Genomic DNA, 57,671 nt, shown 5'->3' on the forward strand with positions numbered 1-57,671 from the left:
TAGTCGATCTAATCAGCCTCGTATTATCGTGGCATACGGAATATTTTCTGGATTTATGCTTTATACTATTATAACAATCATGAAATCCTTTGGGAAAAGTGGCATTTTGCTTCCTGTTGCCGCCGCGTTAATTCCAGTGATTCTCACAATATCCCTTAGCATATTAATTCTTCTGCAGAAAGAGGACGGTTAACATTGCGATATAATTACAGACATCTAATAGGTGCAACTACTTTTTTTCTAGCATTTAATATAATAACCCCCCAAGGGACGCCCCCCTCCAATGAACAAACTACCACGAGTACTCCTTCTAAAATAAAAAAGAACGAAACTAATCGTCACTCAGAACTAGATATATCTTCAGACGAGATCGTTCTTAATTCCGAAGGAAGCACTACCACTGCTGTTGGAAACGTAAAAATAGAATATAAAGGATATCATTTATCTGCCCGCGACATAACATTTAATCATAAGAACCATAGAATTATTGCTAGCGGTAATATTAAACTCATTGAGCCTGATAAACGCCAAATACATGCAGAATATCTTGACATAACTGATGATTTTACAAATGGTATCATCAAGAACCTCACCATCAAGATTCCAGCAGACGAAACCTATCTAACCGCTTCAAGTGCGCAAATCATCGGGCAAAGAACTATATTTGATAAAGGGACGTACACAGCTTGTTCTAGCTGTTCAAAACCGAACAGTCGCCCTCCTTTTTGGATAGTAAAATCTAAAAGAGCTATCCTCAATAGGAAGACACATACTATACGCCTAGAGAAGCCTTATTTAGAAATTTTCGGAAATTCCATATTCTATTTTCCGTTGATTGAAATTCCAGATGAAACTGTAGTCCGCAAAACAGGTTTCCTCACACCATTATTTTCTTCCGGAGAGAAACAAAGATTCGGAGTTGGCATACCATATTATTTGGTTATATCTGATAACTCAGATGCAACCTTTACGTTTTCTCCTCATCCTAAAAAAGGGATTTTAGGTGAAATGGAACTGCGCAAGTACTTTCACAGCGGCAAACATACATTACATGCAGCTTACATGTATAATAATAACGTTGAATCAGGTGAAGAACGCCACCAAGCAATGCTAGCATCCATTGCAGAGTTCGAGATAAATCCTATATGGAATCTTGGATGGCACCTGAAAAAACAAACTTCTGGCCAGCTTTCTTATAACTATTATTCAGATGCTCTTAGCAAAAGAATAAACATAAATCAAATATATCTGACAGGAACTGGCGAAAAAAATAGTTTTGATATGCGAGCATTGCATTACCACATACAGGAACCATTATCCAAGAACGAAAAAAAATTCCCACAAGCCAATATTTATCCTCTCATAGACTATCGCTATGTTGACCTTCAATATGCCAAAAGCCAGCAAATATCCATCACTGGAAATATTACAGCAATATCTCGTGCAAAAGAAAAAAACACTATCAACCAAATGAAGCATGATTCACAACCCTGGATTCCTAATGGTATAAATAGACGATTAAGTATAGAAGCAGACTGGAGAAAAAAAATTATAGGACCCTTGGGGATACTTTTTACACCTATTGCAAATATAAGAGGTGATCTACATTACCTTTCTTTCAACAGAGATTTAAGCTCGGATACGATAAGCAATAATCCAAACTTTGTAGCGAGCAAGATGTTAACTGCGGGATTAGATATACGGTATCCAATTGTAGCTGTTACGCAAAAATCGCGACATATTTTAGAAGGGATAGCCCAAGTATACGCAGCTACAGACGAAAAATATATCAAAACAATACCTAATGAAGATTCTCATAGCCTTGTATTAAATTCGACATCTCTCTTTACACAAAATAGATTTTCCGGTTTTGACCGAATAGAAGGCGGAAACCGTACTAATTTAGGAATACGCTACATAGGGAGTTTTAATAATCTATTTACAATTAATGGAGTAATAGGACGATCGATCCATATCCTTGGAACAAATTCTTTTTCCATTCCCGATTCCATAGGCATAGGACAAAACTCGGGACTAGAAGACAAATTCTCTGATTATGCTGCAGCAGTGAGACTATCTTTATCTCCTAAGATTACGTTTTCCACTCAAACTTTGATTAATCCAAAAGATTGGTCTACACGCCGCACGGACACAACTATAGATTATACTATGGGTTCATACGAAGCCAATATCAGTTATACACATATTCCCGCATACCCTTTATATGCGTATGACGCACGTAAAACTATTCAATCTAGAATAAAATTCAAAATAAATGATGTGCTTTCTGCAGATGCATCCTTAAAATGGAATATGCGTGCTGAACTCCCCTCTCATTCAATTGGGTTAGCCTATCAAAATGACTGTGCTACTGTCAAAATTATTTATAAAAATGAATCCCCAAACATCCATGGTTATAAAATTCAAGCAAGATTATCCCTACGAACCATTGGAGATTTCAATCCTATCGATATCGATGGTTAGCCCGTATATGTTAGTTAATAACAAGCGATGTACGAATCCCAATATAAGGTATTTCAAATGACTTCAAAGGTTTTTACTTCATTAAGCGATTTTATCAAACTGCTTACAACATATTTTGTCTTAATCATCTTCTGTATTGTCCCTATTGTTTCATATAAATCGTGGGCCATGTCTAGTCGAATACGTACTACTATTAATGGAGAAGTAATTACCGATGGCGATATCTCAAAACGCATAGCTCTATTAAAACTACAGAAAATCAATGGAGAACTTGAGAAAATAGCTGTACAAGAACTGATAGTAGAAACTTTAAAAAAACAGGAAATAGAGAAGTCTGGTATTACATTTGATTCAAATACTGTTAATTACTTTTTCGTACAACATGCTAGAAATACTGGACTTTCAGCAGAAGACTTTAGCTCTTTTTTAGATAAACAAGGCATCGGAGACAATCACTTCAAGCAATACCTTGCAATACAATCAATATGGCCCGACGTCGTAAAAAACGATTTCATGTTAAAATACGGCAATCTTGAGATGGAAATACCTGCTAATAAACAAAAAATGAAAAACATAACTGTCCGAGAATATCTTATAAGGACAGTACTCTTTTCAATACCTGACAATAAATTGCAAAATCAAGGTTTTGTCCAAAAAAGAATCAAGGATGCAGAAGAATCACGCCTTAGATTACCAAAAGATTGTAATAAACTCGAAAAATTTGCCTCTAAAATACACGACGTATCTATTGGAAAAGCCCAATACCTTTTAGAATCTGACTTACATCCCCAATTTCAAAACCTTTTGAAAAAATCACAAAATAATACAACCAATCCTTATGTTACACAGAAAGGCGTGGAGTATATTGCTATCTGTGATAAAAGAGATTTAGGTGGCGAAATTGCTCTAAAAGCATATCTTAGCGCTCAAAATACTCCTACAAAGATCGAAAAACACGAAGCAGAGTATGTGAAAAAATTACGTTCAAACGCAATTATCCATTATTACTAGTAGGGTAAATGTACTTTATGGATGAATTTCTACCCTTGATTCTCACCCAGGGAGATCCAGCTGGGATTGGTCCTGATATATCACTGAAAGCATGGGCAAGTCGTCAAATAACAGCAATTCCTCCTTTCATTTATATCGGAGATGTAGATGTTTTGAATGCACGGGCTAAACAACTGAATCTTAGTGTTCCACTCTATGAAACAGATTGTAAAAATGCTGTCTCAATCTTTAAAAAAGCATTGCCGATTATTAGTTCTCCATGTGGGGCAAAAATTGTAACAGGAACGCCTAATCCTCAAACAGCATCTAGTACCATTGCTAATATTGAAAAAGCTGTATCTCTTACTTTATCCGGCCAAGCATTAGCAATTGTTACCAATCCAATTGCAAAGTTTTTGCTATATCAAGAGAAATTTAAATTTCCTGGACATACAGAATTTCTGGCTGAATTAGCAAAAAAAAATACAGGAATCACTTTTAAACCAGTTATGATGTTATCAGGACCACAATTACGCACTGTACCAGTAACGATCCACATACCGATTGCAGATATTTGTCGTATTCTCTCAACAAAACGAATTATAGAAACATCCGACACTGTGTATAATGCTATGAAAAAATACTTTGGGATCAATAATCCTCGTATTGCTATATCAGGTCTCAACCCGCATGCAGGAGAAAATGCAACTATTGGCATAGAAGAAAAGAATATTATCATTCCAGCTATTACATATTTAAGAAATGACAATAAAAATATTATAGGACCACTTCCTGCCGACAGCATGTTTCATCATAGCGCACGCCAATGCTATGACGTCGCTATTTGTATGTACCATGATCAAGCACTTATTCCAATAAAAACTCTTGACTTTAACCAAACAGTCAACATTACACTGGGATTGCCTTTCGTGCGTACTTCGCCCGATCATGGTACCGCCTTTGATATTGCAGGCAGTTCTCTTACTCAAGAAGAAAGTCTTGTTTCTGCTCTAAAAATAGCTGCACAACTCGGATATCAAAAGAATTTATGCAATGACCATGAACAATAAATCACATTCCTTGAAAACTATTCTTTCTCATTATAAAATTATTCCTAAGAAATATATGGGACAAAATTTTCTTTTGGACCTTAATATTCTGAAAAAAATCGCGGAATCATCAGGTTCGTTAGATGGAATTACCGTTATAGAAATTGGTGCAGGCCCAGGAAATTTAACCCAAATGCTCCTCACATTAGGGGCGCGAAAAGTTATTGTTATAGAAAAAGATCAACAGTTTTTCCCAATTCTAAAAGATATCTCTTCACAACACCCAAATCGATTAGAAATCATACAAGACGATGCGTTAAAAGTGGATTTTGAAAAATTCTTCAATATATCCTCTCCAATTCGTATAATTGCAAATCTCCCATACAATATTGGAACACGATTATTATTTAACTGGATTTCTGCTGATACCTGGCCTCCTTTTTGGGAGTCATTAACTCTACTTTTCCAAAAAGAAGTAGGGGAACGCATAACAGCACAAAAAAACAGTCCTCATTATGGAAGATTAAGTGTCCTTACTGGTTGGAGAACAAAAGCCACGATGATGTTTGATATTTCACCTCATGTTTTTTTTCCTTCACCTAAGGTAACTTCAACCGTTATTCACTTCATTCCTCATTTAAATCCTATTCCTTGTTGCTTAGAATCTCTCAAAAAAATTACGCAAGAAGCCTTTGGGAAAAGACGCAAAACACTAAGGCAAAGTTTGAAAAGGCTCGGTGGTGAAAATTTATTGCACCAAGCAGGAATAGAAACAAATCTCAGAGCCGAAAATCTTTCTATAGAAGATTTTTGCCGTATCACAAATATACTGACCGATAATCAGGATATTGCAATTTAAAAGATCGCAAAAAATTTATTTTCATGATAAGGTAGGATCATCCTCTACTTATTCACTATTATCCTATTACTTGGCAAGTCCTGATAGAATCGTATGATCAAGTGTGTTGAATCTAGAATACTATACCTATGAAGATTAGAAAACTTTCTGAAAAAATCATCAATCAAATCGCTGCTGGTGAGATAATTGAAAGACCTTCTATTGCAATCAAAGAGTTAATAGAAAATTCTCTCGATGCGGAATCAAGTCGTGTTGAAACAGTCATTGCTGGAGGAGGCAAATCCTTCTTTCAAATTACTGACAATGGTTTTGGGATGACATCGGAAGAAATCCCAATGGCGGTACAACGCCATTGTACATCTAAAATATCCGATGATTTTTCTAATATCCACACATTCGGTTTTAGAGGCGAAGCACTCCCTTCGATAGGAGCTGTATCTCATCTTACTTTGATGAGTCGCCCTCCTCAAAATAACACGGGCGCACAAATTGCCATTTCTGGAGAAAAAATATCCTCTGTTCGTCCTGTCGCCATGAATCCAGGTACTATTGTAGAAGTTCGAGACCTTTTTTTTACAATACCTGCGAGATTAAATTTTTTAAAAAGTGAACAAGTGGAAACTAACTTAATCACTGATGTCATCCGCCGTATGGCTATTGCTTACCCTAAAGTAAGCTTTACATTTTCAACGATTAAAAGTAATCGTTATAAAATGAATTTTCAGTCTACCAATGGTAATTTCCCCGAACGTATTTCTCAAGTCATTGGAGAGGATTTTATTAATAATGCAGTTGAACTTAATGAAAAATCCAATGAAATTACTCTTCAAGGATATACAGGAATTCCTACTTTCAATCGAGGGAATGCAAATCAATTTTATGTTTTTATCAATGGTAGAACAGTTCAAGATAAATTTATTCTTTCGACGATTCGAACGGCCTATGCTGAAACTATACCATTAGGACGCTATCCTGTTGTGGTGCTTCTATTAGAGATCGATCCGAGACAAGTAGATGTCAACGTCCATCCTGCAAAATCTTATATCCGTTTTCGCAATCCCACTATAATACGTAATTTCATTATTCAAAGCATTCAAAAAGCAATTAATAAGAAAGGAATCTCCACTTCTTCTGTTCTTTCTAAGAAGATGATTTCCTCTTTTCATCAAGATAATGCCCCTAAAACTCATCTTCCAAAATATGCAACTTCGCTCACCAATACCCAAGAAAAACTTTTCCTTCAAGAAAATCGTTTATCTACAAACGATTTATTACCTAGTGATGATCCTACATATTCCGAAGATAATGATCCTGTTGAAGAATCCGAAGCAACGCATTACCAACTGGGAATAGCATGTGCACAAATTCATCAAAACTATATTATTTCTCAAACTACTGATGGATTAGTCATTGTAGATCAACACGCCGCACACGAACGACTTATTTTTGAAAAAATGCGTCAAGATTTTAATAGTACTAAAATCACTTCACAAACGTTATTGACACCAGAAATAATAGATCTGCTTGAAGGGGAATGTGCTCTTATCATGGAACATGATGAAGATCTACACCGATTAGGAATCAAAGCTGAGCGTTTTGGTCCTAACGCCATCGCTATTCGTGAAATTCCCGCAATTCTTTCCAAAAAAAATATACCACAACTCCTTCGAGATATTATTGATGAAATCATAGACAGCAGTACAACATATACTCTTCAAGATAGGATAGAGAATATACTTGCAACTATGGCTTGTTATGGTTCTATTCGTTCAGGTAGAAAAATGCAATCCATTGAAATGAATCGATTATTGCGGGAAATGGAGAAAAATCCGAATAGCAGTCAGTGTAATCATGGACGACCTACTTTTATCAAACTAAAGTTATCTGATATAGAAAAATTATTCGGACGTTAAAAAAGAAATCATGTGTTACATATTAATCTAGTATAGAAAGAACGTTGGCGATATGTATAATAAAGTTGATGAGAATGAAGCTAGTATTCGATATAAAGATGGAACATTCGAAATTATACGACCTGGAACATATGTTGTATGTGCTATTACAGGGCAGCGTATTCCTCTAAAAAAACTGTGTTATTGGAGTGTTGATAGACAGGTGCCTTATGCCAACGCAGAAGCCTCCTTCGAGGCCGAAAAGATTTCTGGTAAGATTCCTTACTAACCACATGGTTTTTTATTACTATTAGCAAAAGAAACAACTGTCATTTCAACTAAATTCGTGAGATCATCTGGATTTTCAAAAACGATATCAACTTCAATCACCATGCTCTTCGCGAAAATTTCTTCAGCTCTTCCAGGGCGTTTGTGTAAACGCATTGCATCTTTCGCAGTTGTCACTAGAATTAAACCTTTTTGTTGAGCTTGATCAAGAAGATACGCTATCTTCTTATCGCTAAGATGTGCGTGATCCCCAAAAGAATAACATTGTTCAATAAGCGCACCTAGTTGTCTCACGGTAGTAAAAAACTTTTCTGTATCCGCAATACCAGAAAAAGCGAGAACTTTCTTACCAGAAAGGTCAAATGTCAAACGTGGTTTTAATTTAGCAAAATAAACCGACTTATTCTTAATACTAGAAATCACATTTTTTTTATTACCGACATAAAGAATGGCATCAACATACGAAAGTTGTCTTGACAATGGAACTCTTAAAGGTCCTGCTGGAAATACCAATCCATTGCCCAATCCACGATGAGAATTTACTACTATCAAAGAAAAATCTGCTTGTAAATCAGCTGAATGGAAACCATCATCCATAATTATAATATCTACTCCTTCTTGGAGTAGCATTTGCACACCTATTTTCCGATCACTCGTAACAATAGTCACTGCTCGTCGAGCAAGCAAAAGGGGTTCATCCCCGACATCATAAGCACTATGTTTCTCTAAATCAACACGGAAAGAAATCCTAGATTTTCGACCATATCCACGCGATAAAAATCCTGGTTTGAGATTCTTATCAATAACAGCTTTCGCAATAGCTAATGCAGTTGGTGTTTTCCCTGTCCCCCCCATGACAAAACCACCAACACAAATAACAGGAATGGGAGCATGCAAACGCTGGCCACGTTTCATCAATTTAGATGAAATAAAAGAATAAATCCAAGATATAGGATAGAGAAAAAATGAATAAAAGCCTCGAGCTTTCCACCAAAATAACGGACTTTTCATCATGAGAGGGAAAATATCCTTATATTTTTTACTTGTCTAAAAAGAGCACTCAAATCTCCTACTGTTTAAATGATGGATCTTTAGACAATAAATGATTTTGAAAAATAAGTGGATTAACATAAGAATCCAAGGAGCGTAACGTAATTTTAAGAGGTCCTTGCATTTTTTTAACCTCATTTATAGCAGCATTAATCATCTCATATCGTATTGTTGGTTCAGATAGTAATGAATATACCATATCGGCTAATGTCCCAACTTCTTCTACTATGCGTACAGCACCAGAAGAGACCATTCTTCGATAAATATCTCGAAAATTTTCTACATTCGGACCAGATAGAATAGCACACCCAAGCATAGCAGCTTCAAGAGGATTTTGTCCTCCACTAGCACAAAAAGAACGACCTATAAAAGCAATTTCGGTCATACGCAAGTAAAAACCCATCTCACCAATCGTATCCCCTAAAAATATATCAACCTCTGCATTTATAACATCTCCACGAGAACGACGCGCTACTTTCAATCCTTTAGCTATAAGTCTTCGCTCTATCGCATCACAACGCCTAGGATGACGTGGTACGATAATAGTTAAAACATCTGTACGGCATTTAATAAAATTATGTACGTATACCGCTTTATCTTCTTCACCTTCAAAAGTTGAAATTGCTGCCCAGGTATATCGCCCCGCAATTGATTCTTGATATAAAGAAAGCAACTCTTTATCGCATGGGAGAGATTCAGTATCTATTTTCAAGTTACCGGATACAATCAATTTTTGTGCGCCTAACTCTTTATAACGCCTGAAATAACGTTCAGATTGTACAATGACCAAAGAAAATTGACTAAAAATTTTTTTGGAAAAAGAGAGGACAGTCTTCCAATTCTTAAAAGAGCGACGAGACATACGTGCATTAACAAGAACTTGAGGTATACGCTGCTTGGATAATTCAAAAACCGTCAACGGCCATATGTCTGATTCGGATAAGATCATACAATCTGGCTTCCAATATTTTAAAAAACGTGAAACGGCAGGTTGTATATCTAATGGAGCATACTGGTGAATTGCATATTGTCCCAAATATTTCCGAGCTACTTTCGCAGAAGTAGCAGTCATCGTCGTTAGCAAAACATTGACATGACGACTCCGTATAGCAGGGATAAGTCCTATAAGCGCCATTGTTTCTCCAACACTTGAGGCATGAAACCAAATAAGAGGTCCTATGGGACGTAGAGCAGTTGGATAACCTAATCTCTCTCCAAATTTCCTTCCTCTTTCCCTATTGAACACCCTATAAAGGCTTAGAGATACTGATAGAAAAGGCATAAAAAAAATGCCCCCCCAACGATATATTCCTAAAAGAATACAATCTAAAACATTAGCCAATCAAACCAACCCTTCGCATATTAATATTCTGTGTATCCTTACAAATGAGGAATAATTTCAAAAAATAATACTGAATCAATCAACTCTATTCTTTTCCTAATTCATAATGAGGGAATCTAGAAATATCTACGACGAAGTAGCGCATTAATGCATTATCAACCATTTGCTGAGATTTTTCTTTCCAAACATCATACGCATTAGAATAACTGGAAAATATTCCAACGACATCTATATCATCAGGATTACGCATTTTTTTCTGCGTGATATTCTCTAATTCTCCTCCAAATACCAAATACAAAACCTGTTCTTCTTGGATACCGTTAATCACAATTATTCCCCTTCTCTCATTATCGTCGTTTTTTCACTCCTTAAAAGCAAAAAATTTTGTTCAATCACATCCTATAAAGTTGATAAATGTTGCTTAAAAGATGGGAAATGCCACTTAGCAGAAGCAAATAACACTTCATGATTTACTTGAGAACGATTGTACGTCAATAATTTTCTATCTATATCAACCAACGCACCACCAGAACACTCAAGCAATAAATCAGCAGCAGCAAGATCCCAATCATTGGCATTTCGATCAACGATAAGGACATCTACTTCTCCACTTGCAATCATTAATATACGCAAACACAAAGAGGATATAGAAGATTGTCGCCGGAAGCGAACATAGGAATCTAATCCCTTTAATGAAACATCACTCGCCATAATCGCTAGACTATCACTCATTTGATTTGAAGAAACAGATATATTCTTCCCATTACATGTTGATTTCATCCCAACAGAAACGAAAAATTCCTTACCAAGAGCGGATGCATGCACCACACCAATCACGGGACGACCATGATGTACAACAGCCACGCTAATACACCATTCGTTCCTGCCTTCAATAAATGCTCTAGTTCCATCAATAGGATCAACTACAAAAAGGGTTTCATAGTTCAAACGCTGCAGATCATCATCTGTTTCTTCTGATAGCCACCCATATGCAGGACGCAAAGGCCTTAAAAACGATTCAAGATAATCATTGACGGCAATATCAGCATCACATACTGGAGAAGATCCTTCGTGTTTCCACCAAACATTAGGAGAACGAAGAAAATACTGCATAGCTACCGTACTTGCACCCTGAACAGCCGATCTGACTATATCAAGATCCTGTTTCCACTCATACATAAAATCTATATCCATCAAACATAATTTTTTATACCAATATAACAGATTCATCCCACCAAACATACCATGTAACATTGACATTAATTGATAAATCTCATTTATTATTTTCAAAAAACTAAATATATTTTCTCAGATACGACAACAAAAAAAATTTTGTGAAAATTTGCGCATTACTGAAATGGCTTACACCATGGAATGCGATGAAGCTCAGGATAATACAACTTATCTCTCATAATAACCCATTCCTGTACTACAGATGATTGAGGATGATAACCATGTGCGGATTACCAGTCTCCAGATGACTGTTTGTAGGAAATCCACAAAGAATTGTAAAAATATCTATATTCCAATAATTAAAAAGGATCACTATAAATGACTAGTCGTAATCCTCTATTCACCAATAAAAATCTTTAATATCTAATATTCATTATACAGGATTATAAGAGAAAAAATAGATCTTCGTATCGCCATATTTACGCTCTTGCAGAAAATGAAATGCAGCTCCAACCGATATACAAGTCCCAGCATATTCTTCTATAATTACTAAGGCATTGGGCTCCAACCATCCTTCCTTATCTATTATTGCTAGTGCTTGTTGCGCTAATCCTTGACCATAAGGAGGATCTAAATATACCAACTGAAACGGACTTATATTTCCTATCTTTCCCAAACGTAAAACATCTCGAAAAAAAATATTGCAGTTCTTTTCTACACCCAGAAGTTCAGAATTTCTACGGATTAATCTTATACTTTCAGAGTTATTATCAACAAACAAAACATAATGACAACCTCGCGACAAAGCTTCAAATCCGACAGAGCCCGTACCTGCAAATATATTTAGCATACGTGTAGAATCTAAAAAAACAGGATAAACATGCGTTAAAATATCAAAAAGGGCTTTTTTTGTTCGACTATCACTAGGACGAATAGATCTATTTTGCGGTGTATGCAACAAACGTCTTTGAAATTTACCTCCAATAATCCGAATTTTATTCATTTTTATTATCTAATAAATGATTGTTATATAAACGATCGCTGTCTTTTTTCATAAAAAAATACTTTTCACAATCTTCGAGCAGATATCCCTACTCATTTTTTTGCACTTGTTCTACGCAAAGATCTTTTGGAAGGAAAACTAGGAGATCGACGATGATTTTCTTCTCGCTGTCCGGAATCAGATAAAAAAGAAGAATGAATACCTTTTGCCATCCAAACATTAGAAGCAAGATTTCTTCTGTGTACTGGAGTCGCAAGTTTTTTTTGCTTACTCAATCCATTTTTCTGACTACTATTTTTCTTCATTCGTGTGAAGTCATCAGGTACCTCACTGATAATATTCGGACGATCTCGAACAAGCGTTTCAGAAGAATAAATAGGAGCATCTAAATTAACTTGTGCTTCTTCTAGCAGATGGGGACCCAATTGTTCACGCAATATTTTCTTAGAAACTTCTCTAGTAGATCCTGCCAATAATGTCCCCAATTGAAAAGGACCATATGAAATACGAATTAGCCGATTTACTTTCCAATTAAAAAATTCAAAAACCTTTTTGATTTCTCTATTTTTCCCTTCACGTAAACCTACTGTCACCCAAGCATTCGAACCTTTTTGAGTATCAAGCGTTACCTGCATATCTCCGTAACAAATACCTTGAATAACTATACCTTTCTTCAGTAGATTGAGCTTATCTTGATCTACTTGCCCATGAAAACGCACGCGATAAACACGTAACCACTGCGTCGAAGGTAGTTCAAGCACACGAGCCAGCCCCCCATCATTGGTAAGAAGGAGAAGCCCTTCTGTATTGATATCAAGACGACCTACCGAAATAACACGCGAAAAAATACTAGGCAAGTTATCAAAAACAGTCGAACGACCATCAGGATCGGAATGAGTCGTTACTAATCCTATAGGTTTATGGTAAAGCCATAAACGCGTCCTTTCCGCTTTCCGTAGCGGAACACCATCAACTTCGATATGATCAGTCGACATTACATTGACTGCTGCTCTTTCCAGTAAAATACCATTTACTTTTACTCTTTGTTGCGCAATCATGCGCTCAACCTCACGCCGAGAAGCAATTCCAGCACGAGCGATAACTTTCGATACTCTTTGTGGCGTAAAATTTTCTTGCACAATATTCTTATCTTTCAAGGACTGAATCTCCTATGGTATAGTCCCACGCTATTGGACTTTATACAATAGATATTTTAGTAACATATTTTGTAGTGTAATAGAAATATATAAATAAAATCAATCGTTTATCTTCTCCTTTTTTCTAAAATATCTTACAAAAATAACCTTGGATTTATCGATAATTTTTCTCATCTTCCCCGTACTTTTCTATACTAAGGAACCAATATACTAATAAAAGAAGAAAGTTCGCTCATGACAGATAACACAGGGCTTGGTCTCATTCAAGAAGGGAAAGAATGTGATTAGCAGAGAATGCTGAATACTCGCCCTGACGTCAAACAGTTTCTACCTAATATATCAATGGCATAAGAGCAGTATTTATTCGCTTGTAACAACGTTGCCACAAAGTATCAATTTCAGCAGATCACGTGCTCTGGCGCTCAAACAAACATTGATCCATAGAAGATGTACGCCTTATTATTAATTAGATGCAATCCGGGATTGTCAGTATTCTCTGAAAGTATTTTGGCCAACACATTAGTCTTAGCACTTTACAAACATCTATCTTATCCTACATGTTGATAATACTTTTTTAAAACAAGCATTATATTCCAAACTATTGTAATAAGTATCAGTCTGGATAAGGACGAATTTTCCATGTATATCAAGAAATTTCATCCATCATGGCTAAAGAAAACTTGAGCTTTACACCACATCCAAAACCTCAGCCTTCCCTCCTTTTACATGATCAAAAATTCTGACGGGACCTGATCGCTTTCATGTTGTTGTTATTTTATCAAAATAATTCTTAGAGTTGTATTTTGATAATTCTACTATTTTTCTTGATTATTTAACTTATAGGTTATGCTATACGATTCGCCGATGGAACTTCTTTAAAAAAAGAAAAGCTTATAAAGCAACAATACTGAAAGCAAATTATCACCTCTTCTATCAGTATGGTTTCGTAGCAAAAGTAATGGAAGATCGTAATATGAGGAGATGACAACAAAATATCCCTTAGGCTAGTAGCAGTCTAGATCGGAGGAAGGTGTTTAATAAAAAAGACCTGTAACTCACTTAAAGCCACAGAAACTCTTTAATTTCACTCATTGTAATATCATTTTAAGAAGGATGAAATTTTACCAAAGGAAAAACCCCAAGAATGATAATCGAGCTAGTATTTGTAAGGACTTTTAAATATTGCGGGTAACAGAGTATCGAATTGACCTTGAAATTAGCTGCTAATATAGTTTCCACTTGTTGCAGATTAAAAATAATGATGGATTTTTCTAAGAAATACCGTATCGCCTCCTTGCGAGGACTATTGCTGTCGATGAAATAACCCCCCTAACATATCATCATGCGACTGTGATCCCATAATCCATCACAGAATGAAGATTTGGCATACGGAACGAGCAAACTATTATTAATCGAGATTCAGTGCGATGAAGGCCTCCATCTCGAATTAAAGCTTTAATATCGATATCACCATCCAAATATGGTAACTATTTCTTAGATTGTTATTGTAATAAAAAACGACATTATGGACAGTAGCGATACTCAAAGAGTCATCAACAACCCAATACATAATTGATATTTAATTGGAAGAAATACCAATATTAAAATTAATCAATGATACGTCCCTAAAAATTATACAGTTAATTTGTGTGCCAAAAACATCATGATAAAATAGCTTGAATATATCTACCAATCCATTATACTCGGAAAAATAAATTACCTACCACCATAGTATATTTTTCATCACATATCGTGCAACAATGTCGCTGATCCTACAATGAGATCTATGCAAAAATAGTTATTCGCCTCATGTTCCAGTAATAGAATTGCGCACTGTACAAATAAATATCCGAGGTCTTATGAATAATTCTACAATAAAAACATCACATGATCCCCTTTCTTCTATTGCAAAACGTGCTCTAGAAGAAGCTAAACAGCGCAAATCTGCCAACAATAAAGATGCAAAACTTCCAATAGAAATAGGAGGGAGGAAGGGACTAGATCCTACTCGTTTTGGAGATTGGGAAAAAAACGGAATATCAATAGATTTCTAGCATCCATTATCTAAAGAACTACATTTTACTCTATTAAATTCAAAAAAAATTTTTAGATACCACGGACTCCAATAATTTATAGAATGCATGTATATGCGATTAATCAAATAAACTAGAAATAGATCGTTCTTCGAAAGTGCGGTTAATAGCTTCTCCCATTAACTGAGCAATAGTAAGAATACGTATCTTAGCAGAAGATTTTACTAAATCTGTAGGTTGTATAGAATCAGTAATCACTAATTCTTTCATTTTAGATTTTTCTATGCGCTCAATAGAAGAGCTCGATAAAACACCATGTGTAATGTAAGCTGTCACACTTAAAGCTCCCTGTTCATATAGGGCATCAGCAGCACCACAAAGCGTTCCTCCAGTGTCGACGATATCATCAATAAGAATACAATCTTTACCCTCTACTTTCCCTATAATATTCATAACTTCAATTTTCCCTGGATGTTCTCGTCTTTTATCAACGATGGCTAACAAACATCCTAACCTTTTAGCAAGTGCACGTGCACGCACGACCCCCCCAACATCAGGAGAAACAACCATAAGATTGGAAATATCATTACGCTCTTTAATGTCACGTTCTAAAATAGGCAACGCATATAAATTATCGGTCGGAATATCAAAAAAACCTTGAACTTGTCCTGCATGTAAATCCAACATGATAACACGATCAGCTCCAGCTTGCGTAATCAAATTAGCAACTAATTTAGCAGATATAGGCGTGCGAGGACTAGGTTTTCGATCTTGACGACAATACCCAAAGTAAGGAATTACTCCTGTAATACGCCTTGCAGAAGAACGACGCACAGCATCTATCATAATAAGCAATTCCATTAAATAATCATTAGCGGGACAAGAAGTAGATTGAACTATAAAAACATCTTCTCCCCGCACATTCTCCCCAATCTCCACAAATACTTCTCTATCAGAAAAATATGTGACCGAAGCCTTTCCTAAAGAGGTATGCAAATAATCACAAATCTCTTGAGCAAGATTCCTATTGGAATTTCCTGCAAAAATTTTCATATGAAACGTATCCTATTCAAAACGTAAAACAATTTCTTAAACCAAATTTATATTCCAAAAGTAATAAAACTTCTCCTAATAGTTCATCATTATATTTCCCAACCACTCAACATTCACACATCAACTCCAATCCACATTCGAGTAATACCGGCTCCTTTTAAAAATCAAAAGAACACAGTATACAAAAAAATTAAAAAATACCACTCATTCGAAGACGACCTTGCACGGCATATAATACCATTAGACATATCAAAATAATTTTATTTAATGGATTGTTTAATTTAAAATACAAATAATTGATATGCTAATACTTTTTAACAAAAATGCTAATTCACAAAAGGCATCAATTCCACTTTCTCATGAGATACAACTAAAATCTTAAATAATTCTCCCATACTTTTTTTATCAGCGGATGTGCTCACTAAACGTTTTACAGAATCTAATAAAATATCTTTTCTTGCTGTTTGCTTCATAAGGGAAAAAGCTCTTTGCCAAATTCCAAGCCCTTCTAAAAATTTACCCTGCGTTGTCAATCCATTGATATATAACTTGTACAAAATAGCAATTGAAGATAACCGCTGAAAATCAACATGACTACTAAGATCTGCTTGTCCTGGATTTACTAATGGAGAAACATAAGTATGTCCCTTAACTGCCTGCAATGTATCACCTACACGAGATTGCAAGTATCCATAATCAATAACTATTGCCGTTCCACCATCACACGCCAATCTATCAGAAATGGACTGCATCTCACGATCTCGACATGGAGAATTTTCAAATATCGCCCCAAGAAAATAATCACTGCACGTGAGAAAATTTGATTTTATTTCATGATCTCCTATATTAAAGACAAGAGAATCATGCTGATCTATATCTATCATACGTTCACGGATACCATGCTCTGTCATAACAAACTGTTTAATTGGTAAACTATCAAAAAATTCATTGGCCACAAGAAAAGTGAACCCTAGAGGCACATCCGCAAGACTCGTATACCAGTTTATCTTATCCCCATAGGATGCAAGCTGTTTCTTTTGAATTAGCGTGAGCCTTTCACTGGTTTCAACCATATAAATCGATAGAACAGAAAAAAAATCAGGCTTTAATTTGCAAATCACCCGCAGAATATCCAGCATCATAATTCCCCTCCCCGGCCCCAGTTCTACTAATCTGACGCACGACGGAAATCCATGTTGTTCCCAAGCGCAAATTAAAAAGATCGCCAACATCTCCCCAAAAATCTGACTGATTTCTGGCGCAGTAACAAAATCACCGACAGCACCAAAGGGATTACATGTGCTGTAATAACCAAACTCAGGATCCGCAACGCACAATGCGAAATATTGGTCAACAGTCATCTGACCATTTTTTTTAATAAGATTAACAATTTTTCGAATCAGCTTATTTTCCAAAAGAACTCCCTGATTTTGAATTCATAGATTGAAAAACCATCCCTACACCGACGAGAAAAGGCAGTATTGATAAGATCATTCCCATTGTCATCCAACCACCTAACAAATATCCCAATTGATAGTCTGGTTCACGGAAAAATTCCATAAAAAATCGCACAACAGAATAACAAATAGCAAAAGCACCTGCCGTCAATCCCGGACTTTTGAAAGAACCACGATAAACCATCAACTGCATGATCAAGAAAATCATCAATCCTTCAGTGATTGCTTCATATAACTGACTCGGATGACGTGGCAAACTACCTCCATCAGGGAAAACCATAGCCCATGGTACCCAAGAAACCCTTCCCCATAATTCACCATTGATGAAATTAGCAATACGCCCCAAAAATATTCCGACTGGCACAGAAGCAGCTACAAGATCTAAGAAAAGCAAAAAAGAAAAACAATAAATGCGCGACAATAAAAACAACGATACAAACGCACCTATTAAACCACCGTGAAAAGACATTCCCCCTTCCCACAAGAAAAAGATATGTAATGGGGAGTTCCAGAACACTTGCCAGTTATAAAAAAGGACATACATAATGCGCCCACCGACAATCACGCTTATTGCCAACCAAAAAAAACAGCTTTCTTGGCAATCTCCTTCCTTATAAACAAGATTCTCGTTATTTTGCTTCTCCGTCCACAATGCAGGTTTCCCTAGCAAATACTGTATGTACCAAATGCCAAATAACATCCCCACTAAATAAGCCAATCCATACCAACGAATAGCAATAGGTCCCAGTGATAGCGCAACAGGATTAAGGTTAGGATACGTTAAAATAGACCATAACATGTATTCTCTTTCCATTTACTACTCCCTTCTTTCCCCTAAACACCACTCTAAAAACATTTTCCCACCGTTAACACTATAAACTAACATAAACGCATAAAACCAACTAATACATTGTGATGATCAACATAATACGATAAAATACACCTGATTAATTCTTTTACCCATAGGATAATAAAATGTCATTTAGATCAAACCAATTTTTTCAACAAGCATCTCGTTTAGCTAGTTGTGCGTCGGATGCTTTCAAAGACATATCCAAAGAAGCAGAGAGTTTCGCTCAAATAAAAATTCAGAGAACCTTAAATTCTATGGGGGTTGTGCGCGCAGAAGAGATCGAGAACGTTAAGCGCACGACATCCCATCTTCGCGAAGAAATCACCGCGATCGGCAAGCGTTTAGAAAAAATTGAACAACAACTTGCTGACCTTGAATTATTCATAAACCAAAAAGAAAAAGAATAATATCCACGGCATAATTTCAGATTAAAAGCCGATGGATCCTTGAAATTATGATTGTTAAATCATTAAGCCGATTCGGAAACGGTTGTGCAAAATGAAAAATGCCTCGCACTTAACCATTAGATCAAATTTTACAACGAGCAAAAACCTATGACAAGAAAACCCAATGTCATGATTATAGGTGGTACGGTTGGGCGGATTTGAACCGCCGACCTCAGGTGCCACAAACCTGCGCTCTAACCAACTGAGCTACAACCGCATAATAAATAAATCTTCTCGAATTATCCCCTACGAACCTATATTCAACGCCTTCAACCGTATACTGTCATCTCCTTAAAAAACAACATCCACCCTCATAAACAATATATTAACCTTAATGATAAATTAACGTTAATGACTACAAATTTACACTTCCAGATCATATACACGTTCGGTATTCTCTTAGAGAGATGTCGAGCAGGCGTCAATACCCTTACTAGATTTTGAACACATACTGGACACAAGATGATCATAACGCAATATCCTTTCGTAGACAACATTGTACATCCGTACAAAAATTTGATACAAAGAGAAATACTAGTGTTGTCAAAACAGTATCCTTTTGCAAAATATTGGGCGTATATCAATATTTTTGAGAATAACATTCATGCTGACATAGTCTCACCGTTTGTGCATATCTCGTAGAAGAAACTTAAAATCATGTGAGTGCCATAAAAACTGAAAAATTTCTGAACTATACTAGGATAGAAAAAACCAAAAGGTTCAAAAATGAGTACTGATTCTATTATATCAAATCCTGAAGACATTTTGACAAGCAACTGTAAAGGTAATACACAGGATTTATCTAAAAAGAAGATAGACAATGGTTTTGAAACCGAAAAATCAAAAAAAGAAAACCCTTGCCATGATTCTTTTGAGCAATCAAATTTTACAGATCAAAATCAAGAATCTGTAAGTAATACAAACTATTTAGATTCAGAAAATACGTTTGTGTTTGATCCAATTCCTCGCACAGTTCGTTTTACATGGAACATAGATGCTCATGGATATCTAAAAGAAATTTCAGAAGAATTACCTAAAACTATTGGGAATTATGCCTTCAAAATGATTGGCATGCGCTTGTGTGACGTCAGCGATATACTTCATATTGACCCTAATAATCATATTGGCGATCTTTTGAAACGACAAAATACTTGGTACGGCAAGACTACCCTATGGCCCATAGAAGGAACGAATTTGTATGTCCCTATTGACCTCGCTGCTTTGCCAATATACTCAAGGAATCGTGAATTTAGCGGTTTTAGGGGATTTGGAATTGTTCACGTGAACCGAGTAGACAACGATCCAAGGGCATTGGGGAAGAGACTAGATAAGAAATTTTCCCACTTGCATGAAATAAAAAAAGGTCATTCTTCTGTTGAAAAAGAAAAATATGATATCTTCTCTCAACAATCTCCGCCACCTCATCTTAGGATGAAAAACAAAGTATCCTCTCTTACTGAATACTATGCCCATAAGGATGATGTTTTAAAAACCGAGAAATATCCTTTGCTAACTAGTGAAGAATCCTCTCTTCCAGAACAAGAAGACTTCCATACTATTAACTTAAATCAGTATACCAAAAAACAATATTTTGGTACTCTCCAAAATAATTCCAAAGAAAGCTTTGAATATTTATCCCACCGTAATCACCCATCGTTGTCCGCGTATTTTGATGAAGGAGAAAATTTAACACCAGAAACTGTTGACAAATGCCCAATACCTTTTTTTGTATACTCACATGGGAATTTGTTCTACGCCAATCCTTCTTTCCTCCTTCTGACAAAGTATAAAAGCGTCGATGATATAGAAATAGCAGGAGGCTTGTCTACGTTATTAGATGCTCCCAAATTATCAGACAACAATGCTATAAAGCCTGTGATGTTATATCGTTCTGATAGAACATGTATCGCTGCATCCGCTCGTTTGCATACCATTCAATGGAATCGAGAGAATTCACTTGCTATGACTTTTATTCCTTTTGAAAAAGCCAACCAATTTCCAGAAAATATGCCTCAAAACGGGATAGAACCTGAAGATGTAGATACAAGAATTAATAAGAGAAAAATGGAAATTGAAGTCATGCAATTATGCTCCATTTTAGAAGCAACCTCTGATGGCATCGCTATTATCAATAGAGAGGGAATAATACTTTCTACTAATCGTGCGGTCAGTAAGTTATTTGGCTATCCTGTAGAAGATATACTCAGAAAACCATTTACGGTATTTCTCGAGCAAAACACCCCAAGTGTTATGAACCATTATCTTACAGAGATTTTATCTCTTGATTTAAGACAAACACTGGAAAAAATAACTTTAGGAAGTACTAAAGAAGAGAAGCTTTTATCTCTGCGTATTATAATAAAAAAACTTCCTTTTTCTAGTTGTTACTCGCTCACAATGCATGATATATCTGAGTGGAAACAAGAGAAAAATAAACTTTCTCATGCTAAAAAAATAGCAGAGAAAGAAAGCTCGCATAAAAGTGATTTCCTAGCGCGTGTGAGCCATGAAATTCGCACCCCCCTCACTGCTATCATTGGCTTTTCTGAAGTTATCAAAAATCAAAGATTTGGACCCTTAGGTAACCCTCGTTATATAGAATATGCCAATTACATAGATCGCTCTGGGAATCTTGTTCTTGATATTGTTAATGATCTCCTTGACATATCAAAAATAGAATCTGGGAAGATGAATTTACATTTTGAACCGGTGTCTTTAGATGAAGCGGTTTCTGAAGCTATTTCTTTAGTACAACTATACGCGAATGAAAAACGCATTCTCATACGCACTTCATTTGCCAACAATATCCCTCGAATACTTGCCGATCTACGTTCTGTAAAGCAAATAGCGCTTAATATATTATCAAATGCAATTCATTTTACTCCTTCGGGAGGACAAATTATCATTTCTACTACACATACAAGCAACGAAGAAGTAATCCTACGCGTTAGAGATACTGGAGTAGGCATGACAAATTATGAATTAGAGAAGGCTATGAAACCTTTCGGACAAATACCTAATTCTCAACAAATTCGCGGAGAAGGCACTGGTTTAGGATTGCCCCTTGCCAAAGCAATGGTAGATGCTAACATGGGAAAATTTTATATTTTTTCTACCCCTGCAAAAGGAACTTTGATAGAGATTATTTTCCCTCTATACGACACATCACATCCACATGACTGCATTTAAAATACATTTTTGGACACTCAATAATTAAATTATTTTGAATTCTCTTAGATAAAGTCGTATTTTTCTTTCTGTTATTGTCTATCGAAGAGAATTTCTCTAATCATAAGATTTATGCTCGTTGAAATAGTGGATTATTCCCATTCAATAGTTGCAGGCGGTTTAGAGGTAATATCATATACAACTCTATTAATTCCCTTTACCTCATTAACTATCCTTATCGCTACTTGACTCAGAAAGTTCATATCGTGGTGATAGAAATCCGCCGTCATACCATCTATCGAGGTTACTGCCCTCAAAGAACAAACATATTCATATGTACGCTCATCACCCATTACTCCCACTGTCTGAACAGGTAATAAGACTGTAAATGCTTGCCATATCTTACGATAAATTCCTGCTTTATGAATCTCTTCACGATAGATAGCATCAGATTCACGCAAAATATTTATTCTTTCCTCCGTAATTTCTCCAATGCAACGAATAGCAAGCCCCGGACCTGGACATGGATGACGCTCAACAAAACTATCAGGTAATCTTAATTCTTTCCCAAGAAGGCGCACTTCGTCTTTAAAAAGCTCTTTTAATGGCTCTACAAGTTTCATATCCATGTGCTCAGGCAATCCTCCCACATTATGGTGGGATTTAATAATAGATGAAGGACCACCAAAAAAAGAAATACTCTCAATAACATCAGGATATAAAGTCCCTTGTCCGAGAAATTGAGCACCACCTATTTTTTTTGCTTCTTCTTCAAAAACTTCTATAAATAACTGTCCTATAACTTTCCTTTTAGTCTCTGGATCTACAATATTTTTTAATTTTCTTATAAATCTCTCTGAAGCATCTACGACTCTTAAAGGGAAATTAGGATAACCTTTGAATAATGAAATGATATTTTCTACTTCGTTTTTACGCATAAATCCGTGATCAACAAGCACACATGTAAGATTTATCCCTATTGCCTCATATATCAGAAATGCAGCTACAGTAGAATCAACCCCTCCTGATACGGCGCAAATGACACGTTCATTTCCTACTTGTTCCTTAATACGAGATACTATCTCCTTGTGATAGGAAGACATTACCCAATTATCTTGGATACCAGCAACATGATGCACAAAATTGTCTATTAATTGAGATCCACCTACCGTATGAACAACTTCTGGATGAAACTGCACAGCATAATATTTTCTTTTTTCATCCGCAATAAAAGCAAAAGGAGTACTATCTGATGATGCTATTACCTCAAATCCTTCTGGTATATGCTCTACCTGATCACCATGACTCATCCAAACCTGTTGCTTGGAACCTTTTTCCCACATTCCTTTTAGTAAGGAACAATTTTTTTTAATCTCAATGAAAGCACGACCAAACTCTCGACTTTGAGAATTTTTTGTCTTTCCTCCAAGAGATTGACACATAATCTGTTGTCCGTAACATATTCCCAGTAAAGGAATATTCGATTCCAAAATCTCTTTTGGAATTTGAGGGCTATCAATATCCAAGGACGAAGCAGGACTCCCTGATAAAATAATTGCCTGAGGATTTTGCTCTTTAAAATAATCTAGTGCATTTTTAAATGCTATCACTTCGCAATAAACTTTACTCTCACGCACGCGTCGCGCAATCAACTGAGTGAATTGACTTCCAAAATCAATAATAAGAACTTTGCTTGATCTTTCTCTCTTGTGCATTATGTCCTTTCATTTTTCCCTAAGAATTCTCAAATATACCTAGTAATTTAGCTATCCGGAATCATACTTGGAATAAAAACCTCTTTCACTTCGACAATTATTCAATATCAACATTGGCTGATGGACGATATAACAGAAAGAATTTTTCAAAATCCATTTTCAATTCAAATACTTAAATTTTGCAATCCACTAACTTTTACACGATCAATATTATGCCCTTCAAGTCGTATAATCTCAAATTTGAGGTTCATCTCCGTAAAAATCTCTTTTTCTTGAGGCAAATGCCCGAGTCTCCACAAAATAAACCCAGCTAAAGTAGAATAGCGATCATCTTCATCTACTAGATTAACACCAAATAACTTTGATGCATAACGCACATCAATCCAACCATCTACCGTTAAAGAACCATCATCCCCTACTGTAATATCAAGCTTCTGATCATCTTCATCGGGAAAATCCCCTGCAATAGCCTCTAAAATATTAGCAGGTGTAATCATCCCTTCCAAAACACCATACTCATCTAAAACCATCACAAAAGTTTGTGAAGATTTACGCAAGCGTTCCATTAATTTCAAAACACTAATGTTTTCATGAACAACCAAAGGCTTTCTAATAGATCTTTTAAAGTTCATAGAACCTTCTTCTAAAAGATCTCTCAATAGATCACGAGCGGACACTATCCCAATAAAACTATCTAAGCTTCCTTGAGCAACAGGAAATCGTGAATGCCCTAATTCAAGAATTTTCCACTGCAAATCTTCATCAACGCAATTCACATCAAGCCATACAATCTCGGTGCGAGGTGTCATAATGGACTTTGCTGGGCGATCCGCAAGAGTTAGAACACTTTGCACCATATCCTTTTCCTGATCTGATATGATGTGCTTTTCATGTTGTGTAGGTAACAAAACATCTGCCTTAACATTAAGCCCTTGTGGTTGTATAGGTTTCCCGCCTAATAAACGCAAAACAGCATCAGCTGTACGCGCCCTCAAACGCGAGGGAGACATAAGCTGTTCGCGATTACGTCTCGCTACCTGATTAAAAAATTCAATAATACCAGAAAAACCAATAGAAGCGTAAAGGTATCCCTTGGGAATATCAAAATGCAATCCTTCAATAATAAGCAAGAAACCAATCATCAATAGGAAACCAAGGCAAAGTATAACAACAGTGGTATGTCGTGAGATATAACGAATCATTGGTTGCGATACTGCCATCATCATTAGCGCAGATACAGCTACAGCAATAGCCATGACAGAAAAATGTTGTACCATACCAATAGCGGTTACAACGCTGTCTAGAGAAAAAACAAGATCTAGAATAACGATTTGTAGAACAATTACTTGCCAAGATACAGGGCTGAAAAATTTATGCTTTTTATCAAAGCCATCCCCTTCTAATCGTTCGTGTAGCTCTATAGTACCCTTGAATAATAGAAAAAAACCACCAAGAATCAATACGATATCGCGCCCAGAAAACGATAGTCCTTTGAGAAAAAACAAGGGTTGCTGCAACATTACTATCCAATAAGACAGCGATGCAAGCAAAGCAATACGAGTTACCATTGCAAAAGTAAGCCCGAAAACTAGTGCTTTCCCCCTTTGCGCAAGAGGCAGTTTTTCCACTAAGAGAGTGATAAATATTAGATTGTCTATACCCAAGACAAGCTCAAGCGCTATAAGAGTAGCAAGACCAATCCACACGTAGTAATCGTATATCCAACTAAAAAACATCAGATCAAACTATAAAGTATCAGATGACAATATAATAAATTCCACATGCCCCCTCAATTTCATCCTCCTTAGACACTCAGACAGGAAAAATCGATCTTTATCAAAATTATACTCGGGAAAATATCTTAAAAAAATATAGCATAATATTTAAATTTTCAAGAAAGAAAAAACACCCTTCGAACAAAGATATCTTTACAATACATACGTTTACTTTAAAATCAAAAAAATGCAATATCTCTTTTTTCACTAGGAACAAAATACCCTATAAAGTTTCTATAGACTGGATAATCTAAATTATTCCTCTTCAAGACTAATCTGACACGGATATTAAAAATCCGTAGAAAGGCAGTATTTATGACATACGTCGTCACTGAAAATTGCATCTTGTGTAAGCATACAGATTGCGTGGAAGTTTGTCCTGTCGATTGTTTTTACGAAGGAGAAAACTTCTTAGCAATCCATCCAGATGAGTGCATAGATTGTGGGGTATGCGAGCCCGAATGCCCCGTTGACGCCATCAAACCTGATACCGAACCAGGATTGGAATTGTGGTTAAAAATAAATTCAGAGTATGCTACTCAGTGGCCTAATATTACAACAAAAAAGGAAAGTCTCCCGAGTGCTGCGAAAATGGATGGTGTTAAACAAAAATATGAAAAGTATTTCTCCCCTAATCCTGGGGGAAAAAATACATAACTTCCTGACATCAATAGATTCGCAAATTTAACTATTATACATTATTTTATATGTCGAAAAAAGTTAATTCTTGATTAGGATATATTTTCTGATATACTCACCCCGTTTTGTAAGGTTTAACAATCTTCCTAGGAATATTCCAATTCTTAAGAGTGTGCGTTTGTTTGAAAAGAAATAATGGCGTCGACCGTTGGATTTATGGTGAGTTATCGAGAATATTGTAAAGGTACCCTTTCATTAGATTCTTGTATTTTTGCAACTCGTTGATCCTTTGGATGTTTGCTTATTGGATATTTGTATGTATAAGGGGGTTTAATGACATTCCAACAGAAAAGAGATGCGATGCGCCAAGGGTTTAGAACTGGAGAACATATTGTTTATCCTGCCCATGGAGTAGGAACTATTACAGAAATCAAAGAACAAGAAGTTGCTGGGATGAAGCTTGAGTTCTTTGTTATTGCATTTGACAAGGACAAGATGTGCCTCAAAGTCCCCGTCGGAAAAGCAATTGATATTGGCATGAGGAAGCTCTCAGAAGCACATTTTGTAGAACGAGCTCTCAAATTAGTACGTGGGAAGGCGCGTGTTAAACGTACGATGTGGTCTCGTCGCGCACAAGAATACGATGCCAAGATTAACTCTGGAGACCTAATTGCTATAGCGGAAGTTGTCCGTGACTTACACCGCACCGATAGCCAACCTGAAAAATCCTATTCTGAACGCCAGCTATATGAATCCGCTCTCAATCGCATGGTCAGAGAAATCGCTGCTGTAAATAGTATCTCTGAACCAGAAGCCATTAATCTCATTGAAGTTAATTTATCTTCAAAAAGCTCTAAAACAGAAAAATCAACAAGCGAAAATCAAGATAAAGCCGCATAGTATTCTATAGAAAACATTAATATTTTCTGTTTTTCCCACAAAAAACCAGGATGGTGAGAATGTTTTTGCGTCATTCCGCTACTGGGATTGAGGAAGTAAGTGTTCTTTAGATACTTTTTTTGGTCCTCTTACTTTATTTAATGTCAGATAAGATCGCGTGGGTTTATAGAAGTAGTATATAATAAAAGAGTTGCATCGTTGATTTTAAAAGGTCATTGTACTATAAAATATTGATGCATATGGTCATTTCAAAACGTATCTTCCTGGGAAGAATGTATATTCCTAGGATTCGTGAATGTTGGATGCGATTATGCAATTGTGTATGTGAGGAAGTAAAAATTCATGGATCAGAAGGAATGCAAACTGAGCGCGGTGATGCGTGACAAAGTTGGTAAGGGCAGTGCTCGTTTATTACGTAAAAATGGTCAGATCCCTGCTATCATTTACGGCAATATGTCGGATCCAAAACCAATCGCGTTGTCAGCAAAAGACATATCTAAAAGATTGTATAGCAAGAATTTTATGACCACCATCTTAACGCTAGATATTGGGAAAGAGTTAGTCCATGTAATTCCCAAAGACTATCAGCTTGATCCAGTGAGCGATATTCTTATCCACGCAGATTTTCTACAGGTATCCGAAGGATCTACCGTCACTGTGCATGTTCCCGTCCGATTCATTAATGAAAATAAATCTCCTGGAATAAAACAAGGAGGAAAACTGAATGTCGTTTGCCATGAAGTTTCCCTGCTTTGCCCAGCAAATAACATTCCCGATTCAATTACCGTCGACCTTAATGACTTGAAGATTGGCGATAGCATACATATGGAAGATATACGCCTTCCCGAAAAAACTTCCTCTATGTCACAACTTAATATTACGATAGCAACCATTGTCGCACCTATATCAGGCTCATAGTTTTAGAATCCTTATCGCTTTTTCGAAAAATATTTTTTATCTCTTTGGTGAATTACTTTTTTCGAAAACCGATCTTTATCTTATAGCAGAGTAATGCTATGTATAATTTTCAAACCGTAAACATTTCTCAGGATTGTAGTAACACTAATTTTTAATATTTTTTTTAGGATTTTCTACTATTCGTAATCCTAATTCACGCAGTTGCTCAACACTTACAGTAGATGGTGACCCCATAAGAAGATCACAAAAATTCTGACTCATCGGGAATAAGGAAACCTCTCGCACATTCTTTGCACCCAAAAGAAGCATCACTATCCGGTCAATGCCTGCTGCTATACCTCCATGTGGAGGCATCCCACATTGAAATGCACGATATAACCCTCCAAAACGATTTTCAACAACCTCTTTGCTGATTCCCACATTAGAAAATGCTTGAAGCATCACTTCAGACATATGATTGCGAATCCCCCCTGAAGCAATTTCAAAACCATTGCACACTAAATCATATTGAAATGCTTTAATAGACAACAGATCATTTCCCTTCAGAGATTCCATCCCTCCCTGTGGCATCGTAAATGGATTATGAGCAAAGTCTATTTTTTTCTCTTCCTCATTCCACTCATAGAAAGGAAAATCCATAATCCAACAGAATTCAAAGCAATTACAATTAATTATTCCCAGCTCTTGTGCAATGTGATTTCGAGCATCAGCAGCAAATGAACAAAATTTTAGAGGATCCCCCGCGATAAAGAAACATGAATCCCCATCTTGCATATCAAGACGCACACGTATAGCCTCTGTATTGACAATATTCAAATGCTTTGCAACAGGACCCATCCCCGCCACATTACCACTTTCATCTAAACGCCAAAAAATATAAGCAAGCCCAGGCTGCCCTTGTGATCGTGCCCACTCATTCATCCGATCACAAAAGGCACGATTTCCACCTCCCCCCTTAGCTGGAATTGCCCAAACTTCATATCCTGGATTAACGGATAAGATCTTAGAAAACACCCGAAATTCAGAATGTACAAAATGCTCTGTCACGTTATGCATAATTATAGGATTACGCAAATCAGGTTTATCTGTACCATATCTACGAATAGCATCATCATAACAAATTCTTAGAAAATTATTACTCACAGTATTTCCATTAGAGAATTCTTCAAAAACTCCACGCAAAACATTTTCCATAGTATTCAAGATATCATCTTGTTCTACAAAACTCATTTCCATATCAAGTTGATAAAATTCCCCCGGAAGTCTATCAGACCTAGGATCTTCATCTCGAAAACAAGGGGCTATTTGAAAATAACGATCAAATCCGGATGCCATCAACAACTGCTTATACTGTTGTGGCGCTTGAGGAAGTGCATAAAAAGAACCTTGATTTACTCTGCTTGGGACAAGAAAATCCCTCGCCCCCTCTGGAGAAGAAGCGGTCAAAATTGGAGTAGAACATTCAATAAAATTCTCCGCAATCATGCGACACCGCATAGAATTGATAATACGAGTTCGCTTCACAATATTCTTATGCAAAGTATCTCGACGTAAATCAAGAAAACGGTATTTGAAACGAATACTTTCGGGGTATTCTCTCTCTCCAAAAACTGGCAGAGGAAGCTCCTCTGCCACAGAAAGAATTTCTATTTTCTGCGCAGACAATTCAATCTGACCAGTTATAATATTAGCATTGATGGTTTCTGCACTTCTGGACATAACCAATCCATCAATACACAAAACCCACTCACTACGTACAGATTTAGCAATCTCAAAACAAGCAGAATCAGGATTAGCGACTACTTGCGTGATACCGTAGTGATCGCGAATATCTAGGAAAATAATACCTCCATGAGGACGTACACGATGTACCCATCCTGATAGACGCACAAAGGAACCAACATCAGAAACTCCGAGATCTCCACAAGAATGAGTGCGATAACGATGCATAATACTAAAAACCTTATAATTCCAGATATTTCCTTAATATTGCGATAATCAATCAACAACATCCGCTCAACAAAATTCTACCTGCAAACTGTAATACAACTTTTATAATATTACAGCAAATAAAAAACTTCCCACACAATACTCTACGATTCGCAGTAAATATTTATAAACAAAAATTAGAACATACATAAAACTTTGATACCTATAATGAGAGCAATTTCTATTAAAATAAACCTCATCATTCAATTTCCTCATACACACATGATACACAAAACCAATATGTCTAGGAGATGGAAATATCAATCCTTCATAAGCATGATTAAATGATAATCAAAAAAGATGTCTATCAAAAAAAAATCATACTCTTTACATCGAAAATATATTTAGAAACATACTCATGCGTACAAATATAAAATGCATAATCGCTTCCTTTGATTTTTTATATTACCATATCTCGATTGCACAAGCTCTTAGAATGAGATCAACACATTGTTTTTCTCTTGTGCATAAAATCTATAAAAGTAGAAAAAAGGTAATAACTGTCTTGAGGGCCTGGAGAGGATTCAGGATGGTATTGCACAGAAAAAACAGGTTGATCAATAAGACGAAAACCACAATTACTACTATCAAACAAAGAAATATGAGTTTCTTCAAGTCCCGCCGGCAGACTGCTAGCATCTATTGCGAAACCGTGATTCATAGATACTATTTCCACTGTTCCATTCGATATATTTTTAACGGGATGATTGACACCATGATGGCCTTGATACATTTTAACGGTTTGAGCTCCGAGCGCTAATCCCAATAACTGATGCCCTAAACAAATTCCAAACATAGGCATTCCTGAATCGACAAGTTTACAAATGATGGGTGAGGAATAAACCGAAGTTACAGCAGGATCTCCAGGACCATTAGAAAGCAACACTCCATCTGGTTGAAGAGACATGATATCTTTATAAGAAGTCTCTGCCCCTACTATTGTTATCCTACATCCTAGCGAAGACAAAACTCTCAAGAGATTACTTCTGATGCCATAATCGATACAAACAACATGATATTTAGCATCGCTTGACTTCAAAAATGAGGTCTCTTCTCCCCATTTCCAAATCTTTTCTGACCAATCTCTTCTTTGGGATACTGTAACATGCTTTGCTAATTCAGCACCTTTTAACCCACTCCAATTCTTCGCACGTTCTTTAAGATCTTCCAAATCAAATTGACCATCTGGATGATGTGCAATAACAGAATTTGAAACCCCATAATCACGTATCCAAACTGTCAAAGCTCTAGTATCTATCCCCGACAAACCGATAATCCCGCAAGATTTTAACCAAGCATCAAAATGCATATTCGCACGATAGTTTGATGGCTCTGTAATCTCAGCTTTAATCACGAGACCCACTGCTCCCTTAAAATTCTTTCTAGATATAGATTCGAAATCTTCACTATTCACGCCCACGTTACCGATATGAGGAAAAGTAAAATTAACTATTTGCCCTAAATAAGATGGATCGGTTAATATCTCCTGATATCCAGTTAAAGATGTATTGAAACAAATTTCAGCTTGAATAGAACCTGTTGCTCCACATCCCATCCCTTCAATAACACTACCATCTGCAAGCACTAGAACTGCAGTAGGTTTTTTTATTGTCCACGGAAGCGTAACAGTCATAGAGTTGATTCCTTTTAATTATCGATAGTAGCATAAGCAGTATAGAAATTATTCCTTGATTCTTTTATCTTATAGACTTAATATGCCTAAATTGCCAAAAGCTAGAATGATAACTCGTTGCCACATGAACAAATATAATTTTAATATCCCCAAGTCAATTTTATCTTTTGAAGGACATGTGAAAAATTCAACCTTTTTAAGATTATAATTTAGAGCTTCAAAAAAATTACAGATTAATGTGAATTGGAATAAACAATCTCGTTTCTCTATTTAAATTTGAATACTATATGAACATCTCTTATATTATTCTAGCTATTGAAAATAAATGCGATAGATTGACGTAACTTAGGAGAATATGATGGAATCTAATAACGATGCAAATTCTTACAAGGGGAAATGTAAAATGGGAAAATGTTGTTATAAATGGATAGCTCCTCTACTGATTCTAATGATTTTGTCTTTGGCAATATGGTTTTACCTCTTTGATGGCTCACATGAAAAGAAGAAAAATATCGTAGGTGAGAATTTCGCCCAAGCTCTTGAGTTATTTAATAGCAATAAGTTGGACGATGCTCGCTCTTCTTTCGAAAAAATATTATCTCAGGATAATAAACTGTATAATCCTTTATCCAATATGTATATCGCATCAATACTCGTGGCTAAAGGCGATACAAAGAATGCTGCTGAAATATTTTTAAAGGTCGCCAATGATGATTTAGCTCCCCTCGCTGTTCGCTATGCAGCCACTCTCCAAGCAGCATCGATCCTTGTTGATACTAGCTCATATGAGGAAATTTCAAAAATATTACAAAAATTAAGCGAGCCTTCTAATCCAATGCATCAATTCGCAAATGAAATTCTTGGAATATCTGCGTTGAAATTTGGGAAAGTGCAAAAGGCAAAAACTATTTTCGAAGAACTAGCAAAAGATAACAATTCACCCTTTGGAATCTCAACTCGTAGCCAAATGATCCTTGCAAATATTATCGCTTCCGATCAAAGAAATAAAAAATGATAAAGAACATATGATCTATACAATAGCCATTGTTGGAGCTCCTAATGTCGGCAAATCAACACTTTTTAATCGTCTTGTTAAAAAGAAAATGGCTGTTGTTGGAAATCATCCAGGAATAACGCGTGATCGTTTATATGGACAAGCGATAATCAATGGAGTTATCTTCAATATCGTTGATACAGCCGGCATAGCAGATGGAAAGAACTGCTCTATTGCCAAGCAAATGAACGATCAAACAGAACTTGCGATTAATGAAGCTCATTTGATTCTTTTTTTAATTGATTCTAAAGCGGGGATTACTCCCTACGATCACGCCATAACAAGTTTTTTGCGCAAAAAAAACATCCCGATTATCATCGTTTCCAATAAGATGGACACGCGGATTGCCCAAAGAAATTTCTATGAAATATATTCCCTTGATTTTAAAGAAATTGTAGAAATTTCTGCTGAACATGACTTGGGAACATCGGAACTCCATAGTGTCATTTTTAAAATATTCAAACAAAAATATCCTAATCATCCGCTTGAGATGATAGAAAACAATAAACGAAATGAAGAATCTCCAAAAGAAAATATTACTAGCGAAGGGAAGAGCTCCGTTAAGAATATTTCCAAACCTTTACGCATCGCAGTAGTAGGAAGACCTAATGTTGGAAAATCTACGCTTATCAATCGACTACTCGGATATAATCGTCTCCTAACAGGATCTCAATCTGGCATTACACGCGATTCAGTCTCTATAAGTTGGAATTGGAAAAATCATCCAATCGAAATCTTTGATACAGCAGGAATGAGAAAACCTTCTCGTATCACTGAGTCATTAGAACAAAAAACAGTAAAGAAAAGTATGCAATCTGTCCGCACATGTGAAACAACAATCGTTCTTCTAGATGCGACAATTCCTTTTGAAAAGCAAGACTTACGTATAGTTGATTCTGTTTTTAATACAGGACATGCAGTTGTACTTGCTCTCAATAAATGGGACATGGTTAGTGATAAATTAAACCTATTACAAGATTTACGTACAAAAGCAATAAAGAATCTACCGCAAATTGGCGATATTTATATCAATACTATTTCTGGACGTACAGGAGAAGGCCTTGATGATCTTATGGTATCTGTATTAGAAATAAATAAATTATGGAAAACTCGTATTACAACTAGCTATCTCAATTCTTGGTTGCAAAAAACTCAGTTGCAAAACCCACCCCCAACAATTTTTAATCGTTATAACCGCTTGAAATACATTACACAAATACAATCATCTCCACCTTCTTTTTTAATATTCTGCACTTTCCCTAACAAAATCCCCGAATCTTATAAAAGATACTTAATCAATAGATTACGTATTAATTTTTCTTTGTCAGGGATTCCAATTCGAATGTGTTTTCAGTCATCTAAAAACCCATATATTAAAAAATAACATAATGAACTTGAGGATCGGAAATATTTTCTTAGTTCACAATAGAAATAATCCCCCATAATTTATATCTATTGTCGCACTATAAAAGGCATTACCTTCAAGGCACTACGTTGAAATTCAATTTTCTACAAACTGCTTGTAAAGTTGCCAAGAAAACCTATACAGGCAATACCACGGCGATAATACCATGATTTGCTGTATATCCTCATCGGGATAGAAATGATCTTGTTTACCTACCACATCCTAAATATATATTTTTAAATTCTTTTAAAAGAAAAAAATCAGAATATGACCAACGTATTTAATTTTTTCCTCGCAACAAACAACTGTAATCTTCATTTAATCTGAATTCTACTGTGCAGTCCATTCACAAAAAGAACGTCGATAAAAATACGACAAAGTCGAATTACATGTAATTCATCAATGTCAAAGAAAAAGATAACTCCCACTATTTTTTAACTCGCGAATACCATTCTATATTTTTATCAAAATAATCAAAGATCTTTTTCTATTCTTATCTTTCACCCCAAAACATCAATATTAAAAGATAAACTATATTAGTACAGTGTTATGAAAATTAAATCTAATAAATCAATACCATTGCCATCATGAAGATGCATGCTTTGCAATTTTAATTCTTCCAAACATCTAATAGAGATAAAAACATTGTTCTCAGCCCAAAATTATTCCTTTATTCAATTGATCAATCACAATAAAAAACATCTTTTAATGAAAATACATATTTGTTTTTTAAAATCGAAACCATATTACTTGAATAGGAATCATTCCTTTAATAATCCATCTGCATAATATTTAAATGGGCTATAAAAACCAGTCGTTATACATTCATGATTCAAAAGCCAATAGCTTTTTTCAAAGGCTCAATTAAATCTAATGCCTCCCACGGGAAAAAACCATCCTGATTCGCACTACGTCCAAAATGACCATAAGCAGAGGTTTGAGCGTATATAGGACGACTGAGATTAAGGTGATCACGTATACCAGAAACAGAAAGATCCATTACTTTATTAATTGCATTGGCAACACAACTCTCGCTGACCTTTCCAGAATCATGAAGATCTACGAAAATTGATAATGGTCTCGATATACCAATAGCATACGAAAGTTGTATAGTACAGCGATCAGCTAATCCTGCAGCAACAATATTTTTAGCCAAGTATCGTGCTGCATAAGCAGCTGCGCGGTCAACTTTCGTAATATCCTTTCCAGAAAAAGCCCCCCCTCCATGCGGAGATGCTCCTCCATAAGTATCTACAATAATTTTCCTACCAGTCAAACCAGCATCACTACATGGACCACCTATAACAAACTTCCCTGCTGGGTTTATATACCAACTGCAATCGGGAGATATTTTTATATCTTCTAAAGCTTTGAGAATGTAAGGCTCTACAACAGAACGTACTTTACCTCTATCCCAAGTCGGATCAAAATGCTGTATAGATAAAACAATCGATTTAACCTCGCATACCTTATTGTCTACATAGCGAATAGTAACCTGGCTTTTAGCATCAGGTCCCAATTTAGATACATCGCCACCACTATTTTTACGAGCATCAGCGAGAGTTCGAAGAATGCGATGTGCATAATAAATAGGAGCAGGCATAAAGTCCGCCGTTTCTCGACAAGCATATCCAAACATAATACCCTGATCACCAGCACCTAGAGTACTACAATCATCGCTGGCATTATCTACTCCATATGCAATATCAGAAGATTGAGAATGCAACAACACTTCAACGTCTACTGTTTCCCAGTGAAATCCTTCCTGTTCATAACCAATAGACCGAATTACTGATCGGACAACTTTTTCGAACTTTTCTTTATCTACAACGTACTGACCTGTGATAGAATCTTTTTTTGAAAGACCATGCGGAAGACGAACTTCCCCCGCAACTATTACCTTATTTTTCGTCACAAGGACTTCACATGCAACCCGGACACTATTTACGTCCATTTTGCTTTCTATAGCCTCACGATACACAAGATCTACAATCTCATCAGATATACGATCACAAATCTTATCGGGATGCCCTTCCGAAACGGATTCACTTGTAAATAGAAAATCTGCACTCATTTTTCACCCCTACAATACTTCTAATAACAAAAAGAACATTCTATAGATATAAAATAATGAGTCTGTACCGTCTATGCAACCCGTTTACTGTTCCACCATACATTCTTCCTCGATAGTTCTATATTTCTTTTCTGAGGATACTATAGACCTTACTAGTTCTATGATTTTTTGGCGAACTTTGACATCATCTATTTGAATAAAATACCGATTAAGCTGCAATCCATCGGGAGTAGAAATAAAATCCATAACATTATTTTCTTCAGATGATATATCTGAACAAACAGTGGGAGAGACATCAAAAAAAAAGGAAATTGGGCTCTCCAGCACTTCAGAAATATGTTGAAGACGACTAGCACCGACCCGATTGACTCCTTTTTCATATTTTTGAACTTGTTGAAATGTTATTCCCAAACACTCACCAAGTTTTTCTTGACTCATACCTAGTATCATTCTACGCAACCGAATGCGCTTGCCAACATTAATATCGACTGGGTTAGGGATTTTTTTATTTCCAACCATAATTTATGACCTTGATTATAAAATATATGTTTTTAAAACAATTGATTTAACACAAAAAAGAAAAATTAGAATAAATAAATGTATATCACGTGAAATTAAAATAGGTATTTAACAATGCACCTCTCTTTTATCGTCAAACTATAACAGCCAAAATCAGTAAAATGAACTCAATAATCCAAAAAACTCTCATCTGGATACTAGAACGGAAACTGTCTCTTACTTTAGGTTGGAAGTGCATGTCAATAGATGCACCCCTATCAGCATACACAGATGAAATAATCTGTCCTCTCTCGTCAAGAAAAGCAGAAACGCCATTATTCGTAGCACGAATTAATGGTAATCCGATTTCTACAGCTTGAATCTGTGCATATCTAAAACTATGATCAGTTCCACTACCCATAAATCCAGAATCATCTATTATATTCAGAATTGCACTAACATTTTCTAAATTATTAATGTCTTGGTGAAATAGCGCATCTGAAAAAAGAAGCGGATATAACCTCAATTTTTCAGACAATCCTAATAATGGAGAAATATCAGAAGAGGAATAATCTAATGGAAACATATAAAAATCAAGATTCAATTTCTTCAAGATATTTCTATAAGGCAAATACTCAGCAAAAGGGACTAAATGTTTTGCATTTGAAGAGGCTAAAATTTCCCCTTTACTATTTATGATATAAATTGATTTATAAAAATGACTTCTCCCATCTACCAACTCTTTCCGCATGGAACCTACAATCAATAGTTGGTTTATCTTGAGAACACTGGCTATTTTCTTGAGAATACTTGGTTGATCTACTATAGAAAAAGGAAAGGGTAAATATGCCCAAACAATAATAACAGGCTCTAATTCTCCTGCAGATACCGGCAATGCTGTTAAAGATAAATATCGCTCTAAAATCTTTTCACGATCTTCTTTTATTGCTGGATTTATACCAGGCTGTACTATGCGTATAACTGGCGATATTTTTTCAAATTTTAGTGAAGATTTCGAATCTTCTGTCAAGATCCACCAACCATATGCAATATGCAATATCAAAAGAGTACTAGATAGGATAATACCTATATTGACATCCCGACGCGTTCCAAACAAAGCAGGTGATGCGAAACAGAAAACGCTCAATGCATTCATCCCAAACAACCCTATCCAATGTACAGACTGCATCATTACAGGTATTGGCATGGCAGCATATCCTATAGCATTCCATGTTCCTATTCCTAAAACACTACGCAACCATTCACAAAATCCAACTGCACATGCAAAAACACATATACGCCCCATCCCTGTAGACCATAATAACGATGCCAAAGAAGTAGCAACTCCGTAAAATATAGCCAAGAGAAAAGAAATCATCACAAAAAAAAGAACAACTCCCCAAAAAGGAAATCTGGAACCAATCTGGTCTACTATTCCCTCTCTGACCCACCAAAGTCCTGCCAAAAAATACCCAACACCAAATAGCCATCCTACAAAAAAAGAAGATCCAACTCTACTGATAGCACTCATTCTACCGAGATTTGACGAAATACCATCCAGTAACCATATTAATAATGTAAAAGATACAAAAGAAGAGAGAAATAAATCGCTCGATGGCATAGAAAAACTACCAATAACACCCGCTAAAATTGCAATAAAACACCGCCTGAATCCTGATAAAAGCATAACTTTTCCAGCTATATTACCCAACTTAAAGGCCTCCTTTATATCAAGCGAATAATAATTTATTTATAAAACAACCCTAATTATCAAGAGTATAATATCGCATAATTAATTTTTAAAATGAACAAGACGTCGAATACGCACACGACGGACACAACGAACATCTGCGTCTAGAATGACAATTTCAAATCCAGGAATTTCTAGAACCACTTCCCCTCTTGCTGGTATCCGATCTAAAACAGAAAAAATAAGTCCTCCTAAACTATCAACATCCTGTTCTCCTTTAAGACAATTACAATCCGTACCTATAATTTTGGCTAATTCTTCTAAATCAGTACGAGCATCAACTATAAACGTGTTATCAGATACAGCTGAAATCATTGATTTTTTGCTATGATGTTCAGACGTAATATCCCTCATCAAAACTGATACTATATCTTCATAAGATACAAGGCCATCTGTCCCACCATGTTCATCTATAACGAGAGCCATACGTATCCGGCTTTCTTGAATGTTCGTTAGTAAATCTGACACTAACATTGAAGAAGGTACAAAAAGGATATTTTTTATTAAATTTGATTCAGACAGTTGTATATTCAAATTAATATTATTGGTCTTAGCATACATATGCGAGATATACGAGATTACATCCCGCATATGCACCATTCCTCTTGGATTATCCAAACTATTCTTGTACACTGGCATCCACGACCTGCCATACTTTTCAAACATCAGCATTGCTTCATAAACCGTCGCTTTATCTTCTACCGCATTGATACTGACACGTGAAATCATGATGTCATCAATCCGAATTTTACGAAAACGCAAGATATTATTAAAAATTTCTTTCTCTGTTTCGGAAAATATTCCTTCTAAAGAGGCATCTATCCGTGGTAATCTGATGCCTTTATGATGACTTAACTTCATTAGCTTCCATGTTTTGCATAATGCCCGTATGGTACGCGTCCAAAAAGCGGGAACAGATGTTTTGGATATAGAAGGCGATAAATCTATACCTTCATTTTTTTCTTTCGGATGTTCGGATGAATTTATTTTAAAATCGCTCATCATTCAAATTTTTTTATAATTTAATCCACTTCATAAGGATCGTTTATCCCAAGATCTTCCAAGATAGACCGTTCCAATCCTTCCATTACACAGGCATCTTTATCATCAACATGATCATATCCTAGAAGATGTAAAAAACCATGTATAATCAAATGCACTAAATGATTCTCGAATTCCTTTCCTAACACATTAGCTTCTATTTCTATTATCTCATAGGCGAGAACAATATCACCTAACATTAGACTTGAACATCCATCAGATGATGCAAAAGCAGTGGGAAAAGACAAAACATTAGTTGGTTTATCAATTCCACGATACTCGAAATTAAGTGTTTCAATTCGATGAGAATCAGTGAATACAAGAGATAATTCAACTATATTCTCTTTTACAAAATATCCCTTAGATATCAGATTAGAAACCGCTTTGGCGAATACTACTTCACATAACGTACGCAAGTGAATTTCATCACCCCACAACGCATTTTCCACAGCTATTTGCAGATCTAACCGAGGAAGATTCACTTTTTTTACGGACAAAAAAATAAATCCTTTCGCCAATACAACGGAGATAATACACACCTATAATTTCAAACGAGTAATTTACAGACAAGGCATATCTCAAATACCAAATCATCGATTTTCGACTTCATGCGAGAAAAAAGCCTTTTCCTGACATTACGCACACATATATTTTGAAATTACTTTACAAATCATATCATAAAATTTCCTTAGAAAAACAGAAATATAAAAAATCACTTTATATCCATAACGCCATATTTTTATAATTTTTAAACTACTAATTCTCCATATAAAGTACTAATTTTAACATCCGTGATGCGAACTTTGATAATATCCCCAATATTGTGATTTTTTGAATTTAAAACTACAGATTGCAACCATGGAGATCTTCCTACCAACTTCCCTTTTTCTTTCCCATGTTTTTCTATTAAAACTTCTATTATTTGACCAACACAAGCATCATTAAAAGAAACTTGTTGCTCACGAAGTTTCTTTTGAAGACACAATAACCTTTCTGCTTTAACATTCTCGTCTACTTGCTCTAACATATTTGAGCCTGGCGTTCCAAGACGAGGAGAATATTTAAACGAAAAAGCCTGCGCATAGCCTATTTTATCAACAAGATCCATAGTTGCTCTAAAATCATCATCAGTCTCTCCTGGAAATCCGACGATAAAATCACTTGAAATAGCTATATCAGGGCGCACAGACCTAATCCTATCAATTATTTGCCGATATTCATATGCCGTATGCCGTCGATTCATAGATTTTAATATCCTATCTGAACCAGATTGCACAGGCAAATGAAGGTATGGCATAAGAACATCTAAGTCGCCATGCGCTTTTATTAAACAATCACTCATATCTCGTGGATGACTAGTTGTATACCTTAATCTTACTAAACCTTTGATTTCAGAGAGTGAATAAAGCAAATCACTAAAAGTGCACTTTTCCCCATCTAAACCTTTTCCACGCCAAGCATTGACATTCTGTCCTAACAAGGTAATTTCACAAACACCATTGTCAATAAGTTTACGAGCCTCATCCACAACCTGAGATAATGATCGCGAAATTTCAATTCCTCGAGTATATGGAACAACGCAAAATGTACAAAACTTATCACAACCCTCTTGTATTGTAAGGAAAGCTGTAACTCCACGCTTCCGATTATAACCACCATCAACAATAGAAAGACGCTCAAATTTATCTTCTACAGAATAATCAGTATCTACGACTCTTTTCCCAAAACGAGCACGCTCTAATAATTCTGGCAAACGATAATACGTTTGTGGACCAACGACCACATTAACAATGGGCGAACGTCGCAAAATTTCTTCTCCCTCAGCTTGCGCTACACATCCCGCCACTACGACTAATAAATCCCCTCCTTCTTTGATTCGAGAATTCTTTAAATTACGTATTCTCCCCAGAAATGAATACACTTTTTCAGCTGCTTTTTCTCTTATATGACAAGTATTAAGAACGATAAGATCAGCGTCATCCATAGAATTAACTCTCTCATACCCTTGAGAAAAGAACATATCTTCCATGCGCAAAGAATCGTAAACATTCATTTGACAACCGTAACTCTTAACAAAAAATCTTTGCGGAACGATACATTGATCGACAATCTGCGAAACCATATGAGCAACACCTATTAGTTTGATAAATAAACCCAAATCATTTCTGACTAAGTACATCCCTGTGCTATTATAAAAAAATATTTTTCACCTGAAAAAAATCATCTTCCCTTTTTCAGAACACTGTAAATATCCTACTTTTCTTGAAATTTCCAACGCAAAAAATGAATGGCAAATACAAATGCTAAACCAGAAAGCATGGAGATCGCAAGTAAATAGGAGAAGGGAAAGGAGAAGATTTCGTAATTCCTAATCGAGACAAAACATCCATAGGGAGATGATCAATATCATTTTCAATCCCTCTGATAGCGGATAATCCAGACCCCACTATTTCCCCCTCAAAATTATCCACTTCAGAACGCGTTTGCTCATAATTAAGCAGAACAGGATCAGAGCAAGAAACACCATCCAAAGAAAATTTCTGACAACAAACTTTCTGGTGAAAAAGACTAACCAACACCATGATGGGACGACCAACATGACTATCGAGATGCGCTCGAGCTAAAACCTCTAGATTCCCCACCCCCAAAGCTGGCTGCTTTAAAACCAAAGAAATCCCACGCGCTACAGCAATAGACACCCGCACCCCAGTGAATGATCCTGGACCCAGCGCAGTTACAACCCGATCAACTTGAGAAACTTCTAAACGAGAATCCTTTAATGCATAATCTATAGCGGGCATCAAGTGTTCAGCATGACCACGCCCTAAATTCTTAAAATAGGATCCTAAAATACGACCAGCATGACTATCATAAATAGCAACGGAACAATCAGCGCCTGTTGTATCAAGTGCTAAGACGATCACAAAAATTAGCCTACTCTAAACCGTACGGATATCTTTTACCTCAGGGACAAAATGATTTAAGATATTTGCCACACCGTACTTTAGCGTTTCGCTAGCAGAAGGACACCCTGAACAAGCTCCTCTCATGCTCAAAAACACAATACCATCTCGATACCCTTTAAATACTATATCCCCTCCGTCTCTTGCCACGGCAGGACGCACACGATTATCTAAAACCTCTTTTATTCTCTGCACAACAGCACTATCACTTTCTATAAAATCTCCACTGCCCATATCATCCAATTTCATGTCCCCTAATCCACCATTATGAATAATCGGATCACCAGAAATGAAATGTTCCATAATCATACCAAGAACAGGGGGCCTAAGATGTTCCCAATCATATTGATCTTTTCCAACAGTGATAAAATCATACCCGAAATAAACGGACGCAATTCCTGGGATAGAAAAAATTCGAGATGCCAGAGGAGATATCTCCGCTTCCTTGGCATTAGAAAAATGAATCGCACCTTCCACGAGTACTACCTGTCCCGGAATAAATTTCAGAGTCGCAGGATTAGGAGTATCCTCAGTTTGTATAAACATATCTACCTATTAAATACCAAAGAAAAATTTCATGACTATAGATCAATAGTAACCGACCTGTCGGGTATACAACAATTATCACTTTAAAACAATAGTCGCCAGAAATCACACCTAACTTAGTGCCTAAAATCTACACATGTTCAAAGTCATTCTGAATTTGCCTGAACTTTACGGCGATCATTTACCCGTTGGTATGCGAGCTTTTTATGGTAATCACAATATGGGGAATCATTGCACACATCGCTTCCACAAAAAGAAAAATCTTTTCCAAAAGGATCTCCCAAAGGCCATTTACAGGTATTATCCGTTAGCTCCATCAACCTTAAACAACGCGAGATAGGCAGTACAATTCCTGAAGAAATTGTATTATTCTTCTCCATAGATTTTGATTTCCGTTTAGACCTAACAACTGGGAGCTGTCCTTTTAAAACAGGCTCGCAGATATAAACATTGGAGGATTGTCTAGTTTTGGGAGACGTAGAACCCAAAGTTACATTTTTACGATTACCATCAGATTGCTTATTTTCATTCACCTTTACGCGATTAGACAGAAATAACCTATGTAATTTACCAATAACAGCATTACGAGTCACCCCCCCCAACTGCACAGCAATTTGGCTAGCACTCAACCCTTCTGACCAAAATTTTTTAAGTTTATCAATTCTTTCAACAGTCCAGACCATTGATCTACCCACCTTCTCAAATTTCTAGTGTTGTACTAGAAAGAACAAATGCTCAACGAATCATCTGATAACTACTTATTGACTGTAAACCTTATTCCGATCTTATGTAAGCGTCAACAAGTAGGAATGATTGTAAATCATAATTATTTCTATTATAAGATGAAACTATTCCTATTTGTAATATCTGGAAAAGAGTTCTGTTCCGCAATTTTCTTTTCATCAAAAGTGTGATTTACTAGCATGGTGTTCCAAAGGACAGCACATTAAATTAGAAATTCGCTATTTCTATTTTTAAATATATCCTCAATAGGAATAATTGAATGAATAAAAATGATTTTTTATTTAACACGTATGATCAATCAGATATTCGTTTTGAAAAAGGAAAAGGTGCATGGCTCTTTTCCGAAAATGGAATCCCTTTTCTGGATTTTGCATCTGGTATTGCAGTTAATTCCCTTGGGCATTCACATCCAGAATTAGTTGCAATACTCAAATCACAATCTGAAAAACTCTGGCATGTTTCGAATCTTTATCAGTCAACGCAACAAGAGATTTTTGCAAATCATCTAATACACAGTACTTTTGCCGATAGAGTTTTTTTTACTAATTCAGGAGCTGAATCAGTGGAATGTGCCATCAAAACAGCACGTCGCTATCACTATATGGCAGGTAAAACTAATAAATTTCGCATTGTGACATTTGAGGGAGCTTTTCATGGGCGTACCCTAGCAACAATTTCCGCAGGGGGGAAATTACAATATTTAGAAGGATTTGGCCCCAAAATAGAAGGGTTTGATCAGGCTAAATTTTGTGATCTCCAATCTCTTAAAAATCAAATTAGCAATGACACTGCCGCCATTTTAATAGAACCTATCCAAGGTGAGGGTGGCGTTCGAAAAGTGCCAGAAGAATTTTTACAACAACTGCGTAAAATTTGCGATGATATTGATGCTTTACTCATATTTGACGAGGTTCAAACAGGATATGGACGTACTGGCAAATTGTTTGCTTATGAATGGGCAAATGTTAAACCTGATATTATGACGATTGCTAAAGGGATGGGAGGCGGATTTCCCATAGGAGCGTGTTTAGCAACAAATGAAGTAGCTGCTTGTATGAATCAAGGATCTCATGGATCCACATATGGAGGCAATGTCTTGGCAATGGTATTAGGAGAAAAAGTTCTCAATATCATCCAATCCGATGGGTTTCTTGAAAATGTAATTAACATTGCTAAAATACTATTTGAAGGCTTGACTGCAATCAAAAATCGCTTTCCAAACATGTTCTTAGAGGTGCGGGGACAGGGGTTATTGATAGGATTAAAAACTGTATTTTCTCCTGCATTACTAGCAGCAAAATTCAGAGATGAATGTCTTTTAACCGCCCCATCTAGCGATAATGTGGTACGCATTCTCCCTCCTCTTACAATCACTGCAGAGGAAATTCATGAAGGATTAGAACGCATAGAACGCACTGCAATCAAGCTATCACACTAATACATCAATCGGGTTATGGTATAGCCCTGTAATTCAACAAAGGATTTCTCATATCATGACCTATCCAAAACACTTCGCTGATTTGTCAAATATCTCGTCATCAAATCTCTCTTGTATCATCGAGGTCGCAAAAAAAATTAAAAATTCATCAGAAAATATTTTTGAGAATAAGCCTTTATCCGGGAAAGTGTTAGCAATGATTTTCGAGAAACCATCCACACGTACTCGCGTTTCTTTCGAAGTAGCCATGAAACATCTCGGTGGAGACACAATATTTTTATCAGGATCAGAAATGCAACTTGGGAGAGCTGAAACAATCGGAGACACAGCAAAAGTTTTATCTCGTTATGTCGACGCTATTGTAATGCGTACAACTAATCATTCGCGCCTTTTGGAATTAACAGAATATGCCACAGTACCTGTAATCAACGCTCTGACTGATAATACCCATCCTTGTCAAATTATAGCTGATATCATGACGTTTGAGGAACACCGCGGGTCAGTAAAAGGAAAACTTTTTTCTTGGAGTGGAGATGGAAACAATATACTACACTCCCTCATAGAAGGGGCAGCACGCTTTAACTATCTCTTAAATATCGCAACTCCTATAGGCTCAGAGCCTCGGAATGAATACTTGAACTGGGCAAGAAATCAAGGAGCTTCTGTAGCACTATTCCATGATGCTGTACAAGCCGTTAAAGGTGCTCATTGCGTTTTTACAGACACATGGATCTCTATGAATCAAGAATTTAAAGCCCGCGAAGAACACGTATTTCAACCCTTTCAAGTAAATCTTTCACTTATGTCTATGGCTCATCCCGATGCATTATTTATGCACTGCTTACCTGCGCACCGAGGTGAAGAAGTAATAAATGAAGTTCTGGATGGTCCTCAATCGGTGGTCTTTGATGAAGCTGAAAATCGACTGCATACACAAAAAGCGATTTTATTGTGGTGTTTTGGCATAATTTGATTTCTATCCTACTTGGACGAGATCATCTTTACTTCCAGAACAGTAAATCGTACGTAATAAAGATCTTATTATTTCTGCAAAGATAATATCATGCCATCTTTCTCCCCCTTTATATTTTCATAGGAGATAATTCTATTTTGCTTAGCATTTTGCATAAATTAGCATTACGCGGTTTAACACACTTAGACCCTGAAATAGCCCATCATTTATCGATTGTCGCCCTAAAATCAGGATTATTATCTTTCTTCCCTGTACACAGTGATCCTCGCCTCAATACAAAGGTTGCTGGCATATCACTTTCTAATCCTCTAGGAATGGCGGCAGGATATGACAAGAATGCTGAAGTTCCTATAGAATTATTAAAACTTGGATTCGGGTTTGTAGAAATCGGAACTGTTACTCCCCATCCTCAAGCGGGCAATCCACGTCCGAGAGTTTTTCGATTGACTAAAGATCGAGCAATAATCAATAAACTCGGATTCAATAATGCAGGATATCATACGGTTTTTTCACGCCTTTCTAAAATACAACCTACTTCCCCTATTGGAATAAATCTTGGAGCGAATAAAGATAGCAAAGACTTTATCCTAGATTATGTATCAGGCATCCGTCTTTTTTTTACAATTGCCTCTTATTTTACCATTAATATTTCATCTCCTAATACGCCAGGTCTGCGCAGTCTGCAGAAAAAGAAAAATCTTGAAAGATTGCTTATCCACGTCATGCAAACAAGAGAGGAAGAAAAAATAAAAACAGGCAAATTTGTACCGATATTTCTTAAAATATCTCCAGATCTATCTGAAGAAGAATTAGATGATATAGCCGTCGAAGTTCTTTCTCATAAGGTAGAAGGGATCATTGTATCCAATACCACCCTCTCTCGAAAGGGAGTACAATGTTCTGACAACCACGAGCAAGATGGAGGATTATCTGGCTCTCCTCTTTTTCTAAAATCCACTATAGCCCTTGCAAAAATAAGACAGCGTGTTGGACCTAAAATAGCCATTATTGGAACTGGAGGAATATCTTCTACAAAAGATGCTCTTGATAAAATAATGGCAGGAGCAAATCTCATACAACTTTATTCGGCAATGATTTATGAAGGAATCTCATTACCCAAACGTATTATCCAAGGATTATCTGACTTTCTGAACAAGGAAAACGAAGTAAACTTTGAAAATATCCGAGGATCTTATACCGAATATTGGGCAAAGAAAGAAGTATAAAAAATTATTTTATAAAATCGCGATTATTGATTCTCTAATATGTTATCGATATACACTATGGTCGCTACTCTTGAGAGTTTATCGTGTAAATGCACCATAAAATTAAAAAATCTATACCGGTTTATGCTATAATTATCTAGATAGTACTATAACATCTCAATTCCCATAAAAGGATTTATAAAGAGATTCAATTATGAGACAATTTCTGGTAATAATAGCTATGGCGATGTTGAGTAATATTTTTCCTTTTTTATCTATTGCAGAAACGAATAAACTTCCTTATTACACATTGCTAGATACTAATACTGGTCATGTAATAGCAGAAAATTATCCCGATCACCCTTGGAATCCAGCATCTCTCACAAAGTTAATGACTGCCTACGTGGTTTTTTCTTTCCTTAAAGAGAAAAAAGCTATGCTCACGACACCCATAACTATTAGTAAAAATGCATCCGAATACCCCCCCTCAAATAGCACCTTTAAGAAAGGTAGCACAATGACCCTCGACAATGCCTTAAAACTTCTTATTGTAAAATCAGCAAATGACATCGCCGTCGCGATCGCTGAATCTCTCTGTAAAACAGAAAAAAAATTTGTACAACACATGAATAACACCTCTAAAAATCTGGGATTATCTGCAACTCATTTCATGAATGCTCATGGAGTAGTCCAACACGGACATTATACAACAGCACGCGATATGGCCATATTATCTTGGAGAATCAAAACTGATTTTCCCCAATATATGCATTATTTTCAAATAAAAGGACTAGAGATAAAAGGAAAAAAATATCCTAACACTAACTGGGCAGTCGGCACATTTTTAGGAGCAGATGGAATGAAAACCGGTTTTACATGTGCCTCTGGTTTCAACATCGTTGCTTCTGCGATTCAAGGAGATCAATCCCTAATCGCAGTTATTTTAGGCGCTTTAGATCGAAATACACGTAATAAAGTATCCGCATCACTACTATCGATGGGATTCTATAACAAAACCGATCGAAAAAAAATCAACTATATAATCAAGGACTTTTATCAACAAAACTTATCAAATGAAGTTCCTAACATTTCCGAGGAAGTTTGCACTACACAAAAGGAAATTATAAATTACAATACGCAAATGAAAGAAGCAAAGGATAAAGAATCCCATTTTATAGATTTTGAAAAAATAACTTTATTAAAAAACAAAATAACAAAAAAATAACAATCACAAAGAATATAAATACCCTTTTGTACTTGTGAATTATCCTGAATTCTTTAGTACTATCTCACAGTATTTTCAATGAAACATACAGATACGAATCGTTAATATTTACCTAAAAAACATATGAAAAATAACCTATAATTTCATCAATATTATTATATACAAATAATATGAAAAAAGGACATATCTTACAAATACACAACAGTTTTAAAAAATATCTTATTCATTAACCTCATTGACTGTTGAGCTCAAGTCTTGACTTATTCTTAATATCCCATTTTTCGCCCTATAATATCTTGAATCAACAGATAATGCCTTTTTGTAATACTTCACTGCATTCGCATAAGAACCCTGCATTTCGTATACCATGCCTCCATTGAACCAAAAACTAGCTTTTTTAGGATCAAGGTTGATGGCAAATTTAAAATCCTCTAAGGCGCTATCATAATTTTTGGTAGCCAAATAAGAAATACCCCGTCCATTATAATAGTCCGGCGATATGGAGGAATACAACGATATCGCTTGAGAAAAATCTTCAATGGACTTCTCATACTCTCCACGCATTTGGTATACAAGAGCACGGCCATACCATGCACGTCCATCAGAGGTTTTCAACTGTATTGCACGATCAAAATCAGCAAATGCCTTTTGTAAATCACTATACCGCTCATCGCGATAAATATTACCCCGCCCTATGTAAGCCACATCGTAATCTGGATTAATTTTTAAAGCAGTTCCATAATCTCTGATTGCCATGGGGACATCCCCCATTTTATACCGAATCAGAGCACGATTTGCATATACCTTGTAATACCGAGGATTCAAATCCAAAGCACTTTGAAAATCCAGCAATGCTTTTTCAAAGTCTCCGTTCATCCCATAAACAACACCTCGCACATTGTACCCCTCAGGATCACTGGGATGTGCACGTATAACGGCTGTTAGGGAATCAATGTTAACACGTCTACCCATCGACGGAAAAAGAGAAGAACAACCTTCTATCAATAATATTACACTAACAACTAAAACAGATAGAAGGGAATAATACCCCCGTCTTTTGGAAGACCTTAAAAATCCACAACCAAACTTATCGCTGATCCAACTAGGAAGATACAATGGTCACTCCCTTTACAAAAAATCTATCATCTATGTTGTCGCAATCTAGATACAGGAGCGCCTTCACGCTGAGCTATTTTACGCATCAATTTTCGACTACGACGAATCGCCTCAGATTTCAATCTTACGCGCTTCTGGGAAGGCTTTTCATAGTGACCACGCATCTTCAGTTCACGCAATACACCTTCTCCCTGCATCTTTTTTTTCAAAACACGCAAAGCTTGCTCAACATTATTATCACGCACCAGTACATACACGGCAGATATCTCTCTTCCTTCTGAAAAAATTCCCCGAAAGGCATTAAACACTAACACAAAAATTCTCCTTGACTTTATCAGAGCATCGAAAATATGTCTAGTGTCTAGATGATCTTTAATGACTCTCCTTTGTACGAATAATCATAAATCATCATCCGCATGTCTCATCTAAAATCCATTAAGAAGTTTTCAAATATTTCTCTCAATAGGAGTTTTAATAGAAATAGAAGTTGATTACTGATATGTTTCTACAACCATACAATTCTGGATATTAAATAAAAAATGTCTACTAGCGTATCTGTTAATCTGAATGCAGTTGCTGTACTTCGCAATCGTCGCAATCTCCCATGGCCAAACTTAGTGCATATCGGGAAAATCGCACTTCAATCTGGAGCTTCCGGCTTGACGGTACACCCGCGCCCAGATCAACGTCATATCCGGTATACGGATTTACCTGAGATTCGTCGCTTGATCGATGAACAATTTCCAAAAGCAGAATTGAACATTGAGGGATACCCCAATGAAACATTCCTTAACTTATGCGAGCGTTACAAACCCGAGCAAATTACTCTTGTCCCGGATGATCCTCACCAACTTACTTCTGATCATGGATGGGATTTTTTACAAAATCAGGCACTGCTTACAAAGACTGTTGCTAGGTTACATAATTTAGGCTCTAGAATTTCTCTTTTCGCTGATGGAAATGGAAATGAACACTCTCTCCAAGCAGCTAAATTAACGGGCGCTGATTGCATTGAACTCTACACTGGACCCTATGGAGCATGCTATAACAATCCTCAACAAGAAAGGATTTTCCTAAACAAACTAGCCATTACAGCCCAACTCGCACAGAAAATGGACTTGCAAATCAATGCTGGACATGATCTTACAATACAAAATATACCAAATTTGATAAATGCTATCCCATATATCTCTGAAATTTCGGTAGGTCATGCATTCGCGGCTACTGCTTTAGAATGTGGTGTAAAAGAGGCGGTGTTTTGTTTTCGTCGTGCCTGTGGCCAACACCTAGACAATACAATGCGCTTAACCCACCCAGTAAAATAACCGGACATGAAATAATTTTTTTGGCTTTAGCGCTGTATTAAAATGTTTTCTTAATAGAAAATAGAACAAACAAACTTGTTTTAAACTTGAAATGTCGCTATAAACCTTGCCAGATATTCTCGATCTCTCTCTCCGCTCAAGTGGAACTTTAATAGAATGCAACAAATAACAATAAAGAGATTCCTAAGAAATTATGTCTCACCTTAGCCTATGTTTACCATATTATTGTCATGCTGTAGGCGCAAAAATCAACCAAATTTCCTACACACTATACTTAATAGTGCAACTTAGCTAAAGTACAAAAAAACAATCACCGTAGCAAATTAATACATAAAAAACTATATAAATCGTATAGGAAAAATAGAATGCCTAAACGTCAAGACTTGAAAACACTTCTCATCATTGGAGCAGGCCCGATTGTAATCGGACAGGCGTGTGAATTTGACTATTCTGGGACCCAAGCTTGTAAAGCCTTGAAAGAAGAGGGATATAGAATTATCCTAGTTAACTCCAATCCTGCAACCATTATGACAGATCCAGATCTAGCAGATGCCACCTATACCGAACCTATTACACCAGAAGTTGTGGCAAAAATTATAGAAAAAGAACGCCCTGATGCGATTCTACCGACGACAGGAGGACAGACCGCTCTCAACACAGCACTTTCACTGAAACGAATGGGAGTGCTTGATCGTTATGGAGTTGAAATGATTGGAGCCAAACCGGAGACTATTGATAAAGCCGAAGACAGATCTCTTTTCAGCAAAGCAATGCAAAATATTCCCTTGGCGACTCCAAAATCAATTCTTGCAAATGCTACTGATATTAAAGAACATGACCGTAAGCTTCATGAAGAAGAACGGGAAAATCTGAAAAAAACTCTTTCAAAAGAAGAACTTGATGCGGCGCTATACGCCCTTGAACTTAAGTGGAATTTGGAAGAAAATGATAGGAAACATCGTTATATTTGCCATGCGATGGCTGTTGCTGTGCAAGCTCTCGATGAAATTGGACTGCCTCTTATTATTCGCCCTTCTTTCACTCTTGGTGGCACAGGGGGTGGTATAGCCTATAATCGATCCGAATTCTTGGAAATCGTTGAAAACGGACTGCACGCTTCTCCAACCACCGAGGTTCTAATAGAAGAATCTGTTTTGGGATGGAAAGAATACGAACTTGAAATGATGCGCGATATAAAAGGCAATTGCATTGTCGTCTGTTCAATTGAGAACCTTGATCCTATGGGCGTCCATACTGGAGATTCAATTACAGTAGCACCTGCCCTAACCTTAACGGATAAAGAATACCAATTAATGCGCAATGCTGCAATTGCCGTACTCAAAGAAATTGGAGTGGAGAGTGGGGGAGCAAATGTACAGTTTGCCGTAAATCCAAAAAATGGGAAAATGGTCGTAATCGAGATGAATCCCAGAGTATCTCGTTCTTCTGCATTAGCTTCCAAAGCAACAGGTTTCCCGATTGCAAAAATTGCAGCAAAATTGGCCGTTGGTTATACTCTAGATGAGCTCGGCAATGATATTACTGGAGGCAAGACCCCTGCTTCTTTCGAACCTTCCATAGATTATATCGTCACAAAGATTCCGCGCTTTACTTTCGAAAAATTCCCAGGATCAGATGTAACTTTAACAACCTCCATGAAATCTGTTGGAGAAGTAATGGCAATAGGCCGTACGTTTGCTGAATCTCTACAAAAGGCGTTACGCGGACTTGAAACTGGTCTTACTGGATTAGATGAAATTCATATTCCTTCAATGGAATCAGATAACGACCCAAATGCACTTCGTTCTGCTATTAGCATACCCTGTCCAGATAGATTGCGCACGGTAGCACAAGCGTTACGTCTAGGTGTTAGCGTAGAAGAAACACATCAAAGCTCTAATATTGACCCTTGGTTCATTCAACAAATCAAAATGATCGTTGACGTGGAACATCGTATTCGGGAACACGGTCTTCCAAAAGATTTTCAAAATCTTCAGGCTATCAAAGCAATGGGATTTTCTGATGCCAGATTATCAATCTTATCCGGCATTCCTTGTAACGAAATAAGGAAAATACGACATCAAATGGGTTTACACCCTGTGTTCAAGTGCGTTGACACTTGTGCCGGTGAATTTTCATCACCTACTTCTTATATGTATTCTACTTATGAAACCAATTTTATCAATAAGCCAGTATCTGAAGATAAAGTATCTGATCGCAAGAAAATTGTGATTCTTGGAGGGGGACCTAATCGCATTGGGCAGGGCATTGAATTTGACTATTGTTGTTGTCACGCTTCTTTTTCTTTGAAAGAGGCGGGATTTGAAACAATTATGATCAATTGTAATCCTGAAACTGTATCAACAGATTATGATATTGCGGACAGATTATATTTTGAATCATTGACTGAAGAGGACATTCTTGAAATTTTACGCGTAGAGCAACAAAAGGGAGAATTGGTAGGGATCATCGTGCAATTTGGAGGACAGACACCGTTAAAACTCTCTAAAATACTGGAAAAAAATCAAATACCTATCCTCGGCACACAACCTGATTCTATTGATTTAGCGGAAGATCGCGATCGTTTCCAAAAGCTGTTAATGGAATTAGATCTTAATCAACCTAGAAATGGCATTTCTCATTCTGTAGAACATGCACGATTGATAGCATGTGAAATTGGATTCCCTCTTTTGATTCGCCCATCTTATGTCTTAGGTGGCCGTGCTATGCAAATTGTATACTCTGAAAATATGTTACAAGATTATCTTCTTGATACGCTTCCTGGACTCGTTTCAGAAGAAATAAAACGACAATATCCCAATGATAAAACTGGACAGATTAATACTCTTTTAGGAACACATCCTCTGTTGTTTGATAGCTATTTATCCGATGCTATGGAAATAGATGTAGATGCTTTATGTCAAAATGATCAAGTTATCGTAGTTGGAATTATAGAGCATATCGAAGAAGCGGGGATTCATTCTGGAGATTCCGCTTGTTCTTTGCCATCTCGTTCACTCTCACAACAACTAAAAGATGAGTTGATTTCTCAAACTAAAGCTTTGGCTGGTGCTCTCAATGTTATAGGACTGATTAACGTCCAATATGCCATTAAAGACGGAAAAATTTACATTTTAGAAGTTAATCCCCGCGCATCACGTACAGTACCTTTTATTGCCAAGGCAATTGGATTTCCAGTTGCAAAAGTTGCTGCCCGTATTATCGCGGGGGAGAGCCTTGATGCATCTATAGCAGCTTATGGAAAAAGACCAGATTTATCCCAGATAAAGCACTTCGCAGTAAAGGAATCGGTTTTCCCTTTTAATAAATTTCCAGGAGTCGACATTCTTCTTGGTCCTGAGATGCGCTCGACTGGAGAAGTCATTGGTATTGATCAAGACTTCCCTCTAGCATTTGCAAAATCACAGTTAGGAATTGGAGTTGATCTTCCTCATGAAGGAACTGTTTTTGTTTCTGTTCGTGATGCGGATAAGAAGCGCATTGTTCCCATCATCCAAAATTTTAAAAAGCTAGGGTTTAAAATCATGGCAACCGAAGGAACAGCCCGCTTTTTAGAATCTCATGGATTGGAAACACAAAAAATCAATAAAGTGCTAGAAGGTAGACCGCATATTGAAGATGCCATAAGCAATCGCCAAGTTCACTTGGTGATTAATACTACCGAAGGGAAAAAAGCCATCGAGGATTCCAAATCACTGCGAAGAGCAACTTTGATTAGGAAGATACCATATTACACAACCATTGCAGGGGCAGATGCGGTATTTCAAGCTATTCAAGCACTCAAAGCAGGTAATCTTGAAGTTCATAGCCTGCAAAGCTATCGCTATAACTAATCAGAATATATTAATTAGATTGTACTTTTAGATAAAAAGAGGATACAATTTCGTATGGTACGGTATATCCGGTGAAGAAGCTTTGGAAATTGTGCGTAAAAAAATAAAAGAAGTTCCATATGCCTCTTATGGTAAGTGGCATTTTTATTGCAAGGATGCATAACTATGGTCGATAAAATTCCTGTAACATCTAAGGGTTTTGATAAAATCCAACAAGAATTGCGTTGGAGACAACAAGAAGAACGCCCTCGAATTATCAAGGCTATATCAGAGGCTCGTGCATACGGAGATCTCTCAGAAAATGCTGAATATCAAGCTGCAAAAGAGTTGCAGAATCTGAACGAAGGAAGAATGGCTGAGCTCGAAAACATCATAACACGTGCAGAGGTAATCGATATTTCAACAATGTCTGGAGATAGAATTGCATTTGGAGCAACTGTTTCCCTTGTAGAGAAAAATTCAGGAGATAAAAAGAATTATCAAATTGTTGGAGATCAAGAAGCCGGCGTACAATCTGGACTTGTTTCAATATCATCTCCAATTGCAAGAGCCCTCATTGGAAAAGAATTGGGAGATATCATCTCAGTAAACGCCCCTGGAGGAGAAAAAACTTATGAGATTCTACAAGTTCTATGGATATAGCAAATAGTAAATTACGCTCTTCATGTCAGCCAATTGACATGAATAACATTGATGTCATTGCTCCTAATATGAAGTTCAGACATACAGGCGTTACTTCAACTGTATTCGGGCTCTGTCCAATACAGCGTAAGCTTGGGCAACGTTTGGTTGTTTTCGGATATTGTTTACCTAAAAATATCCCTAGTATCGGCATATCTTCTCTTCTGACGTGTTGGAAAAAACCAATAGGCCAAAACAGTCGTATCTGGCATGCACGTCGTAATAATGAAATGCTCTTGGGCGTTATGATGCGTGATGTATTACGAATGCCTTTAAAACTCGTTTTTACTTCACCTTCACAACGAAATCATTCAAGATGGACCAGATACCTCATTTCTCGTATGGATGAAGTGATTACCACTAGTCAAAAATCCGCACGCTTTATTGAACGCCCTAGTACTGTCATCATGCATGGTGTTGATACAGAACGCTTTCGCCCTACTAGCAATAAACAAGAAGCGCGGCGCCACCTCAAAATATCAGAAGACGCTAAGCTAATTGGTTGTTTTGGACGTATTCGTAAACTCAAAGGAACGGATTTATTTGTTGATTGCATGATAAATATACTCCCTCATCATCCAGGATGGACAGCCGTGGTCGTCGGGAAAACTACTTTAAAACATTATCTTTTTAAAAAGAATCTCCAGAGACGCATATATGCAAACGGATTAAAAAAACGAATATTGTTTATAGATGAACAGTCTTCTATAGAGGATTGGTATCGCGCATTAAACATTTTTGTCGCCCCCCCATTGTATGAAGGATTCGGCTTAACTCCTCTAGAAGCAATGGCAAGTGGCATTCCAGTCGTAGCCTCCAATACTGGTGTATTCTCAGAGTTACTAGATCCAGAAAATGCAAAAGCTGGTGTGATCGTGCCGCCTAGGAATCTTCACGCACTTGAAAAAGCGGTCTTGTACTTCATGAATTCAAAAAAAATAATGTCAGACACTGGCAACCGAGGAAGAGAACGCGCCGTGAAACACTTCTCAATTGTAAAAGAAGCTTCTGATATAGGCAAAGTATACGACCGTCTTCTTCGGACAGCGTAGAAGAATACTTGTTATTAATCCCTGCTTAGAATACTATAAATAACTTTTTACATACCACTTAGTCCATCAGCCCCTATATAAGCAATGCGCAACATATTGGTTGAACCAGGCGTTCCTAAGGGTAATCCCGCAGAAATTATTATACGATCCCCTGGTTTCCCGAATCCTTGTTCTACGACGATACGACAAGCACGATTAACCATGTCATCAGAATCAGATGCATCTTCCGTCACTACACAATGAATCCCCCACACAAGAGCCAATCTACGTGCCGTTTGAATCATTGGAGACAATGCTATTATCTCTAGTTTTGGACGCTCACGTGCAGCTCGTAACCCTGTTGCTCCAGAAGCAGTATAGCAAAAAATAGCCGATAAACGTAATGTTTCTGCTATTTGACGTGCGGCTGAGGAGATAACATCCGCACCTGTTTCATTAGGCTCTATTCTACGAAGAGACCTCATTTCCAACCAACTTGAATCTCTTTCCGCAGAAGATGCAACTAATGACATCGTCCTTACAGCATCAACAGGATAAGACCCTGAAGCGGTTTCTGCGGACAACATAATGGCATCAGCTTCTTCAAACACAGCAGTAGCTACATCAGAAACCTCGGCACGCGTCGGGAAAGGAGATGTGACCATTGATTCAAGCATCTGAGTTGCTATGACAACCGGTTTACCTAATTGACGTGCTATCCGAATCAATTTCTTCTGAATGCCCGGAATCAATTCAAGCGCCATTTCTACCCCAAGATCTCCGCGTGCCACCATCACTGCATCTGACAATTGAATTATTTCCGAAGCATACTCAATAGCACGAGGTTTTTCTATCTTTGACATCAACCCTATTTTATTTTGA

48 protein-coding genes and 1 tRNA gene (2 of these 49 only partly in view) are annotated in these 57,671 nt (G+C 36.6%); 23 read left to right on the top strand and 26 right to left on the bottom strand.

Annotated elements, in window-relative coordinates; all coding sequences use genetic code 11:
* From CD16_RS01340 to CD16_RS01370, 7 genes are all read left to right on the top strand, one after another.
* A protein-coding gene (locus CD16_RS01340) for an LptF/LptG family permease (RefSeq protein ID WP_244612078.1) crosses the window boundary here: on the top strand, positions 1 to 193 show its 3' portion. The gene continues 821 nt to the left of window position 1, outside the view; only the last 193 of its 1,014 coding nucleotides appear in the window; its start codon lies off the left edge, out of view; its stop codon occupies positions 191 to 193.
* Between the two features lie 2 nt (positions 194 to 195).
* Entirely contained in the window at positions 196 to 2,484 is a 2,289-nt protein-coding gene (locus CD16_RS01345) for an LPS-assembly protein LptD (RefSeq protein WP_012778614.1), read from the top strand.
* Between the two features lie 168 nt (positions 2,485 to 2,652).
* Positions 2,653 to 3,495 carry a SurA N-terminal domain-containing protein gene (locus tag CD16_RS01350; RefSeq protein WP_238556179.1) on the top strand — a complete coding sequence of 281 codons (843 nt, stop codon included), beginning with the start codon at positions 2,653 to 2,655 and terminating at the stop codon, positions 3,493 to 3,495.
* 17 nt (positions 3,496 to 3,512) lie between these two features.
* The gene (pdxA, locus tag CD16_RS01355) at positions 3,513 to 4,544 is read left to right on the top strand and encodes a 4-hydroxythreonine-4-phosphate dehydrogenase PdxA (RefSeq protein WP_012778616.1); all 1,032 of its coding nucleotides are present in this window, start codon (positions 3,513 to 3,515) and stop codon (positions 4,542 to 4,544) included.
* Positions 4,528 to 5,382, top strand: coding sequence for a 16S rRNA (adenine(1518)-N(6)/adenine(1519)-N(6))-dimethyltransferase RsmA (gene rsmA, locus CD16_RS01360; protein ID WP_012778617.1), 855 nt, complete (start codon positions 4,528 to 4,530; stop codon positions 5,380 to 5,382). Before pdxA ends, rsmA begins: the two co-directional genes overlap by 17 nt.
* Positions 5,383 to 5,510: 128 nt before the next feature.
* Positions 5,511 to 7,295: a DNA mismatch repair endonuclease MutL gene (gene mutL, locus CD16_RS01365; RefSeq protein ID WP_012778618.1), complete on the top strand. Its 1,785-nt coding sequence runs from the start codon at positions 5,511 to 5,513 to the stop codon at positions 7,293 to 7,295.
* Between the two features lie 52 nt (positions 7,296 to 7,347).
* On the top strand, positions 7,348 to 7,563 hold the full coding sequence (locus CD16_RS01370; RefSeq protein ID WP_012778619.1) for a DUF2093 domain-containing protein: 216 nt from the start codon (positions 7,348 to 7,350) through the stop codon (positions 7,561 to 7,563).
* Here CD16_RS01370 and lpxK read toward each other — a convergent pair.
* From lpxK to CD16_RS01400, 6 genes are all read right to left on the bottom strand, one after another.
* On the bottom strand, positions 7,560 to 8,576 hold the full coding sequence (gene lpxK / locus CD16_RS01375) for a tetraacyldisaccharide 4'-kinase (protein ID WP_012778620.1): 1,017 nt from the start codon (positions 8,574 to 8,576) through the stop codon (positions 7,560 to 7,562). The genes CD16_RS01370 and lpxK overlap by 4 nt on opposite strands.
* A 55-nt stretch (positions 8,577 to 8,631) precedes the next feature.
* A complete protein-coding gene (locus CD16_RS01380) occupies positions 8,632 to 9,954 on the bottom strand; it encodes a 3-deoxy-D-manno-octulosonic acid transferase (protein WP_012778621.1) in 1,323 nt (440 codons plus the stop codon).
* Positions 9,955 to 10,039: 85 nt separating this feature from the next.
* The gene (locus tag CD16_RS01385; protein WP_012778622.1) at positions 10,040 to 10,282 is read right to left on the bottom strand and encodes a DUF4170 domain-containing protein; all 243 of its coding nucleotides are present in this window, start codon (positions 10,280 to 10,282) and stop codon (positions 10,040 to 10,042) included.
* Between the two features lie 71 nt (positions 10,283 to 10,353).
* Positions 10,354 to 11,214 (bottom strand): 3'(2'),5'-bisphosphate nucleotidase CysQ, encoded by an 861-nt coding sequence (locus CD16_RS01390; protein ID WP_012778623.1) that lies wholly within the window; start codon positions 11,212 to 11,214, stop codon positions 10,354 to 10,356.
* 346 nt (positions 11,215 to 11,560) lie between these two features.
* Positions 11,561 to 12,130, bottom strand: a complete 570-nt coding sequence (rsmD, locus tag CD16_RS01395) for a 16S rRNA (guanine(966)-N(2))-methyltransferase RsmD (RefSeq protein WP_012778624.1) — start codon at positions 12,128 to 12,130, stop codon at positions 11,561 to 11,563.
* 92 nt (positions 12,131 to 12,222) lie between these two features.
* On the bottom strand, positions 12,223 to 13,287 hold the full coding sequence (locus tag CD16_RS01400; protein ID WP_012778625.1) for a pseudouridine synthase: 1,065 nt from the start codon (positions 13,285 to 13,287) through the stop codon (positions 12,223 to 12,225).
* A 1,859-nt stretch (positions 13,288 to 15,146) separates the two neighbouring features.
* Between CD16_RS01400 and CD16_RS01405 the strand changes: the two genes are divergently transcribed.
* On the top strand, positions 15,147 to 15,341 hold the full coding sequence (locus tag CD16_RS01405; RefSeq protein WP_015452351.1) for a DUF1674 domain-containing protein: 195 nt from the start codon (positions 15,147 to 15,149) through the stop codon (positions 15,339 to 15,341).
* Positions 15,342 to 15,440: 99 nt separating this feature from the next.
* Here the strand turns inward: CD16_RS01405 and CD16_RS01410 are convergent, their stop codons facing one another.
* From CD16_RS01410 to lgt, 3 genes are all read right to left on the bottom strand, one after another.
* On the bottom strand, positions 15,441 to 16,373 hold the full coding sequence (locus tag CD16_RS01410; RefSeq protein WP_012778628.1) for a ribose-phosphate pyrophosphokinase: 933 nt from the start codon (positions 16,371 to 16,373) through the stop codon (positions 15,441 to 15,443).
* A 326-nt stretch (positions 16,374 to 16,699) separates the two neighbouring features.
* Complete coding sequence (locus tag CD16_RS01415; RefSeq protein ID WP_012778629.1) at positions 16,700 to 17,788, bottom strand: class I SAM-dependent methyltransferase; 1,089 nt, start codon at positions 17,786 to 17,788, stop codon at positions 16,700 to 16,702.
* A complete protein-coding gene (gene lgt, locus CD16_RS01420; RefSeq protein ID WP_012778630.1) occupies positions 17,778 to 18,644 on the bottom strand; it encodes a prolipoprotein diacylglyceryl transferase in 867 nt (288 codons plus the stop codon). Before lgt ends, CD16_RS01415 begins: the two co-directional genes overlap by 11 nt.
* 161 nt (positions 18,645 to 18,805) lie before the next feature.
* Here lgt and CD16_RS01425 point away from each other — a divergent pair, with 161 nt between their 5' ends.
* On the top strand, positions 18,806 to 19,090 hold the full coding sequence (locus tag CD16_RS01425) for an accessory factor UbiK family protein (RefSeq protein WP_012778631.1): 285 nt from the start codon (positions 18,806 to 18,808) through the stop codon (positions 19,088 to 19,090).
* A 179-nt stretch (positions 19,091 to 19,269) separates the two neighbouring features.
* Here the strand turns inward: CD16_RS01425 and CD16_RS01430 are convergent.
* Positions 19,270 to 19,346, bottom strand: a tRNA-His gene (locus CD16_RS01430).
* A gap of 509 nt (positions 19,347 to 19,855) precedes the next feature.
* Between CD16_RS01430 and CD16_RS01435 the strand changes: the two genes are divergently transcribed.
* Positions 19,856 to 22,318 carry a PAS domain-containing sensor histidine kinase gene (locus CD16_RS01435; protein ID WP_012778632.1) on the top strand — a complete coding sequence of 821 codons (2,463 nt, stop codon included), beginning with the start codon at positions 19,856 to 19,858 and terminating at the stop codon, positions 22,316 to 22,318.
* A 131-nt stretch (positions 22,319 to 22,449) separates the two neighbouring features.
* Here CD16_RS01435 and guaA read toward each other — a convergent pair whose 3' ends face one another.
* Both guaA and CD16_RS01445 read right to left on the bottom strand, forming a co-directional pair.
* Complete coding sequence (gene guaA / locus CD16_RS01440) at positions 22,450 to 24,012, bottom strand: glutamine-hydrolyzing GMP synthase (protein WP_012778633.1); 1,563 nt, start codon at positions 24,010 to 24,012, stop codon at positions 22,450 to 22,452.
* A gap of 164 nt (positions 24,013 to 24,176) precedes the next feature.
* Positions 24,177 to 25,748 carry a TerC family protein gene (locus CD16_RS01445; protein WP_012778634.1) on the bottom strand — a complete coding sequence of 524 codons (1,572 nt, stop codon included), beginning with the start codon at positions 25,746 to 25,748 and terminating at the stop codon, positions 24,177 to 24,179.
* 354 nt (positions 25,749 to 26,102) lie between these two features.
* Here CD16_RS01445 and fdxA point away from each other — a divergent pair, with 354 nt between their 5' ends.
* The 3 genes from fdxA to CD16_RS01460 all read left to right on the top strand — a co-directional run bounded on the left by fdxA (position 26,103) and on the right by CD16_RS01460 (position 28,244).
* Entirely contained in the window at positions 26,103 to 26,444 is a 342-nt protein-coding gene (gene fdxA / locus CD16_RS01450; RefSeq protein ID WP_012778635.1) for a ferredoxin FdxA, read from the top strand.
* A gap of 315 nt (positions 26,445 to 26,759) precedes the next feature.
* A complete protein-coding gene (locus tag CD16_RS01455; protein WP_012778636.1) occupies positions 26,760 to 27,326 on the top strand; it encodes a CarD family transcriptional regulator in 567 nt (188 codons plus the stop codon).
* A 342-nt stretch (positions 27,327 to 27,668) separates the two neighbouring features.
* Complete coding sequence (locus CD16_RS01460) at positions 27,669 to 28,244, top strand: 50S ribosomal protein L25/general stress protein Ctc (RefSeq protein ID WP_012778637.1); 576 nt, start codon at positions 27,669 to 27,671, stop codon at positions 28,242 to 28,244.
* Positions 28,245 to 28,388: 144 nt separating this feature from the next.
* Here CD16_RS01460 and aspS read toward each other — a convergent pair whose 3' ends face one another.
* Both aspS and carA read right to left on the bottom strand, forming a co-directional pair.
* On the bottom strand, positions 28,389 to 30,194 hold the full coding sequence (gene aspS / locus CD16_RS01465) for an aspartate--tRNA ligase (RefSeq protein ID WP_015452353.1): 1,806 nt from the start codon (positions 30,192 to 30,194) through the stop codon (positions 28,389 to 28,391).
* A gap of 481 nt (positions 30,195 to 30,675) precedes the next feature.
* Positions 30,676 to 31,866 carry a glutamine-hydrolyzing carbamoyl-phosphate synthase small subunit gene (gene carA / locus CD16_RS01470; protein ID WP_012778639.1) on the bottom strand — a complete coding sequence of 397 codons (1,191 nt, stop codon included), beginning with the start codon at positions 31,864 to 31,866 and terminating at the stop codon, positions 30,676 to 30,678.
* 403 nt (positions 31,867 to 32,269) lie between these two features.
* Here carA and CD16_RS01475 point away from each other — a divergent pair, with 403 nt between their 5' ends.
* Together CD16_RS01475 and der are read left to right on the top strand one after the other, a co-directional pair.
* Entirely contained in the window at positions 32,270 to 32,881 is a 612-nt protein-coding gene (locus tag CD16_RS01475; RefSeq protein ID WP_238556180.1) for a tetratricopeptide repeat protein, read from the top strand.
* 10 nt (positions 32,882 to 32,891) lie between these two features.
* The gene (gene der / locus CD16_RS01480; protein ID WP_012778641.1) at positions 32,892 to 34,304 is read left to right on the top strand and encodes a ribosome biogenesis GTPase Der; all 1,413 of its coding nucleotides are present in this window, start codon (positions 32,892 to 32,894) and stop codon (positions 34,302 to 34,304) included.
* 853 nt (positions 34,305 to 35,157) lie between these two features.
* Here der and metK read toward each other — a convergent pair.
* The 9 genes from metK to CD16_RS01525 all read right to left on the bottom strand — a co-directional run bounded on the left by metK (position 35,158) and on the right by CD16_RS01525 (position 43,880).
* Positions 35,158 to 36,399 carry a methionine adenosyltransferase gene (gene metK, locus CD16_RS01485; RefSeq protein WP_012778642.1) on the bottom strand — a complete coding sequence of 414 codons (1,242 nt, stop codon included), beginning with the start codon at positions 36,397 to 36,399 and terminating at the stop codon, positions 35,158 to 35,160.
* 84 nt (positions 36,400 to 36,483) lie between these two features.
* A complete protein-coding gene (locus CD16_RS01490) occupies positions 36,484 to 36,918 on the bottom strand; it encodes a helix-turn-helix domain-containing protein (protein WP_012778643.1) in 435 nt (144 codons plus the stop codon).
* A 133-nt stretch (positions 36,919 to 37,051) separates the two neighbouring features.
* The gene (gene lnt, locus CD16_RS01495; protein ID WP_012778644.1) at positions 37,052 to 38,608 is read right to left on the bottom strand and encodes an apolipoprotein N-acyltransferase; all 1,557 of its coding nucleotides are present in this window, start codon (positions 38,606 to 38,608) and stop codon (positions 37,052 to 37,054) included.
* A gap of 81 nt (positions 38,609 to 38,689) precedes the next feature.
* Positions 38,690 to 39,652: a transporter associated domain-containing protein gene (locus CD16_RS01500; RefSeq protein WP_012778645.1), complete on the bottom strand. Its 963-nt coding sequence runs from the start codon at positions 39,650 to 39,652 to the stop codon at positions 38,690 to 38,692.
* A 17-nt stretch (positions 39,653 to 39,669) separates the two neighbouring features.
* Positions 39,670 to 40,185: an rRNA maturation RNase YbeY gene (gene ybeY / locus CD16_RS01505; RefSeq protein WP_012778646.1), complete on the bottom strand. Its 516-nt coding sequence runs from the start codon at positions 40,183 to 40,185 to the stop codon at positions 39,670 to 39,672.
* Between the two features lie 251 nt (positions 40,186 to 40,436).
* Positions 40,437 to 41,810 carry a tRNA (N6-isopentenyl adenosine(37)-C2)-methylthiotransferase MiaB gene (miaB, locus tag CD16_RS01510; protein WP_015452357.1) on the bottom strand — a complete coding sequence of 458 codons (1,374 nt, stop codon included), beginning with the start codon at positions 41,808 to 41,810 and terminating at the stop codon, positions 40,437 to 40,439.
* 181 nt (positions 41,811 to 41,991) lie between these two features.
* On the bottom strand, positions 41,992 to 42,612 hold the full coding sequence (tsaB, locus tag CD16_RS01515) for a tRNA (adenosine(37)-N6)-threonylcarbamoyltransferase complex dimerization subunit type 1 TsaB (protein ID WP_012778648.1): 621 nt from the start codon (positions 42,610 to 42,612) through the stop codon (positions 41,992 to 41,994).
* A 15-nt stretch (positions 42,613 to 42,627) separates the two neighbouring features.
* On the bottom strand, positions 42,628 to 43,197 hold the full coding sequence (locus CD16_RS01520; RefSeq protein ID WP_012778649.1) for a NifU family protein: 570 nt from the start codon (positions 43,195 to 43,197) through the stop codon (positions 42,628 to 42,630).
* A gap of 146 nt (positions 43,198 to 43,343) precedes the next feature.
* Positions 43,344 to 43,880 carry a GcrA family cell cycle regulator gene (locus CD16_RS01525; RefSeq protein WP_012778650.1) on the bottom strand — a complete coding sequence of 179 codons (537 nt, stop codon included), beginning with the start codon at positions 43,878 to 43,880 and terminating at the stop codon, positions 43,344 to 43,346.
* A 320-nt stretch (positions 43,881 to 44,200) separates the two neighbouring features.
* Between CD16_RS01525 and CD16_RS01530 the strand changes: the two genes are divergently transcribed.
* The 4 genes from CD16_RS01530 (at position 44,201) to CD16_RS01545 (ending at position 48,782) form a co-directional block, all read left to right on the top strand.
* Positions 44,201 to 45,379 carry an aspartate aminotransferase family protein gene (locus CD16_RS01530; protein WP_012778651.1) on the top strand — a complete coding sequence of 393 codons (1,179 nt, stop codon included), beginning with the start codon at positions 44,201 to 44,203 and terminating at the stop codon, positions 45,377 to 45,379.
* Positions 45,380 to 45,434: 55 nt separating this feature from the next.
* Positions 45,435 to 46,352 carry an ornithine carbamoyltransferase gene (argF, locus tag CD16_RS01535; protein WP_015452358.1) on the top strand — a complete coding sequence of 306 codons (918 nt, stop codon included), beginning with the start codon at positions 45,435 to 45,437 and terminating at the stop codon, positions 46,350 to 46,352.
* Positions 46,353 to 46,489: 137 nt separating this feature from the next.
* Positions 46,490 to 47,578, top strand: coding sequence for a quinone-dependent dihydroorotate dehydrogenase (locus tag CD16_RS01540; RefSeq protein WP_012778653.1), 1,089 nt, complete (start codon positions 46,490 to 46,492; stop codon positions 47,576 to 47,578).
* Between the two features lie 193 nt (positions 47,579 to 47,771).
* Complete coding sequence (locus tag CD16_RS01545; protein WP_012778654.1) at positions 47,772 to 48,782, top strand: D-alanyl-D-alanine carboxypeptidase family protein; 1,011 nt, start codon at positions 47,772 to 47,774, stop codon at positions 48,780 to 48,782.
* Positions 48,783 to 49,001: 219 nt separating this feature from the next.
* Here the strand turns inward: CD16_RS01545 and CD16_RS01550 are convergent, their stop codons facing one another.
* Together CD16_RS01550 and rpsU are read right to left on the bottom strand one after the other, a co-directional pair.
* On the bottom strand, positions 49,002 to 49,898 hold the full coding sequence (locus CD16_RS01550) for a tetratricopeptide repeat protein (RefSeq protein ID WP_012778655.1): 897 nt from the start codon (positions 49,896 to 49,898) through the stop codon (positions 49,002 to 49,004).
* A gap of 26 nt (positions 49,899 to 49,924) precedes the next feature.
* Complete coding sequence (gene rpsU, locus CD16_RS01555; RefSeq protein WP_031934801.1) at positions 49,925 to 50,155, bottom strand: 30S ribosomal protein S21; 231 nt, start codon at positions 50,153 to 50,155, stop codon at positions 49,925 to 49,927.
* Between the two features lie 282 nt (positions 50,156 to 50,437).
* On the opposite strand from rpsU, the gene CD16_RS01560 reads away from it, so the two are divergent.
* The 4 genes from CD16_RS01560 (at position 50,438) to CD16_RS01575 (ending at position 56,810) form a co-directional block, all read left to right on the top strand.
* Positions 50,438 to 51,223, top strand: coding sequence for a pyridoxine 5'-phosphate synthase (locus tag CD16_RS01560; protein ID WP_012778657.1), 786 nt, complete (start codon positions 50,438 to 50,440; stop codon positions 51,221 to 51,223).
* Between the two features lie 365 nt (positions 51,224 to 51,588).
* Entirely contained in the window at positions 51,589 to 55,077 is a 3,489-nt protein-coding gene (gene carB, locus CD16_RS01565; RefSeq protein ID WP_012778658.1) for a carbamoyl-phosphate synthase large subunit, read from the top strand.
* Between the two features lie 165 nt (positions 55,078 to 55,242).
* Positions 55,243 to 55,719: a transcription elongation factor GreA gene (greA, locus tag CD16_RS01570; protein ID WP_040055286.1), complete on the top strand. Its 477-nt coding sequence runs from the start codon at positions 55,243 to 55,245 to the stop codon at positions 55,717 to 55,719.
* Positions 55,710 to 56,810: a glycosyltransferase family 4 protein gene (locus CD16_RS01575; protein ID WP_015452359.1), complete on the top strand. Its 1,101-nt coding sequence runs from the start codon at positions 55,710 to 55,712 to the stop codon at positions 56,808 to 56,810. The genes greA and CD16_RS01575 overlap by 10 nt, the downstream gene beginning before the upstream one ends.
* Positions 56,811 to 56,857: 47 nt before the next feature.
* Here CD16_RS01575 and pyk read toward each other — a convergent pair whose 3' ends face one another.
* Positions 56,858 to 57,671, bottom strand: the 3' portion of a protein-coding gene (pyk, locus tag CD16_RS01580; RefSeq protein ID WP_012778661.1) for a pyruvate kinase. The gene runs 629 nt beyond the window's last position; only the last 814 of its 1,443 coding nucleotides appear in the window; its start codon lies off the right edge, out of view — the gene reads right to left on this strand; its stop codon occupies positions 56,858 to 56,860.

Source organism: Candidatus Liberibacter asiaticus, assembly GCF_000590865.3.
Classification (GTDB): domain Bacteria; phylum Pseudomonadota; class Alphaproteobacteria; order Rhizobiales; family Rhizobiaceae; genus Liberibacter; species Liberibacter asiaticus.

What these genes read in the sequence shown, in the direction of transcription:
- CD16_RS01350 (WP_238556179.1), top strand. Translation starts at nt 2,653, where the DNA reads ATGTCTAGTCGAATACGTACTACTATTAATGGAGAAGTAATTACCGAT.
- pdxA (WP_012778616.1), top strand. Translation starts at nt 3,513, where the DNA reads ATGGATGAATTTCTACCCTTGATTCTCACCCAGGGAGATCCAGCTGGG.
- rsmA (WP_012778617.1), top strand. Translation starts at nt 4,528, where the DNA reads ATGACCATGAACAATAAATCACATTCCTTGAAAACTATTCTTTCTCAT.
- mutL (WP_012778618.1), top strand. Translation starts at nt 5,511, where the DNA reads ATGAAGATTAGAAAACTTTCTGAAAAAATCATCAATCAAATCGCTGCT.
- CD16_RS01370 (WP_012778619.1), top strand. Translation starts at nt 7,348, where the DNA reads ATGTATAATAAAGTTGATGAGAATGAAGCTAGTATTCGATATAAAGAT.
- lpxK (WP_012778620.1), bottom strand. Translation starts at nt 8,576, where the DNA reads ATGATGAAAAGTCCGTTATTTTGGTGGAAAGCTCGAGGCTTTTATTCA.
- CD16_RS01390 (WP_012778623.1), bottom strand. Translation starts at nt 11,214, where the DNA reads ATGTCAATGTTACATGGTATGTTTGGTGGGATGAATCTGTTATATTGG.
- rsmD (WP_012778624.1), bottom strand. Translation starts at nt 12,130, where the DNA reads ATGAATAAAATTCGGATTATTGGAGGTAAATTTCAAAGACGTTTGTTG.
- CD16_RS01405 (WP_015452351.1), top strand. Translation starts at nt 15,147, where the DNA reads ATGAATAATTCTACAATAAAAACATCACATGATCCCCTTTCTTCTATT.
- CD16_RS01410 (WP_012778628.1), bottom strand. Translation starts at nt 16,373, where the DNA reads ATGAAAATTTTTGCAGGAAATTCCAATAGGAATCTTGCTCAAGAGATT.
- lgt (WP_012778630.1), bottom strand. Translation starts at nt 18,644, where the DNA reads ATGGAAAGAGAATACATGTTATGGTCTATTTTAACGTATCCTAACCTT.
- CD16_RS01425 (WP_012778631.1), top strand. Translation starts at nt 18,806, where the DNA reads ATGTCATTTAGATCAAACCAATTTTTTCAACAAGCATCTCGTTTAGCT.
- CD16_RS01435 (WP_012778632.1), top strand. Translation starts at nt 19,856, where the DNA reads ATGAGTACTGATTCTATTATATCAAATCCTGAAGACATTTTGACAAGC.
- guaA (WP_012778633.1), bottom strand. Translation starts at nt 24,012, where the DNA reads ATGCACAAGAGAGAAAGATCAAGCAAAGTTCTTATTATTGATTTTGGA.
- CD16_RS01445 (WP_012778634.1), bottom strand. Translation starts at nt 25,748, where the DNA reads ATGTTTTTTAGTTGGATATACGATTACTACGTGTGGATTGGTCTTGCT.
- fdxA (WP_012778635.1), top strand. Translation starts at nt 26,103, where the DNA reads ATGACATACGTCGTCACTGAAAATTGCATCTTGTGTAAGCATACAGAT.
- CD16_RS01455 (WP_012778636.1), top strand. Translation starts at nt 26,760, where the DNA reads ATGACATTCCAACAGAAAAGAGATGCGATGCGCCAAGGGTTTAGAACT.
- CD16_RS01460 (WP_012778637.1), top strand. Translation starts at nt 27,669, where the DNA reads ATGGATCAGAAGGAATGCAAACTGAGCGCGGTGATGCGTGACAAAGTT.
- aspS (WP_015452353.1), bottom strand. Translation starts at nt 30,194, where the DNA reads ATGCATCGTTATCGCACTCATTCTTGTGGAGATCTCGGAGTTTCTGAT.
- carA (WP_012778639.1), bottom strand. Translation starts at nt 31,866, where the DNA reads ATGACTGTTACGCTTCCGTGGACAATAAAAAAACCTACTGCAGTTCTA.
- CD16_RS01475 (WP_238556180.1), top strand. Translation starts at nt 32,270, where the DNA reads ATGGGAAAATGTTGTTATAAATGGATAGCTCCTCTACTGATTCTAATG.
- der (WP_012778641.1), top strand. Translation starts at nt 32,892, where the DNA reads ATGATCTATACAATAGCCATTGTTGGAGCTCCTAATGTCGGCAAATCA.
- metK (WP_012778642.1), bottom strand. Translation starts at nt 36,399, where the DNA reads ATGAGTGCAGATTTTCTATTTACAAGTGAATCCGTTTCGGAAGGGCAT.
- CD16_RS01490 (WP_012778643.1), bottom strand. Translation starts at nt 36,918, where the DNA reads ATGGTTGGAAATAAAAAAATCCCTAACCCAGTCGATATTAATGTTGGC.
- CD16_RS01500 (WP_012778645.1), bottom strand. Translation starts at nt 39,652, where the DNA reads ATGATGAGCGATTTTAAAATAAATTCATCCGAACATCCGAAAGAAAAA.
- miaB (WP_015452357.1), bottom strand. Translation starts at nt 41,810, where the DNA reads ATGGTTTCGCAGATTGTCGATCAATGTATCGTTCCGCAAAGATTTTTT.
- CD16_RS01520 (WP_012778649.1), bottom strand. Translation starts at nt 43,197, where the DNA reads ATGTTTATACAAACTGAGGATACTCCTAATCCTGCGACTCTGAAATTT.
- CD16_RS01525 (WP_012778650.1), bottom strand. Translation starts at nt 43,880, where the DNA reads ATGGTCTGGACTGTTGAAAGAATTGATAAACTTAAAAAATTTTGGTCA.
- CD16_RS01530 (WP_012778651.1), top strand. Translation starts at nt 44,201, where the DNA reads ATGAATAAAAATGATTTTTTATTTAACACGTATGATCAATCAGATATT.
- argF (WP_015452358.1), top strand. Translation starts at nt 45,435, where the DNA reads ATGACCTATCCAAAACACTTCGCTGATTTGTCAAATATCTCGTCATCA.
- CD16_RS01545 (WP_012778654.1), top strand. Translation starts at nt 47,772, where the DNA reads ATGAGACAATTTCTGGTAATAATAGCTATGGCGATGTTGAGTAATATT.
- CD16_RS01560 (WP_012778657.1), top strand. Translation starts at nt 50,438, where the DNA reads ATGTCTACTAGCGTATCTGTTAATCTGAATGCAGTTGCTGTACTTCGC.
- carB (WP_012778658.1), top strand. Translation starts at nt 51,589, where the DNA reads ATGCCTAAACGTCAAGACTTGAAAACACTTCTCATCATTGGAGCAGGC.
- greA (WP_040055286.1), top strand. Translation starts at nt 55,243, where the DNA reads ATGGTCGATAAAATTCCTGTAACATCTAAGGGTTTTGATAAAATCCAA.
- CD16_RS01575 (WP_015452359.1), top strand. Translation starts at nt 55,710, where the DNA reads ATGGATATAGCAAATAGTAAATTACGCTCTTCATGTCAGCCAATTGAC.